General features: G+C 59.6%; 53 protein-coding genes (1 of these 53 running past the window's edge). 21 read left to right on the top strand and 32 right to left on the bottom strand.

All coding sequences use genetic code 11. The features are described from left to right. Window positions 1-389, bottom strand: the 5' portion of a protein-coding gene (locus CFR79_RS09215; protein ID WP_110547709.1) for an acyl-CoA dehydrogenase family protein. It extends 718 nt beyond the left edge of the window; the window shows 389 of its 1107 coding nt (coding positions 1-389); the start codon lies at window positions 387-389; its stop codon lies beyond the left edge, outside the window. Window positions 390-638: 249 nt separating this feature from the next. Between CFR79_RS09215 and CFR79_RS09210 the strand changes: the two genes are divergently transcribed. The 5 genes from CFR79_RS09210 (at window position 639) to add (ending at window position 4929) form a co-directional block, all read left to right on the top strand. After that, window positions 639-902 carry a WGR domain-containing protein gene (locus CFR79_RS09210; RefSeq protein WP_243705400.1) on the top strand — a complete coding sequence of 88 codons (264 nt, stop codon included), beginning with the start codon at window positions 639-641 and terminating at the stop codon, window positions 900-902. A gap of 597 nt (window positions 903-1499) precedes the next feature. Further along, window positions 1500-1835: a hypothetical protein gene (locus CFR79_RS09200; RefSeq protein WP_110547707.1), complete on the top strand. Its 336-nt coding sequence runs from the start codon at window positions 1500-1502 to the stop codon at window positions 1833-1835. Window positions 1836-2527: 692 nt separating this feature from the next. After that, entirely contained in the window at window positions 2528-2836 is a 309-nt protein-coding gene (locus CFR79_RS09195; RefSeq protein WP_110547706.1) for a con-10 family general stress protein, read from the top strand. Window positions 2837-3056: 220 nt separating this feature from the next. Next, complete coding sequence (locus CFR79_RS09190) at window positions 3057-3590, top strand: DUF4142 domain-containing protein (protein ID WP_110547705.1); 534 nt, start codon at window positions 3057-3059, stop codon at window positions 3588-3590. A gap of 301 nt (window positions 3591-3891) precedes the next feature. Then, window positions 3892-4929 (top strand): adenosine deaminase, encoded by a 1038-nt coding sequence (gene add, locus CFR79_RS09185; protein WP_110547704.1) that lies wholly within the window; start codon window positions 3892-3894, stop codon window positions 4927-4929. A 135-nt stretch (window positions 4930-5064) separates the two neighbouring features. Here the strand turns inward: add and CFR79_RS09180 are convergent, their stop codons facing one another. The 24 genes from CFR79_RS09180 to CFR79_RS09060 all read right to left on the bottom strand — a co-directional run bounded on the left by CFR79_RS09180 (window position 5065) and on the right by CFR79_RS09060 (window position 27715). Further along, window positions 5065-5499 (bottom strand): host attachment protein, encoded by a 435-nt coding sequence (locus CFR79_RS09180; RefSeq protein WP_110547703.1) that lies wholly within the window; start codon window positions 5497-5499, stop codon window positions 5065-5067. A gap of 12 nt (window positions 5500-5511) precedes the next feature. Then, on the bottom strand, window positions 5512-6207 hold the full coding sequence (locus CFR79_RS09175; RefSeq protein ID WP_258373498.1) for a CBS domain-containing protein: 696 nt from the start codon (window positions 6205-6207) through the stop codon (window positions 5512-5514). Window positions 6208-6441: 234 nt separating this feature from the next. After that, entirely contained in the window at window positions 6442-7152 is a 711-nt protein-coding gene (locus CFR79_RS09170; RefSeq protein WP_110547701.1) for a phosphoribosyltransferase, read from the bottom strand. A gap of 41 nt (window positions 7153-7193) precedes the next feature. Further along, window positions 7194-8528: an erythromycin esterase family protein gene (locus tag CFR79_RS09165; RefSeq protein ID WP_110547700.1), complete on the bottom strand. Its 1335-nt coding sequence runs from the start codon at window positions 8526-8528 to the stop codon at window positions 7194-7196. 94 nt (window positions 8529-8622) lie between these two features. Beyond that, window positions 8623-9147, bottom strand: a complete 525-nt coding sequence (locus CFR79_RS09160; protein WP_110547699.1) for a CBS domain-containing protein — start codon at window positions 9145-9147, stop codon at window positions 8623-8625. Between the two features lie 47 nt (window positions 9148-9194). Beyond that, window positions 9195-10697: an NADH-quinone oxidoreductase subunit N gene (locus tag CFR79_RS09155; RefSeq protein ID WP_110547698.1), complete on the bottom strand. Its 1503-nt coding sequence runs from the start codon at window positions 10695-10697 to the stop codon at window positions 9195-9197. Beyond that, complete coding sequence (locus CFR79_RS09150; RefSeq protein WP_110547697.1) at window positions 10694-12202, bottom strand: complex I subunit 4 family protein; 1509 nt, start codon at window positions 12200-12202, stop codon at window positions 10694-10696. Before CFR79_RS09150 ends, CFR79_RS09155 begins: the two co-directional genes overlap by 4 nt. Continuing rightward, window positions 12199-14127, bottom strand: coding sequence for an NADH-quinone oxidoreductase subunit L (gene nuoL / locus CFR79_RS09145; protein WP_258373496.1), 1929 nt, complete (start codon window positions 14125-14127; stop codon window positions 12199-12201). Before nuoL ends, CFR79_RS09150 begins: the two co-directional genes overlap by 4 nt. A gap of 4 nt (window positions 14128-14131) precedes the next feature. Continuing rightward, on the bottom strand, window positions 14132-14443 hold the full coding sequence (gene nuoK / locus CFR79_RS09140) for an NADH-quinone oxidoreductase subunit NuoK (protein ID WP_110547696.1): 312 nt from the start codon (window positions 14441-14443) through the stop codon (window positions 14132-14134). Between the two features lies 1 nt (window position 14444). Beyond that, a complete protein-coding gene (gene nuoJ / locus CFR79_RS09135; RefSeq protein WP_110547695.1) occupies window positions 14445-14945 on the bottom strand; it encodes an NADH-quinone oxidoreductase subunit J in 501 nt (166 codons plus the stop codon). 6 nt (window positions 14946-14951) lie between these two features. Beyond that, window positions 14952-15464 carry an NADH-quinone oxidoreductase subunit NuoI gene (gene nuoI / locus CFR79_RS09130; protein ID WP_110547694.1) on the bottom strand — a complete coding sequence of 171 codons (513 nt, stop codon included), beginning with the start codon at window positions 15462-15464 and terminating at the stop codon, window positions 14952-14954. Between the two features lie 28 nt (window positions 15465-15492). After that, window positions 15493-16443 carry an NADH-quinone oxidoreductase subunit NuoH gene (gene nuoH, locus CFR79_RS09125; RefSeq protein WP_110547693.1) on the bottom strand — a complete coding sequence of 317 codons (951 nt, stop codon included), beginning with the start codon at window positions 16441-16443 and terminating at the stop codon, window positions 15493-15495. Beyond that, on the bottom strand, window positions 16440-19178 hold the full coding sequence (gene nuoG / locus CFR79_RS09120; protein ID WP_110547692.1) for an NADH-quinone oxidoreductase subunit NuoG: 2739 nt from the start codon (window positions 19176-19178) through the stop codon (window positions 16440-16442). The genes nuoH and nuoG overlap by 4 nt, the downstream gene beginning before the upstream one ends. 21 nt (window positions 19179-19199) lie before the next feature. After that, complete coding sequence (nuoF, locus tag CFR79_RS09115) at window positions 19200-20495, bottom strand: NADH-quinone oxidoreductase subunit NuoF (protein WP_110547691.1); 1296 nt, start codon at window positions 20493-20495, stop codon at window positions 19200-19202. Continuing rightward, window positions 20492-20986, bottom strand: coding sequence for an NADH-quinone oxidoreductase subunit NuoE (gene nuoE, locus CFR79_RS09110; protein ID WP_110547690.1), 495 nt, complete (start codon window positions 20984-20986; stop codon window positions 20492-20494). Before nuoE ends, nuoF begins: the two co-directional genes overlap by 4 nt. Beyond that, window positions 20973-22712 carry an NADH-quinone oxidoreductase subunit C/D gene (gene nuoC / locus CFR79_RS09105; protein ID WP_110547689.1) on the bottom strand — a complete coding sequence of 580 codons (1740 nt, stop codon included), beginning with the start codon at window positions 22710-22712 and terminating at the stop codon, window positions 20973-20975. The genes nuoE and nuoC overlap by 14 nt, the downstream gene beginning before the upstream one ends. A gap of 3 nt (window positions 22713-22715) precedes the next feature. Next, entirely contained in the window at window positions 22716-23366 is a 651-nt protein-coding gene (locus tag CFR79_RS09100; protein WP_110547688.1) for an NADH-quinone oxidoreductase subunit B, read from the bottom strand. Continuing rightward, complete coding sequence (locus tag CFR79_RS09095; RefSeq protein WP_110547687.1) at window positions 23363-23782, bottom strand: NADH-quinone oxidoreductase subunit A; 420 nt, start codon at window positions 23780-23782, stop codon at window positions 23363-23365. Before CFR79_RS09095 ends, CFR79_RS09100 begins: the two co-directional genes overlap by 4 nt. Window positions 23783-24211: 429 nt before the next feature. After that, window positions 24212-25429: an MFS transporter gene (locus CFR79_RS09085; protein WP_110547685.1), complete on the bottom strand. Its 1218-nt coding sequence runs from the start codon at window positions 25427-25429 to the stop codon at window positions 24212-24214. 20 nt (window positions 25430-25449) lie between these two features. Then, window positions 25450-25848, bottom strand: a complete 399-nt coding sequence (locus CFR79_RS09080; RefSeq protein ID WP_110547684.1) for a GlcG/HbpS family heme-binding protein — start codon at window positions 25846-25848, stop codon at window positions 25450-25452. 90 nt (window positions 25849-25938) lie between these two features. Next, window positions 25939-26664: an IclR family transcriptional regulator gene (locus CFR79_RS09075; protein ID WP_110547683.1), complete on the bottom strand. Its 726-nt coding sequence runs from the start codon at window positions 26662-26664 to the stop codon at window positions 25939-25941. A gap of 146 nt (window positions 26665-26810) precedes the next feature. Beyond that, window positions 26811-27011 (bottom strand): hypothetical protein, encoded by a 201-nt coding sequence (locus CFR79_RS09070; RefSeq protein WP_118963780.1) that lies wholly within the window; start codon window positions 27009-27011, stop codon window positions 26811-26813. 25 nt (window positions 27012-27036) lie between these two features. Continuing rightward, window positions 27037-27348: a BrnA antitoxin family protein gene (locus CFR79_RS09065; protein WP_254058035.1), complete on the bottom strand. Its 312-nt coding sequence runs from the start codon at window positions 27346-27348 to the stop codon at window positions 27037-27039. Then, entirely contained in the window at window positions 27332-27715 is a 384-nt protein-coding gene (locus CFR79_RS09060) for a BrnT family toxin (RefSeq protein WP_243705396.1), read from the bottom strand. The genes CFR79_RS09065 and CFR79_RS09060 overlap by 17 nt, the downstream gene beginning before the upstream one ends. A gap of 158 nt (window positions 27716-27873) precedes the next feature. Between CFR79_RS09060 and CFR79_RS09055 the strand changes: the two genes are divergently transcribed. From CFR79_RS09055 to CFR79_RS09040, 4 genes are all read left to right on the top strand, one after another. Beyond that, window positions 27874-29076, top strand: coding sequence for an AAA family ATPase (locus tag CFR79_RS09055; RefSeq protein WP_110547681.1), 1203 nt, complete (start codon window positions 27874-27876; stop codon window positions 29074-29076). Between the two features lie 116 nt (window positions 29077-29192). Then, on the top strand, window positions 29193-30218 hold the full coding sequence (locus CFR79_RS09050) for a ParB/RepB/Spo0J family partition protein (protein ID WP_110547680.1): 1026 nt from the start codon (window positions 29193-29195) through the stop codon (window positions 30216-30218). A 64-nt stretch (window positions 30219-30282) separates the two neighbouring features. Continuing rightward, window positions 30283-31176, top strand: a complete 894-nt coding sequence (locus CFR79_RS09045) for a diacylglycerol/lipid kinase family protein (RefSeq protein WP_110547679.1) — start codon at window positions 30283-30285, stop codon at window positions 31174-31176. 234 nt (window positions 31177-31410) lie between these two features. Beyond that, window positions 31411-32169, top strand: coding sequence for a DNA/RNA non-specific endonuclease (locus CFR79_RS09040; RefSeq protein WP_243705395.1), 759 nt, complete (start codon window positions 31411-31413; stop codon window positions 32167-32169). A gap of 31 nt (window positions 32170-32200) precedes the next feature. Here the strand turns inward: CFR79_RS09040 and CFR79_RS09035 are convergent, their stop codons facing one another. After that, a complete protein-coding gene (locus tag CFR79_RS09035; protein WP_110547722.1) occupies window positions 32201-33145 on the bottom strand; it encodes a PDR/VanB family oxidoreductase in 945 nt (314 codons plus the stop codon). Between the two features lie 14 nt (window positions 33146-33159). Continuing rightward, window positions 33160-34215, bottom strand: coding sequence for an aromatic ring-hydroxylating dioxygenase subunit alpha (locus CFR79_RS09030; protein ID WP_110547678.1), 1056 nt, complete (start codon window positions 34213-34215; stop codon window positions 33160-33162). Window positions 34216-34332: 117 nt separating this feature from the next. Here CFR79_RS09030 and CFR79_RS09025 point away from each other — a divergent pair, with 117 nt between their 5' ends. The 6 genes from CFR79_RS09025 (at window position 34333) to CFR79_RS09000 (ending at window position 40681) form a co-directional block, all read left to right on the top strand. Then, the gene (locus CFR79_RS09025) at window positions 34333-35238 is read left to right on the top strand and encodes a LysR family transcriptional regulator (RefSeq protein ID WP_110547677.1); all 906 of its coding nucleotides are present in this window, start codon (window positions 34333-34335) and stop codon (window positions 35236-35238) included. 78 nt (window positions 35239-35316) lie between these two features. After that, window positions 35317-35910, top strand: a complete 594-nt coding sequence (locus tag CFR79_RS09020; RefSeq protein ID WP_110547676.1) for a TetR/AcrR family transcriptional regulator — start codon at window positions 35317-35319, stop codon at window positions 35908-35910. An 84-nt stretch (window positions 35911-35994) separates the two neighbouring features. After that, window positions 35995-37152, top strand: a complete 1158-nt coding sequence (locus tag CFR79_RS09015; protein WP_110547675.1) for an iron-containing alcohol dehydrogenase — start codon at window positions 35995-35997, stop codon at window positions 37150-37152. 58 nt (window positions 37153-37210) lie between these two features. Next, complete coding sequence (locus tag CFR79_RS09010) at window positions 37211-38602, top strand: NAD-dependent succinate-semialdehyde dehydrogenase (RefSeq protein ID WP_110547674.1); 1392 nt, start codon at window positions 37211-37213, stop codon at window positions 38600-38602. A 130-nt stretch (window positions 38603-38732) separates the two neighbouring features. After that, window positions 38733-39059: a hypothetical protein gene (locus tag CFR79_RS09005; protein ID WP_258373493.1), complete on the top strand. Its 327-nt coding sequence runs from the start codon at window positions 38733-38735 to the stop codon at window positions 39057-39059. Window positions 39060-39298: 239 nt separating this feature from the next. Continuing rightward, window positions 39299-40681 carry a cryptochrome/photolyase family protein gene (locus CFR79_RS09000; protein ID WP_110547672.1) on the top strand — a complete coding sequence of 461 codons (1383 nt, stop codon included), beginning with the start codon at window positions 39299-39301 and terminating at the stop codon, window positions 40679-40681. 57 nt (window positions 40682-40738) lie between these two features. Here the strand turns inward: CFR79_RS09000 and CFR79_RS08995 are convergent, their stop codons facing one another. The 4 genes from CFR79_RS08995 to CFR79_RS08975 all read right to left on the bottom strand — a co-directional run bounded on the left by CFR79_RS08995 (window position 40739) and on the right by CFR79_RS08975 (window position 47502). Beyond that, window positions 40739-41929, bottom strand: a complete 1191-nt coding sequence (locus tag CFR79_RS08995) for a zinc-dependent alcohol dehydrogenase (protein ID WP_110547671.1) — start codon at window positions 41927-41929, stop codon at window positions 40739-40741. A gap of 184 nt (window positions 41930-42113) precedes the next feature. Next, window positions 42114-43481, bottom strand: a complete 1368-nt coding sequence (locus CFR79_RS08990) for a glycosyltransferase family 87 protein (protein WP_181417407.1) — start codon at window positions 43479-43481, stop codon at window positions 42114-42116. Window positions 43482-43957: 476 nt separating this feature from the next. Beyond that, window positions 43958-45466, bottom strand: coding sequence for a peptide MFS transporter (locus CFR79_RS08980; protein ID WP_110547668.1), 1509 nt, complete (start codon window positions 45464-45466; stop codon window positions 43958-43960). 47 nt (window positions 45467-45513) lie between these two features. Next, window positions 45514-47502, bottom strand: coding sequence for a CocE/NonD family hydrolase (locus tag CFR79_RS08975; protein WP_110547667.1), 1989 nt, complete (start codon window positions 47500-47502; stop codon window positions 45514-45516). Between the two features lie 1051 nt (window positions 47503-48553). Between CFR79_RS08975 and CFR79_RS08970 the strand changes: the two genes are divergently transcribed. Both CFR79_RS08970 and CFR79_RS16175 read left to right on the top strand, forming a co-directional pair. Further along, window positions 48554-51043, top strand: a complete 2490-nt coding sequence (locus CFR79_RS08970) for a TonB-dependent receptor family protein (protein WP_174234171.1) — start codon at window positions 48554-48556, stop codon at window positions 51041-51043. 273 nt (window positions 51044-51316) lie between these two features. After that, window positions 51317-51697 carry a hypothetical protein gene (locus tag CFR79_RS16175; protein ID WP_258373492.1) on the top strand — a complete coding sequence of 127 codons (381 nt, stop codon included), beginning with the start codon at window positions 51317-51319 and terminating at the stop codon, window positions 51695-51697. Between the two features lie 441 nt (window positions 51698-52138). Here CFR79_RS16175 and CFR79_RS08960 read toward each other — a convergent pair whose 3' ends face one another. Further along, window positions 52139-53116 carry an AMP-binding protein gene (locus CFR79_RS08960; protein ID WP_162900549.1) on the bottom strand — a complete coding sequence of 326 codons (978 nt, stop codon included), beginning with the start codon at window positions 53114-53116 and terminating at the stop codon, window positions 52139-52141. Window positions 53117-53359: 243 nt separating this feature from the next. On the opposite strand from CFR79_RS08960, the gene CFR79_RS08955 reads away from it, so the two are divergent. The 4 genes from CFR79_RS08955 to CFR79_RS08940 all read left to right on the top strand — a co-directional run bounded on the left by CFR79_RS08955 (window position 53360) and on the right by CFR79_RS08940 (window position 57610). Continuing rightward, window positions 53360-54802, top strand: a complete 1443-nt coding sequence (locus tag CFR79_RS08955; RefSeq protein ID WP_110547665.1) for a helix-turn-helix domain-containing protein — start codon at window positions 53360-53362, stop codon at window positions 54800-54802. Window positions 54803-54977: 175 nt separating this feature from the next. After that, window positions 54978-55343: a hypothetical protein gene (locus tag CFR79_RS08950; RefSeq protein ID WP_110547664.1), complete on the top strand. Its 366-nt coding sequence runs from the start codon at window positions 54978-54980 to the stop codon at window positions 55341-55343. 30 nt (window positions 55344-55373) lie between these two features. Further along, window positions 55374-56315 carry an acid phosphatase gene (locus tag CFR79_RS08945; protein ID WP_258373490.1) on the top strand — a complete coding sequence of 314 codons (942 nt, stop codon included), beginning with the start codon at window positions 55374-55376 and terminating at the stop codon, window positions 56313-56315. 428 nt (window positions 56316-56743) lie between these two features. Next, on the top strand, window positions 56744-57610 hold the full coding sequence (locus tag CFR79_RS08940; RefSeq protein ID WP_110547662.1) for a helix-turn-helix domain-containing protein: 867 nt from the start codon (window positions 56744-56746) through the stop codon (window positions 57608-57610). The last annotated feature ends 61 nt before the right edge of the window (window positions 57611-57671 follow it).

Here is a 57671-nt window from a genome sequence, read left to right as displayed (position 1 = left end):
TGTTCCATGCGTACGGGGGCAGTGCCCTGTGTTACCCATACGCCGAACAGGGCACCATCATGAATATCCGCCGCCGCGCGGGCGAGCTGTTCGGGCGTGCCATAACAGGCGATCAGGCGGATGGCGTTGACGTGCCCTTCCACTATGCGCCCCAGTGAAAGATTACCCTCGCCTGTCAGGCGCAGCAGGTGCAAAAGCCCGATTGCCCCCTGACAGCCATCTCCGAACCCGTACCCGCCCAGTGTTGCAGGCAGTACTGCCGATAATCCCCCCAATTCCCGCACGCGGCGCAGGCCGTCTGCTGGAAAAGTGCCCTGTGCATCATTGATGGATGCTTCTTCTTCCAGTTCGGCGCGGCAGGCTGACAGGGCATCGAAGGGAAAGGTCATGTACCGCCAGCTCCTTCTGTCCGGTTACGTTTGCGGGGAAAGCCGCTACGCACAGACACAATACGGCGCTGTCTGATTAGTTCCCTGTAACCGGCGGGGGTAAAGCGGGGGACAGCAACGCCGCAGGTTTTCAATCAACTATCGTGCGCAGTTCAGATAAAAGGCGTGGCTTTCTGTTCAATTCGTCCTGAAACCATCCTATATATACGCAATCAACCCGTGCATGTTTCAGGAAACGAAGCGCCCATCATGACATCCCCATCCCAGATGTCCCTGTTTCCGCTCAGCGTCTACATGCAGCGTATCTGTCCGCAAAAGAATGAATGGCGTTACTATGCCATGGTCATTCAGCCGGACCTGTTCGGTGGCGCGGCATTGATGCGGCGGTGGGGCCGGATTGGTGCGGCCGGGCGGATCAGACTGGATCTGTACGCCAATGAAGGCGCGGCGGCAAATGCGCTGGCTGCACTTGTCCGGCACAGGAAAAAACGGGGTTATCGGCTCGTTTCCTGACGGCCGGCGGGGTGGACCGGCTGCGGTCGGCATACCGGTTTTTCGGTCTGCCCCTGAAAAATAGGCGCAAAAAAGAGGGAAACCCCGCAAGCCCGCCTGTCGTTAGGTTGGGCATGTTGAAAAACAGGCCACTCTATCGCTCTGTTCCTTCCCCACATACCGGAGAAAGATGATGATGCATCACGCATATGGTCATGCACGCACTGACCGTACCGCCTTTTCCCCCGCGGACAATCATGCCGGTGGACAGGACCCGAAAGCCACCGGAACCGGCGGTCCCCGTGCGGGAGAAGATGAGCCGGAATCCACACTCGACAATGACAGGAAAGTCGAAGAAACAAGCCACAAGGGTACACAGCAGAACCCGGATGAATGCGACGGGCATTCTCGCCCGCCGGAGAAAAATCCATAACGGGCGCTGTGATACGGCAGAGCGCGTTTCGCATGTTTTCAGGCCATGAAGTGTAGCGGCCCGGTGCCCCTGTGTGTCGTGACACCATTGTCCACGCACCGGGCCTGCGCAGATAGCATGCAACCTTCATCCTATTCAGCCCCTTAGAAATACAACGGCATTTTTGCCAGACAGGAGATTGAATTATGAAAAAGACAATACATGCCGCATTATTGGCCGCCGTTGTCGCCAGCGTGCCCGCCATGGCGATGGCGCAGACAGAACCGAGCAGCGGACCCGCGCCGACAGCAGATTCCGCTGCCTCGGCTGTTGGAAAAAGCCCGTCTTCGGCCACCACTTCCAGCGGCAAGCGGGTGGAACCGTCGGACAAGTTATGGAACAATCCCCGTACCGTATCCGAGCAGCCGGGAACCCAGCCGCCCGCTAATGCCGGAACCCATCGTACCCTGCCGGGGAGCGAAGGTCGCAGCAGCCGGGGCGGCAACAAAACGCCTTCGCCCTCTGACAGCGGCGAACAGTAAGGGATCGTCTGAAAAGAAATCCTGGGTAAAAACCTCCTTATGATTTCTGGACAGACTTTTCAAACAGCCCCGCAGCCGCTGGTTTGCGCATCCCCTGTTCAGGTGGCATTATAGCAGCCTGAACGGGGCGTGGGTCTCGCGGAAGTCAATCTGTATCTGAATGAATATTCGGGATAGTCACCTGTTCCCCTCTGTGGGGATGGGTGCGCTGTCCCGTAATTTTTTGTGCCTTGATTGATACGGAACAGCATTTGTGCATTGCGATGGTCTGAAAAGAAATGTGCTGCTTATGCCATTTGTTCACGCAAAGAGATGGCGTTAACGGAATCCATCCCATTTTCTTTAGTAGTAATTGCACAGATCGAGAGTGGGAAGAAAAATGGAATAGAAATATTGTCCCCTCATATCTTTCCTTGCAAACGCACCATACGGTGCACGAAAGAAAACGGTCATTGCGCCTCATAAAACAATAGAACGATTCTTAATTTATATTATGAATTCGATATGTATTTCATAAAGTCGTATTATTTTTATTTTCTGTTTTCGCAGATGATGCGAAACCACCCCATAGCCCTTCCGTTGAGCTATCCGCAGCGAACAGTGTTGAGGTCGCTTTCTTACCCCAGAACCATGGGAAGTCAGAAATAACAAGGATCTCAAATAGCCGCTGCCATCCGAAAGGGTAAGTAATCATGACTTATCGTATCTACCCACACGAATATGCCGGCCTTCCCGCAATGGCGCCCGCAGACAGCCATGGGGGCGGTGGGGCCGAGCATAATCCGGGCAACTTCGCCAATGACCGCAAAAAAGCGTCCGAAGCCGGACAAAAAGGCGGTCAGCACAGCTCGGGTAACTTTGCACAGGACCCTGCAAAAGCGTCCGAGGCCGGTCGCAAGGGCGGCCAGCACAGTTCAGGAAACTTTGCCGAAAACCCGGAGCGCGCCGCAGAAGCCGGCCGTAAAGGGGGCCAACACAGTCACGACCACGACAAGGGCTGAACCGGGGGGCGGAACCTGTAAAGGTTCCGCCCTTTTATTACGGGGGGACGACAATAAAAAGAACATATCGCCATCATGGCGATGGGTTTTCCGGTAAGAAATTGCAGGGATATAAAAACCCTGCCTGCCGGAACCTTATTTCATGAGTAATGTTTAGAGAAAGTAATATTCTACCTACTTTTATGCCAATGCCGCCTTCAGGTGCATGGAGACATATCCAATGAAAAAAAGCATGATCGTAATGCTGGGACTGGCAGTCTGCATGTCCGGCCCCGTCCTGGCGCAGTCCATTCCGGAAAAAACGGGCGTGAACTCCCTTATGGGTGTAGCACCCCGGACGGCTGATTTCATCAAGATCGCCACCATCAGTGACCTGTTCGAGATCCAGTCGAGCGAACTGGCCCAGCAGACCCACAATCAGGCCCTTGGTGCATTTGCCGCCCGCATGATCGAAGATCACGAAACGACTTCGACGGCGCTCAAGGGTATCGTGCAGAGCAACAACCTGCAGGCGGATCAACCCACAGCGGTTGATGAGAGCCACCAGACCATGCTGGATAAACTCAAAACCCTGCACGGTCGGGATTTTGCCCTTCAGTACCGGTCGGACCAGATTTCGGGGCACGAGGATGCCGTATCCCTGTTCCGTCGTTATTCGGAAGGCGGGGATAATGCTGCACTGAAAGCCTGGGCCGCCAAAACCCTTCCAACCCTTGAAAACCATCTGCAGATGGCACGTTCCCTGCCGCAGTAGGATTGCGTATCCTTATGGGGATATCCCGTGCGTCCTGCTTACACACAATACCGCATTATCAATGCCCTGAGTATTATTTCGTAGTTAATTGGGTACGCAGTAAATTATCAGGGTGCCGGGGGCAGATGGCCAGCTTCACACCACTGTTTCCCATCCCATACCCTTCTCGCCACCGGCTGTTTCATCCCATTCGATGGAATGCTTTTGCCCTGCGGTTCCAGATCGCTACGTACACCATTTTATTACGATTGCGATAGTGTATGATGGAAACCTGTCTCGCGACCAAAAAGGGTTTCATATCATGACGTCTGCCTCCGATTCTTTTATTGAAGCCCTGCCCAAGGCGGAGCTTCACGTCCATCTGGAAGGCACGCTCGAACCTGCGCTGAAGATCGTCCTCGCCCGCCGCAATGGCCATGCGATCCAGAGCATGACGGAAGACGATATTCGCGCCGGTTACGTATTCGATGACCTGCCTTCCTTTCTGGCTCTTTATTACGAAGGCGTGGAACTGCTTCAGACCGAGCAGGATTTTTATGACCTGTGCTACGCTTACCTTAACAAGGTCGCATCGCAGAACGTTTTGTATACCGAGATGTTCTTCGATCCCCAGCTTCACACCCGCCGGGGCATTGCATTCGAGACGGTCATAAAGGGTATCAGCCGCGCCCGGGCGGATGCGCAGCGCGATTTTGGCATCCGGTCCCAGCTCATCATGTGTTTCATCCGCGAAATGAGCGCGGAATCAGCCGATGAGACATTTACCCAGGCGCTTCCCTATCTGTCGGAAATTATCGGTGTAGGTCTTGATTCGGACGAGAAGGGTAATCCTCCCGCCAAATTCGCCCATGTATTCCGCCGTGCGCGTGAAGCCGGACTGCATGTGACAATGCATTGCGACATTGACCAGCAGAATACCCATGAACATATCCGTCAGGCGCTTGAGGACGTGGGAAGCGAGCGGCTCGACCACGGACTGAATGTGCTGGAAAAACCCGAACTGCTTCAGCAGGCACGGGAGCGGCATATTCCCTTCACGGTCTGTCCGTTCCCCAACATGGCGATCCGTCCCGGCAGTAATGAAAAGGACATTCGCGCCCTGCTGGATGCCGGTCTGACCATCACCATAAATTCCGATGATCCGGGTTATATGCAGAGCGTGTATATGAACGAGGCCATGAAAATGGCACGCGACGGCGCGGCCCTGACGCCCGAAGAACTGGTCACGATCAGCCGCAATGCGTTCAACGCTGCGTGGATTGGCGCTGAGGAACGGCGCGCATATCTCGACCGGCTTGATACGTTCGCCCGGAGCGAAGGCGTCGCGGCGATCGGTTGATCGGCAGCGGGTACCCTGTATGTTCTGTGTAGAGGGTACCCAACCCGTCGCCTGCTGTTTTCAAACGCCCTCTGTGATCAGACGCTTTTTATCAATTGCGGTCGCGGTATCATTGGCCCTGTGGCGCGGAGCGGATCAGGTAATATAATTCAGGTGGTCCTTCAGCGCATTGTCCGGGGTTTTGACAAGGTCTTTATGAACAATATCGATGACTTTTGTTCGGGATGCGGGGTCAAGGTAACGGATGATTTCGGCACTGCTATGCGGTGGCGCGACGATCAGTAGCCTGTCGTAGCTACGGCTCCATTCATTGATCTGTTCAGAAACGAACTTTCCGAACGATTCCATGGCCATTCGGTGCGGATCATGATGCGGGTTCAGGGCATGACGGGCGGTGGAACCGGTATGACAGGATGCTCCGGGCGCGTCATTGCCAATGTCGGATGTCCGTTGATGGGCGGATATGGAGTCAAAGGATTCAACGGTATGCAGGCTGTGATTTGCCGCGGGTCGGACAAAGCGCGCATGTTCCCCATCGGCGATGATGATAAGGATATGTTTCGCAGTCATTGGTCCTGACCTTCACGGAAACATGGGCGGGGGGATGATGGTATCGCTGAGTGGTTCGCTGAAGGTGATGTTATCAATGACGGAAACGACGCCAGGCACATTTTCCGCCGCGACACGGGCCGCCGTGCGCAAAGGTTCATCCATGACAACGCCGGTCAGTTCAACAATACCGTTTTTGACGTGTACGTTGATGAGATTCCTGCCCGCCCACCTGTCCTGATTCTGGTATTCGCGCAGGATCGCCTGCCGGATGCTTTCATCGTCATCAACTTTTGATGCATCGGCAATGGCGGGCAGCAGCGCACGCAATATGTCCGCGCGCGCCACGATGCCTACAACATGGTCGTTTTTGACCACCGGCAGGCGTTTTACCCGCTGCCGGGTCATGGCTTCGACCGCGTCGCGCAGGGACGCGTCGGGCGCTATGGAAACAGGGGCGTTCGACATGACATCGGCCACCTTGCGCCCGTGCGTGTGGGCATATTCATCGGCGTAATTGCCAGCCGACCGGAACAGTCCCGCAAGCCAGGAATGTTCACCTTCGGTTTCCAGTTCGCTGCGATGAATAAGATCGCTTTCCGTGACGATGCCCACCAGTTCCCCCTTTGATGTCACCACCGGCAGGCCGCTGATCTTGTGCGCCAGCATCAGGCGGATGGCCGTCATGATGGTTTCGGTGGGTTCTATACTTATTGCGGGCGATGTCATTATGGTCTTGACCTGCATGGGACAGTACCTTTTTGTTTTATTCTACCGCAGATGCGTATTGACATGGATGGAAGCAATATCTCTCCCGCATTCGTGATGGCGGTGAAGTGTCATCATGTCGGGATTCCTGTCCGCCATGTTTCTTTTTTCGTTGTGGAGCATGGCATGCAGGTTTATGGACATTACTTTACCTGACGGCTGCTTTGACCAATATATATCCATGGGCAGGCAACATTACGTGGTATCGGAATGTGGACCCACGCGATTGGTCAGACGTTGGCGTCGCAGGTTGCTGGCCTGTGCTACAAGGCGGATGACATCCACGTCTTCCACCTGTGAAAAATCCCGATAATAGGCGCCAACGGCATACAGTGGCTGTGGTTGCAGCAGGCAGACAATCTGGTCACACTCCCCCGCAAGGAGCGCGATGGTTTCAGGTGGTGCAACCGGCACGGCCAGTACCAGCCGTGCTGGCCGGTTCCGCCGCACGGCGCGCAGGGCGGCGCGCATGGTGCCGCCAGTGGCAATCCCGTCATCCACGATAATCACCGCCCGACCGGTCAGGGATGGCGGCTGATGGCTGCCTGCATACAGATGGCGCTGCCGTTCGATTTCGGCGCGCTGGCGGGTAATGATGGCCTGGATCATCTCCGTACGGATACCCAGTCTTTCTATGGTGTTTTCATCCAGCACGACCTGCGGATCGGCGCCATCCACCATCGCACCCACGCCGTATTCCTCATGCCCCGGAATGCCGATCTTGCGCACGAACAGCAGGTCCATTTCCGCATCCAGTGCTTTCGCCACCTCGAATGCAACCGGCACGCCGCCACGGGGTAGGGCCAGCACCAGCGGGTGGGAAGACGCCAGCGGCAGCAGGGCTGCGGCCAGGGCGCGTCCGGCGGCCTGCCTGTTGGCGAATGCTGTGCTCCGTTCTGGCGGCATCTGTCTCTCCCCCAACGCAGGCTGCGCAATGGGGCGCGTTGTTACAGCCCGAACGGCCATGTTTCGGGCAGGCCGTGCGGGTGTTCATGCCCCAGCGGCGTGATTGCTTCCGTCTGCTCGAACCAGACCCATGCGTCGAACTGATCGGTAAGGGAGGCCTCGAAATAATGGCTCTGCAATTCCGTGTCGGGGCGGTAGATCACGCCGATCGCGCGTTCGCGCCGGGGGCCGCGCAATGCCGCGCGGAGCGATGAACGGCTGTGCCGCCAGTCTGTCAGGGCAGGGGAAAGGCCCGCGCGCAGGAAAGCATGTTCGTAGCTGTCGGCGCGGGCGGGCAGGACCGTGCGTATTTCCATATCCCCATCCCATTCGCCCGCCGCCGCCACGGTGCCGCGATCCGTCCCGAAACCGATCAGCACCGCTTCGTCGCCATGGGCCATGCGGCACAGTTCACCGATATTGAACTGTCCTTCCCATCCCATGGCGGTCGCGGCGGCATTGCCTATATGCGAATTATGCGCCCATACCACGGCCCGGGCGCCATCGCCCCGGTGGGCCAGAAGCGCCTGAAGGGTTGCGAACATATGCCGGTCGCGCAGGTTCCAGCCTTCGTTCATGCCGCGGTACATGATCCGGTAATACTGTTCCGCCGCGCGTACGATGCGGGCGTTCTGGGCTGCGTCAAACCATGCTTCCCCATCATCCTTAAGGTAACGCAGGCGGTTGCGCAGCAGGTCGCGCAACTGCGCCACCACGGCGTCCTCGGTCGCATGGTGCGCTTCGCCCATAGCGGCCCGGCCGTAATGGGTGGGGTCATGTCGCCACTGGCTCAGGGTGGCATAACGCTGCCGGGCCGATGCGGCGGCGTGTGGGTCAACCCTGTCCAGATATGTCAGGACGGCGTGGAGGGATTCGTCCAGACTGTAGATGTCGAGACCATGGAACGAAACCTGTCCCTCATCCGGCAGGTGTTCATTATGGTGGTGCAGCCAGCGGACGAAAGTGGCCACCTCCTCATTACGCCACATCCATGTGGGAAAGCGGGTAAAGGCCGCGCCGCGCCATGGACGCGGGGCCTGATGGCGGATGTAGTCATCGATCCGCGCGCCATCGGGCCAGTCCGCTTCAACCGCGATAATGGTGAAGCCGTGGTGTTCGATCAGCCTGCGGGTAATGGCGGCACGCGCACGGTAGAATTCCGACGTGCCATGCGTCGCTTCACCCAGCAGCACGACACGGGCATCGGCAAAGCGATCGAAAAACGCGCCAAATGCCGCGGTGTCTTCCAGTGGGGGCAGGGGTTCGGCATGTCGGGCAAGGGTGGGGACCAGATCGTCGTGGCCCTGTGTTGCCCGTACGGATGGTCTGGGTGTCATGGCTGTCGTTCCCGTTCAGGATAGCCTTCCGCCTGTATGCCCCGCGCTCCGGATCGTGCGGCGTTTGCGGTCCCTGCCGCTGCGGTATCGGGTTTCAGTTATCGTTGCGTATGCGCGATGCGCTGCCATTTACGTCACAGTGCATCTGTGCGGGCGCATCCGGCGTCTGGACGGCACCGTGGTCGCTGCCCGTGACATAATCCTGCAGTTCGCGTGCTTCCTGTTCCGCATTTTCGGCACGCATCTTGACGATGTCGCCGATACTGATCAGGCCGACCAGCTTCCCGTCCTCCAGCACGGGAACATGGCGGCTGCGGGAATATGTCATGCGGCATGCGATGTCATACAGGCTGTCATCGGGGGTGGCGGTCTGGATGTCCGTCAGCATGATATCGCGCGCGCGGGCGGATGATATGTCCCTGCCGCGCTGTGACAGGGCGTTGACGATCATTTTTTCCGATACCAGCCCCAGCAGCGCGCCGTCGCGGTCCACAACCGGCACACCACCGATATTGTAACGCACCAATGTATCCGCAACCGACAGGATCGGATCATCTTCGTTTACGGTAATGACCATGCGGCCTTTCTGGGCCAGCAGATGAAAGACACGAGAGGACATGGGAAAAATCCTTTCCATGTTTCCAGACAGAAAACACATCCCCCATGTTACAGGGCAGGGGGCGCGATCGCGGTTTTCATGATCGGTGCTTCAGGCGGCGTTCCGGTCAGGTTACGGGCAGGCATGGTTTTAACGGTGGCAGGCAGCAGCGGGTACAGCGCAGGGCCAGGAAAAAGACCCCCCATAATCACGATTATGGTCAGAACGATGGTAAGGGCCGTCAGTTCCGGTTGTGGCTGTCTGGCAATGGGCAGGGACGGTGCTACCCCTCCATTCATCATGACGCGGATGATGTTCAGGTAATAGTAAAGACCGATAATACTGCCGATCACCAGAACCAGCAGCAACACGTCGCGCTGGAGTTCGACGCCGGTGCCCGCAATTTCAAATTTTGCAAAAAAGCCGATTGTCGGCGGAATGCCCGCAAGCGAAAGCAGCATCACCGACATGGCCGTGGCGGGGAGCGGATTGGTGGCAAACAGCCCTTTCCATGCCGTAATACGGTTGCCATCCTGCCCCATGGCGGGGGCACATGCACAGATGATGGTGAAGACCCCCAGCGTGCTGACCGTGTAGGCCACGAGATAGACGGTCATCGCCCCGCCCTGCAGCCGTCCGGGGGAAAAGAAGGCGATAAGCAGATATCCCATATGGGCGATGGAGGAACAGGCCATAAGCCGTGTCAGGCTGTTCTGGCACAGCGCCAGCAGGTTCCCCCCCATGATGGTCAGGATGATGACGGCATATATTACCCCTTGCATGAAGGGCGGCAGGGGGCCGGCGCCGAAATACCGGACAAGGCTGGCGAATATCGCAATCTTGGCGGTTACGGCCGTAAAGGCGGCTATGGGCGGCGGTGCGCCTTCCATCACGTCGGGCAGCCACATATGGAAGGGCACAGCGGAAAGTTTGAAGAACATGCCAGCAAGGATCATGACCGTCGCCACCTGCGCCATGGACGGCGCAAAGCCCGCTGCCGCAACAGGTGGCACGAAGGCCAGCGAACCGCTCACGCCATAGGCCAGTCCCATGCCAAACAGCAGGATGGCAGATGAAACACCCGACAATATCAGATACTTCATCGCTGCTTCAGTGGCCTGCGCAAAGCGGTAATGCCGCGATGCGATCAGACCCATCAGGGATATGCCCAGAATTTCCACGCCAAGGAAAAAAGGCATGTAACTGGCACTGAACACCATGGAAGTGGCGCCAAGCGTGCCCAGCATCATAAGCAGCGGATATTCATCGGTCGGATGCGCCGCATCCCGCACCAGATCCCGCCACGACATGAACACGATGCACAATACCGACAGCAGGATCAGTAGCGCCGTATAGATCGCCCAGCGGTCCTGAACGAACAGGCCCGTCCCGTCAGCGGGCGGGGTGCCAAACGCATGGCTGACGCTGACAAGGGCGGCAAGCAGGGTCACGACCGCAATGACAAGGCTGCGGATCACACTGCGCCGCCACGCAATGGCCAGCAGCATAACCATCGTCCCGGCCGACAGGACAGGCAGCGGCGCGGGAAGGAAGATGTCATGACCGATCATGGCGCGCGCCTTTCCCCGCTGGCGGCAGCCGTCATGGACAGCGCGGACGGGACCGCGAACGTCATGAATGGCCGGGGATACAGGCCCAGCACGATGACAGCGACCATAATGCCGCCCAGAAGGGCCATCTGCCGGGCCGGAAAGTCCGTTACGGGCTGCGCGCCCGGTCGCGTGGGGGCAAGGAATACCCGATTGACCAGCCGGAGCGAATAGACCGCCGCCAGAACCAGACCGGCTGCGGCCATGACCGCCATTGCCGGACTGACCCGCCATGTGGCGAGGAGGACAAGAAATTCCCCCGCGAAATTTCCCAGCCCCGGCATGCCAAGCGATGCGACGGCAAAAAACACGCCCGCACCCGACAGGCGCGGCATGGCCGCCCACAGCCCGCCAATCATGCGCATGTCCCGGCTATGCACGCGATCCTGAATGGACCCGGCGATAAGGAACAGCGCCCCCGTGCTCAGCCCGTGCGCCAGCATCTGGATGATGGCCCCCTGCATGCCGGTCCACGATCCCGAAAAAAGTCCCAGCAGGACGAATCCCATATGGCTTACGCTGCTATAGGCGATCAGGCGCTTGATATCGTCCTGTTCGCACGACAGCCACGCGCCATACAGGATACCCGCAATCCCCAGCCCCATGGCGACCGGGGCGAAGCGGGATGCGGCATCGGGAAACAGCATGATATCGAAGCGGATCATGCCATATCCCCCGGTCTTGAGCAGGATGCCCGCAAGCACCACGCTGGCGGTGGTGGGGGCCTGTGTGTGGGCATCGGGCAGCCAGACATGCACCGGCACGACCGGCAGCTTGACGGCGAAGGCGACGAAAAAGCCCAGCATGAGCAGCATTGAGCCGAGCGGCGACAGCCCCGTGGTGGCCAGCGCGAAATAATCGAAGGTCAGCACACCCGTCTGCCGGTAATGGATGATGACCAGGCCGAGGATGGACAGCAGCATCAGCAGGCCGCTACCCTGCGTGAAGATGAAGAACTTCATCGCCGCGCGCTGCCGGTCCTCGTGTCCCCATTGCGCAATCAGCACGAACATCGGCACCAGCATCAGTTCCCAGAAGAAGAAGAACAGGAACAGATCGGTGGCAAGGAACGTGCCGATAATGCCCGTCAGGGTGGACAGGAACAGGAAATGGAAAACCCCGGCACTGACCGTAACCTGCCGTGTCGAAAACATGACGCACGCAAGGCACAGCAACAGGGAAAGCCAGATCAGGGACAGCGACAGGCCATCCATATCCAGCCGGACCGCAATGCCCATCTGCGCAATCCACGGCAGGAAGAAATGATCCCGCCATCCACCCGCCTGTAGCGCAGGCCGCAGGCTTTCCACCACCAGCAGCACCGTTTCCAGCACAAGCACCACGACGCTAACAAACCACGATATGCTGCGCATCCGCACGCCGGTACCGACATGCAGGCGGTCCGCCAGCCACGCAATCACGCCCCCCGCGACGGGTAGCACGACAAGGGCGGGAAGCAGGCTCATGACAGCATCGCCCATGCAAGGGCCGCGCCCAGCCCGGCCACGATCCAGCCCGCATACCAGCGCACGCGGCCATTTTGCATCCGCACCAGCACAACTGTCCCCTCCCGACCCACCATGGCCGTGCGTTCGGCGGCGAGATGCAGGGCGGCGCGTCGTGCCCGCATCATCATCCGGCTTGTGGCGCGTGTCATCCAGCCTGCAGCCGCAGCCAGCCGGTCAGGCAGATCGTAGCGCGTGATCCGCACCACGAAGCGTAGGGGCATGACCGGAAGCAGGTCGTCCGTTCCCCCCCCTGTTTCGGGGATTGTGCGGGTGACGGGTCCGGAGCGTCCCCACACGATCCATGCGATCCCTGCGCCCGCAACCGGTGTGATCGCGCCTGCCAGCAGAAGCCAGACAGGCTCATGCGGATGGAACGCCATGCCTGCTGGATCGACAAACCGCGTAAACAGATGAACCGGCGCAATGTCGCCGGGCATTTCAACGCAGCCGACGAATACGGACAGAAAGGCCAGACAGCCCAGCGGAACAGCCATGACCCACCGCGTGCGACCCGTGGGCACGGTTTTCTCCTGTCCATAAAAAACAAGGAAAACGCAGCGGAAAATATACAGGGCCGTCAGCAGCGCCCCGAACAGCGCCCCGCCCCACAGCAGATGACCCGAGAGGATGAAATCCGGTGTCAGCACGGGCTGACCCCGCCATACGGCGGACAGGATCATTTCCTTGCTGTAGAAGCCCGCCGTCACCAGCGGCAGGGCCGCCAGCGCGCCAGCCCCGATGACAAAGGCGGCTGTGACACCGGGCATGAAACGGCGCAGCCCGCCCATGCGAAAGATGTCCTGTTCATGATCGACACGCGCGATGATCGCACCCGCGCAGAGAAAGAGCAGCGCCTTGAAACAGGCATGCGTCACCAGATGGAACAGCGCCGCCTGCCACGCCCCCACCCCGAGCGCCAGATACATGTAGCCAAGCTGGCTGATCGTGGACCATGCCAGAATACGCTTGAGATCCGACTGCACCAGCGCCGTGCAGGCCGCCACCAGCAGCGTCAGCATGCCGATTGCCGCCATGATCGCCATGGCAGGCGCGGCTGCGGCAAACAGCCCGTGCAGCCGCGCGAGCAGATACACCCCGGCTGTAACCATCGTGGCCGCATGGATCAGGGCGGATGTGGGCGTGGGACCAGCCATCGCATCGGGCAGCCAGGACTGGAAGGGGATCTGCGCCGATTTGGCAAGGGCGCCCGTCAGCAGCAACAGCGCACTTCCCGTCATGACCGCCGGGGAAAGCTGTCCCGCCGTAACAGCAAAAAGCAGCCCGTCAATCTGGAGCGAAGCGGTAGCCGTCGCCATCATCAGCAGCCCGCACAGCATGGCCACGTCCCCGATACGGGTGATGTAGAACGCCTTGCGCGCGGCGGCGGTATTGGCGGGACTGTCATACCAGAACCCGATCAGCAGGTAGGAACACAGCCCCACCCCTTCCCACCCGATGAACAGGCACAGCAGGTCCGACGCCAGCACCAGCACCAGCATCGCAGCCACAAACAGGGTCATGCAGCCAAAGAACCGCGCGCTACCGGGATCAGCCGCCATGTACCCGATGGCATACAGATGGATCAGGAACCCAACGATGGTAACAACCGCAATCATGACAAGGGAAACCGGGTCCAGCGCAAACGCAATGGTGGCTGAAAAGCCCGGAACACGCATCCATTCCCACAATGTGACATGCAGCGGATAAGTCACCGCACCGGACATAAACCCCGCCGCCAGCACACCACCCGTCATGGCGGAAAGTCCCACCGCACCGGTCGCAAGTATCCCGGCGGAGCGCCCCTTGATCCGTCCCGCCGACAGGAACACGATCACGGTGGCGGCCAGCGGCCAGACAACCACAAGGGGGAGGAGTGCCGCCATGATCCTATCCTCGCAGAAGGTTGCCGGTATCGGCGTCAAGCGATGGGCGTCCGTGCGCATGCAGGCACAGGATGATGGCAAGCCCCACCGCCGTTTCGGATGCGGCAAGGGCAAGGATCATCAGGAACATCACCTGACCCGACGCATCCTGCCACCGTGCCCCCGCAGCGACGAAAACAAGCCCCGCCGCGTTCAGCATGATATCAAGCGACATCAGCATGAAGACGAGGTTGCGCCGCACCAGCACGCCCGCCAGTCCGATGGAAAACAGCAGGGCGGCCAGAAGCAGCGCCGCGTTGAATGGAAAGGCGGTCATGTCAGGGCCTCTCCCGCAGGGTTCGCCCGATATGAAAGGCGGTAACAAGCCCGGCCAGCAGCAGGAAGGATGCCAGTTCGACCATAAGTACATATGTCCCGAACAGGCTCAGCCCCACGTCGCGCGCATCAATCGGGAAAACGGCACCATCCGGGTCGGACAGCGTGGGCAGGCCGTAAAGAAGTTCGCCGCACGCCACGACCGCCAGCAGCCCCGGCCCGATCCATGCGCGTGGCCGGAGCCATTCTTTTTCCCGGTCCCGGTCAGGCTGGCCCAGATTGAGCATCATGATGACGAACACGAACAGCACCATGATGGCGCCGGCATAGATGATGATTTCCAGCGCCGCTGCGAACTGTGCGCCCAGCATGGCCAGCACCATGGCCAGCGAGAGCAGCGTTACCACAAGGTACAGCACCGCATGCACCGCCACCGGACAGGTGACGACCATCATCGCCCCCACAAGGGTCAGACCACCGGAAAGAAGGGGCAGGACATACATGATGCGTCAGGGCAGCAGGCTGTGAAGGTCGATGGGCGCGCGTTCATGTTCCGACGCGCCCCGGTCCTTGCCCGGTATGGGAACGCCCGCGACGTGATGGAAACTGTAGCCGGGATATTTTCCCGTCCCGCTGATCAGCAGGTCTTCCTTTTCGTAGACAAGGTTGGGGCGGGCATATTCGCCCATCTCGAAATCCGGCGTAAGCTGGATGGCGTAGGTGGGGCAGGCTTCCTCGCAGAAACCACAGAAGATGCAGCGCGAGAAGTTGATGCGGAAATAATCCGGATACCACCGGCCATCGCGTTCGGTCTTCTGCAGGCTGATGCAGTCCACGGGGCATGCAACGGCGCACAGGTTGCACGCCACGCAGCGTTCCCCGCCATCGGGGTCGCGCGACAGGATGATGCGCCCACGGTAACGCGGCGGCAGGTAGGGCTGCTGTTCGGGATACTGCACGGTGGCGCGCCGGTGAAAACCGTGCAGGAACGTCAGCAGCAGCGTGCGCAGGGTATCGAGCATGGGACGTGCCTTTTTCTTGCAGGCGTGGTTATGACGCGCGCAGCATCATTACGGTTCCGGTGGCAAGGACATTGAGCAGGGAAAGCGGTAGCAGCACCTTCCACCCCAGCCCCATAAGCTGGTCATAACGCGGACGTGGCAGCCCCGCGCGCAGCAGAATGAAGAAGGCGACGATCACGCCGGTCTTCAGCGCGAACCACACCGGCGCGGGCAGGAGCAGGCCATTGCCGCCGCCCAGATACAGCGTCGTGGCAAGGGCGCTGACAAGGACGATCCCGGCATATTCGGCAATGAAGAACATGCCGAATTTCATGCCGGAATATTCGGTATGGAAACCGGCACCCAGTTCATTTTCCCCTTCCGGCAGGTCGAAGGGCAGGCGGTGCGTCTCCGCAATTCCGGCCAGAAGGAAGACCACGAACCCCAGCCCCTGCGGGATGATGAACCACAGCCCGGACTGTGCCGCCACGATGTCGCGCAGGCTGAACGACCCGGCGACCATGACAACACCCAGCAGCGAAAGCGCCATGAAGACTTCGTAGCTGATCATCTGCGCCGCCGCGCGCATCCCGCCCAGCAGCGCATATTTGCTGTCCGACGCCCACCCCGCCAGAACGACCGCATAAACGCCCAGACCCATCATCGCGAGGATGAACAGCAGGCCCACATTCAGGCCCCCCGCAATGCCCCCTGCCGCAAGCGGAATGACGGCGAAGGACAGCAGCACCGTCATCATGCCGATGGCGGGTGCGAGAACGAACACGCCCCGGTCGGCAAAGGGAGGCACCCAGTCCTGCTTGAACAGGAGCTTGATCCCGTCCGCCACCGCCTGAAACATCCCGCCCGGCCCGACACGGTTGGGACCGTAGCGATCCTGCCATAATCCAAGCAGCCGCCGTTCAACCCATGTCAGCACGGTGGCAAGTGCCAGCACCACAAGGGGCGTAAGCACGATGGGGGCGAGGGGAAGCGGCGTCATGTCGCCTCTCCCGCCGGGGTGATGCGCGCCATGCAGGGAAACATGAAGGCGGGGGACACCATGTGCGATGGGCACAGCACCACGCCATCCGGCAGCCCTGCCAGGGGTTCCACCGGCAGGGTATGCGCACCGTCCGGCAGGTGAAGGGTCATGTGTGCTGGTCCTGCAGCCCCGGTCGGCACGCGCAGCGTGGGTGGTGTTGCCCGTGCGGCGACGGGCGGGGAAAGCATGCTCAGTTCCTCGCTCCCGAACAGGCGCGTATCGGGCAGCACCAGAACGCTATCTTCAGCGCGCGCAAACGCGGCGGGAATATCCGTGGCGCAGGGATGGGTGGGGTGGTCGGTAGCATCAGGTGCCGGAAACAGCCGGACCCCGGATATCCCCCCACGCATGTCCCCGCCGATTTCGTGCTGGAACCGGTTGAGCGACTGGACCGAGTTCCATGATGGCACCTGATAGCCGGGGACAAGCGACGGCGGCATGTCCGGGGTGTACGCCCCTTCCATCGAACTGCTGAACGGGGTGTCCGGACTGCCCGGCGGGGGCTGGTCACGCACGCTGATATGGGAGCGGATAACAGTCCGCCCGCTGGCGCGGTAAGTCTGGCTGCGCAGTTTCTGGCCATCAATGCGGTAATCGGCACCGGGGGCCGCATCCACCATGCCCGCCAGAATGGGGCAGGCCCGCCCCAGCGCGGCAATCACGTCATCCAGCCCCTGCCATGTGGTCAGTCCGGTTGCCTGTATCCGTGCCGCTGCCTGTACGTTCACGCAGCCCTGCGCGCGGGCAAGGGCCTGCATCCATCGCCATCCCGCCCGGATGGGCTGGGGGGGATAAACCGCCTGAAAAAAGCGTTGCGCCCTGCCTTCCTGACTGACCAGCGTGCCACTGCATTCGCTGAAGGCGGCGGCGGGCAGCACCAGCGTCGCATCGCGGCATGGCGGCGTGTCCGTATGGTCGATGATGACGATGTTGGGCACCGCCTCAAGCAGTTCGACCACCGCAGCGGGGGACAGGCGACGGGTCAGGTCGTTTTCCGCAATCACAAGCGTTGCGATCTTTCCCGCCCGCGCCTGCGCCATCACGGCTTCAAGCGTAAGCCCCCCCAGCAGCGCCAGCCCCATGCTGTTACATTCCGGCAGGACCAGTGACAGCCCGCTTGCGGGGATGGTGCGTGCAAGGGCTGATGCAATGGCGGCGGCGGCGCGCATGAGTGCGGGCGACCCATATTGCATGCCCGATACCACAAGGGGCTTTTTCGCGGCGAGCAGCGTGGCTGCGGCATGCTCCACCAGTCGGACCTGTTCATCGGTCAGGTCCGTAACAGTGGGAGCGGACGGGTCGATCCGGTGTGCTATGGCGAAACCGATGCGCGCGATATCGTCAGGCACCGCGCGAAAGCACTGGGCGGCCACGGGGTCCAGATCCGTTGGGGCAGGGGTAAGGATGAACAGGCCGGATGGCGCATCACAGCCGATGGTGCGCACGGCGGCATCCATCCAGCGCGGCACTTTCGCCGCATCCGCCATAGGGAAGCTTGGCTGGCGGACGGACTGGCGCAGCGACAGGCCCAGCCGGGGGGCGGTAGCGCAGACATCTTCCCCCAGAACCAGCACGCCATCCGCGCTTTCCATTTCATGCAGGCTGGGAATGACACCCGGATGCTGCCGCAGCAGCGTGCAGGCCAGTTGCCCGCATGCCTGTTCAACCTGCGTCTGCCCGGTCGAAAACCGTGCCTCCCCGACAAGGGCACGCAGGCTGAAACATGTTTCCATGGATGCGCGGGGAGAGGCTATGCCAACGACCGGGCCATCAGCGGCCATGCGGGCGAACTGCATCACCGCGTCGCGCGTGGGAACGGGTGCGGGGTGTCCATCAATGCTGCGCATGGGCATGCGGATGCGGCTGTCGGCATTGACGAAGCCATGCCCGAACCGGCCCCGGTCGCACAGCATGTAGCGGTTGACGGCTGCATTGTACCGGTTGACGATGCGCCGCACGCTTTCTTCACGCGCATTGACGATAATGTTGCAGCCCACGGCGCAGTGGACGCATACCGACGGCGCGCCGCGCAGGTCCCATTTGCGTGTGTAGACGCCGGAAAATGGTTTGTCGGTAAATACGCCGGTGGGGCAGATTTCCACCAGATTGCCGCTGAAGGCGTTTTGCAGCGCACCGTCTTCCGCGCGGCCGAAATAGACACTGTCATGCGATGCGAAGGCAGCCAGATCGTCGCCCCCCGCATAATCGCGGTAGAACCGTACGCAGCGATAGCACGCGATGCAGCGGTTCATTTCGTGTTTCACGAACGGGCCGAGATCCTGATTGCGGTGCGTGCGTTTTGTAAACCGGTAGCGGCGCTGGTTGTGGCCGGTCATGACGGTCATGTCCTGCAGGTGGCATTCGCCGCCTTCCTCGCACACGGGACAGTCATGGGGATGGTTGACCATCATCCATTCGATCACGCCCTCACGGAACGCGCGTGCCTGCGCATCCTCGATCGCAATGATGGCCCCGTCACTTACCGGCGTCATGCACGCCATCACAAGGCGGCCGGTCCTGTCATCGGGACCGCTGAACTGACGGACCGCGCACTGGCGGCAGGCCCCCACGGAACCCAGTTCGGGATGCCAGCAGAAATAGGGCAGGTTCGCACCCGCTTCCAGACACGCCTGCAGCAGGTTGATGCCGGGGCGGGTGGGCCATTCGCGCCCGTCGATCCTGATGGTGGTCATGGCCGGATCTCCTGCCCGCCGTCAGGCTGCGTGACGCAGCGGGCAGCCGCGCCCGGCGATATGGTCCGCGAAATCGCGCGCAAACAGTTTCAGCCCACTGGCCAGCGGCGCCATGGCCCCCGGCGCATGGGCGCAGAACGTATGCCCCGGCGTGCCCAGCATGCGGGCGTGGCGGTCAAGCTGGTCGATGTCTTCCGCCATGCCCGTACCCGCCTCGATCGCGTCCAGCAGGCGTTCGACCCAGGGCAGTCCATCGCGGCATGGGGTACACCAGCCGCAGGATTCCTGTGCGAAGAAATGTTCCAGATTGCGGAGCATGCCCACCGGACAGGTGCGGTCATCAAGGATGATGGCCATGCCGGTGCCAAGGCGGCTGCCCGCTTTTTCAACCGATGCGTAATCCATCGCCATATCAAGGGCCGTGTCATCCACGAATGCGGTGGAAGCCCCGCCGGGCAGCAGGGCGCGCAGTCCGTAGCCCGGCTGCATGCCGCCCGCGTGCTCCTCGATAATTTCACGCAGCGGCGTGCCGATGGGCAGTTCCCATGCGCCGGGCCGTCTTACGCGCCCGCTGACCCCATATATCTTGGTGCCCCCATCCGGCCCGATGCCCAGACCCGCAAACCATTCCGGTCCGTTGGCGATGATGTGGGGCAGGTTGCTTAATGTCTCGACATTGTTCACCACGCTTGGCGCGCCCCATAGTCCGCCTGTCTGTGGAAAGGGGGGCTTGCTGCGCGGGGTGGCGCGCCGTCCCTCCAGCGCGGTCAGCAGGGCGGTTTCCTCGCCGCATATGTAGCGCCCGGCGCTGACATGCACATGAATGTCGAAACTGAAACCGGAGCCGAGGATATCCTGACCCAGCCACCCCCCATGCCGCGCCTGCGCAATGGCGTCGTGCAGACGGGTGCGGGCAAGGTGGTATTCCCCGCGCAGGAAGATGATGCCATGCCCCGCCTGAATGGCGTAGGCGGCCAGTAACATGCCTTCGACCAGTTGCAGCGGATTGCCTTCCATCAGCCAGCGGTCCTTGAAGGTGCCCGGTTCCATCTCATCCGCATTGGCGATCAGGTATTTGCAGCGTTCGCTTGCGGGTTCCCTGGGCACGAAGCTCCATTTCTGCCCGGTTCCGAACCCCGCCCCCCCACGTCCGCGCAGGCGCGAGCGGGTTACGATGTCCACCACCTCGGCCGGTGCAAGGGTGCGCAGGGCCGTGCGCGTGGCCTGCCATCCCCCGGCCCGTTCATAGGCCGCGCAGTCGGGGGGACCGGTCACGGGGTCGATCATGGCGGTCAGGGGGCGCTCGGCATGGCTCATGGTGGCGGCTCCCGCAGGGTGTCGATCAGGTGGTCGAGGGTGGGCGTATCCACGTCGCCATAGAGTGTATCGTCCACCAGCATGGCGGGCGCATGGTCGCAGTGCCCCAGACACACGATGGGCAGAAAGGTGATGGCGTCATCCGCCGTGGTCTGGCCCGGCTGGATATCCAGTGTGTGGCACAGATGGGCGCATAGCCGCTCACGCCCCATGATCCAGCATGAGACACTGTCGCACAGCATGATGACATGCCGCCCCACGGGCCTGCGGAACAGCAGGTTGAAATAGGTGGCGATGCCGTCCAGATCCGCAGCGGACATGCCCAGCACATCGGCTACTTCGTTCAGGTGCGGCGTGCTGATCCACCCCATATGCGCCTGCACCAGCCGCAGGGCCGCGACACTGGCCCCGCGCGGGTGCGGTTCCGCCTGCGCAAGGGCGCGGATTTCCGCCCGCAGGTCGCCTGACAGGGGCTGTTCAGCGATCGACATCGGCCATCACGAAATCAATGCTGCCAAGGATCGCGATCAGGTCGGCGATCATGACGCCACGCCCCAGAAGCGGGATCATCTGCAGATGGGCGAAGGACGGCGTGCGGATGCGGGTGCGATAGGATGTGGTGCCGCCATCGCTGACAAGGGTATAGCAGTTCAGCCCCTTCGTGGCTTCGACGCAGGATCTGGCCTCCCCCGGCGGGATGACCGGCCCCCAGGCTGCGCCAAGGAAATGATGGATCAGGGTTTCGATGTCATGCAGCGTCCGTGCCCTGGGCGGCGGGGTGGTGAGCGGATGGTCCGCCTTGATGGGACCGGCGGGCATGTGGTCCAGACACTGGCGGATGATGCGCAGGCTCTGGCGGATTTCTTCCACATGCACGGCGATCCGGTCGTAGCAGTCGCCATTGGCGCCGGTGGGAATGTCGAATTCAAGCTGCTCGTAACAGGCATAGGGGGCCTGCCTGCGGTAATCCCATGGCAGGCCGGTGGCGCGCAGTCCCGGCCCGGTTACGCCCCATTCCACGGCTTCGGCGGTGGTATAGGCGCCCACCCCTTTCGTCCGCCCCCGGAAAACCGGGTTGCGCATGACCATCGCGTCATATTCGTCAAGGCGGCGGGGCAGGTCGTTGACGAAGGCGCGGATCAGGTCTTCCCATCCGGTGGGCAGGTCCATCGCCACCCCGCCGATGCGGAACCATGCCGGGTGCATGCGAAAACCGCAGATCGCCTCGATAATGCCGAATACGCGCTCGCGGTCGGTAAACATGTAGAATACTGGCGAAAGCTGCCCCACGTCCTGCGCCATGGTTCCATAGAAAACCAGATGGCTGGCAATGCGGAACAGTTCCGCCAGCATGACGCGGATCATCTGCGCGCGTGGCGGCGGCGTAATGCCCGCCAGCGTTTCGACCGCCATCACGTAGGGGAAGTTGTTCATGACCCCGCCCAGGTAATCCACCCGGTCGGTATAGGGGATGTAGGTATGCCATGACTGGCGTTCCCCCATTTTTTCGGCCCCGCGGTGGTGGAAGCCGATATCGGGCACGGCATCGACGATGCGTTCGCCCTCAAGCTGCAGGATAATGCGAAAGACCCCGTGTACGCTGGGATGGTTGGGGCCGAGATTGAGGAACATGAAATCGCTGTGGTCGCTATGCCGCTGCATGCCCCATGCCGAGGGATCGAAACGCATGGCGTCCTGCTCGTGCCGCTCCTGTTCTTCGGTCAGGCTGTAGGGCGGCATTTCGGTGGCGCGGGCGTAATGATCCTTGCGCAGCGGGTGGTCGGTCCATGTGGGTGGTGTCAGGATGCGGCGCAGGAAAGGATGGTTTTCAAACCGGATGCCGAACAGGTCCCATATCTCGCGTTCGTACCAGTTGGCATTGGGCCACAGGTCGCTGATGGTGGGAAGCGTGGGCCTGTCCCCCAGCAGCGCCACCTTGATGCGCACTTCATCTGCGCGGGTGGCAAGCGACATGAGGTGATAGATGACCGTGAAATCCGCCGGTGGCTGGCCATCGCGGTGGGTGCGTTCGCGTTCGTCAATGGCGGTCAGGTCAAACAGCATGAGCAATGCGGGCGTGTGTTCCTTCAGCGTGGAAAGGGTGGGCCGCAGGTCGTCCACCGTAACCCACAGCGTGCGGACGCCATCGCGCGTGGACTGGGTGGCCATCATGCCGGGCTGGTCCAGTCCGGTTATGGGGGATGCGCTCAGGACCATGGGTCAGATCCCGTCGGGCTGGCGGATGTCGCGCACGCCCTGGCGGGCGGCGCGTTTTTCATCGCGCATGCTGGGGGGCGTTACAGGTTCCATGCCCTGCGGTCCCATCATCCAGCTTAACGGACGCCTGCGCGTGCCGATGGATTTCTGCAACAGCATCAGGCCCTCAAGCAGGGCTTCCGGGCGGGGCGGGCAGCCGGGAACATACACATCGACCGGCAGGAAACTGTCCACGCCCTGCACCACGCTGTAAATGTCGTACATACCGCCCGAATTGGCGCATGACCCCATGGAGATCACCCATCGGGGTTCCAGCATCTGGTCATACAGATGCTGGATGATCGGGGCCATCTTGACGAATACGGTGCCGGAAATGACAATCAGATCCGCTTCACGCGGGGTCGCGCGCAGGACTTCGGACCCGAAACGTGCAATGTCGAACCGGCTTGTAAAGGCGGTCGCCATTTCCACGTAGCAGCAGGACAGGCCGAAATTGAGCGGCCATATCGAATTTTTCTGTCCCCACGCCACAAAATCCTGAAGCCGTCCCATGACAAGGTTCCGCCGCACCGTCTCGCTGAAGGTCGGCGTGTCGTCATGTTGCGCTGGCCGCGTGTTCCGTGGGGGCGATACGGGCGAGAGGGACCATGTCATGATACCGAAGCCTTTCCCCCGATACGTGGCAGGCGCGGCTGCGGCCCCCATTCCAGCGCACCCGCACGCCACAGATAGAGGAGGGAGGCAGCCAGAAAGGCGATAAAGAAAACCGCCGCGCCATACCCGATCCATCCGACCCGCGTCACAACGGTCGCCCACGGTAGGAGAAAGGCCGTTTCCACGTCGAATATGACGAAGAACATGGCAACCAGATAATACTGCACCGGCAGGCGCAGCCGTGCCGATCCGGTCGGCATCATGCCGGATTCAAATGGCAGGGACATGGAACGGCCCATTGCGGCCCCACGTCGTCGGGTGCCGGTCATGGCGGACAGCCCGAACAGGCACGCCAGAAGCCCCCCGATCACAACCGCATAGATGAACAGGGACCAGATTTCAGAAATATCCACCATGTCGGGCCTTCCGTCTGTACTGGTTATTTATGAACGGAGACGTCTCGATGTACTGGTATTGGGATGTATTGAATGCAAGGATGCAAATGATGACAGGTCATGCAAAATGCCGCTGTCACCTCATGATCGCTATACGTCCCCTGAACAGGGAAGTTCCGGAACGATACTGATGTGTGTAATCTTTTTTGCCGATTGGCCTGAAGCCGCCGGGATTATTGATTCCGCAGCCCGAATAAATGCGATCGCATGAATGGGATTCAATACCGGTTTTATTGTTTATGGGCTGCGTTGTCCCGGTTCCGGCTGTATCGACAGATTATCAGGCAGGTTGCTGGTGAAGCCTTTTTCAAAAAGCTTCAGGCAACGCCGCCATTAAAATAATGGCGGCGTTTCATGATGTTTATTTACCGGTAATCCGTGCCGGAGTGGTTACGCACGTACGACATGCCGCTTCAGCAGCGCAAGCGCCAGAAGATAGACGACAAGCCCCCCCGTGGACAGAACGGCCGCACCAAAACCAAGCGATCCATAACTGAACTGCGCGGCCAGAAGGGCGCTGCCCAGGGATGCCCCCATGGCATTGGCGACATTGAATGCCGAGTGATTGAGGGAGGCGGCAAGTGTCTGCGCGTCCCCCGCGTAATCCATAAGCCGTGTCTGCAATGCCGGCCCCAGTGCATTGACGAAACACGGAATCAGGAAAACCACCACCACAAGGGCAGGGATACTGTGCAGCACCAGCGGGAAGACCAGCATGGTCAGCGCGCTGCCTGCCAGCGCGAGGATCGCGGCAAGGGACAGGTTGCGGTCAACCACCCACGCCCCCGCATTGGCGCCCGTAAGCATGCCCGCACCCCACAGGACCATGAACACCATGGTTTCCCATTCCGGCACGCGGGTCACGTTCTGCAGGATGCTGGTCAGATAGGTATAGATGGTGAACATGCCGCCAAAACCGATGGCGGCGGTCAGCAGGGTCAGCATGACCTGTGTGTTGAACAGCGCCGTTACTTCGCGCAGCGGGGAATTGGAACGGTTGGGCCGGTCCGCCGGGATATAGCGCCATACCCCCAGAAAGGTCAGCAGACCGCACAGTGCGATGATGAAGTAGGAAATCCGCCAGCCCCAGTGATTGGCGGCGAAGGTGGAAAACGGCGCGCCGACAAGGGTGGCGATGGCAATGCCTGACAGCACGCGCCCCACGGCCCAGCCCCGGCGCGAGTGGTCGACCATGGACGCGGCGACAAGGGCGGAAATGCCAAACAGCGCCCCATGGGGCAGACCGGTGATGAAGCGGGCGACCTCGATCAGGCCGGGGGTTGGCATGGCGATGCTCAGCAGGTTGCCGCAGCAGAAAAGAATATAGAGCGACAGCAGCAGTTCACGCCGCGACAGGCGTGCGCCAAGTATGGTGATGAGTGGTGCGCCAAATACAACACCCAGCGCGTAGGCGGTAATCGCGTAACCGGCATCGGCGGTGGAAAGCCGGAGCGAGGATGCGAATTCGGGCAGCATGCCCATGATGGCGAACTCACCCGTTCCCACGACAAAGGTGCCAAAGGTCAGGATAAGGAAGGCGGCTGCTGCACCGTGCGGCGGGTGGACGGGCCGGGGATTGAATTCGGTCGTTGCGGTATCTGTGGTCATGTGCGGTCCGGGTCGGGCTGTCAGGCGGACAGGACGCGGGCGGCGGCCCGGGCGATGTCGATATCTTCCGCGCTGGTGGCGCCCGATACGCCAATCGCCCCGGCAATGGCGCCATCAGCCGCCTTCAGCAGCACGCCACCGCCAAAACTGGTCAGGCCGCCATTGGTGTTTTCCAGCGAATAGGCAACGCCATCGGGATGCGCGATTTTGGCAAAGGCCGCCGTGTCCATCTGGAAAAGGACGGCGGTTTTCGCTTTCTTTCCACTGACATCGATTACGCCCAGCGGTGCGCCGTCCATGCGGGCGAAGGCCACCGGCCATGCGGCTGCGTCCACGACGGTTATACATACCGTCACCTTCAGTCTGGTGGCTTCGGCAAGGGCCGCGTCGATCATGGCGGAAGCGACAGAGAGTTTCATTATTGCGGACCTTCTTCATGTAAAAAAGCGCACGCTAACGGCAATGGCGGATGAGGGAATACAGATGATCGTGAAATGATGATTTATTCATCATTGCTGAACGCGGACAAGCTGCTGCTGCATCATCATCCATGCAATATCGGCCAGCTTCGCACGCGGCAGTTCGCCCGCCGGGCCGGTTACGCAGATGCTTGCCAGCACTTCCCCATTTTCCCACCACGGGATGGCGACACCGTGGATACCCGCGTGATATCGTTCCAGATCAAGGGCATAACCGCGTGCGCGCACTGTGTGGATCTGTTCCACCATGGCGGGTGTGGGCGCTTCACCGGGGGCGGCGGCAAGGCGTTTGGCCATGCCGGGCACGAAGGCCAGAAAGACCAGCCCCACGGCGGAGCCTTCCAGCTTTTCCCGAAAGGGGGCACGATCGGCCTGTTCTGCCGGGCTGGTGGCATCAACGATGTCGAGATACGCGGCTTCATCGCCACCGGGCACGGCAAGCCAGACGGTCTGGCCGGTATTGCGGGCAATGGTTTCCAGAACGGGGCGCAGGCGGGTGCGGGTCGCGCTGTCATTGCCCGCGATACGCGCAAGGTTGAGGATGCGGCCACCGAGGTAATAGCGCGTATCGCCAGAGCGGCGACGGACATAGCCCAGATGGTCCAGTGTCTGCAGGATGTTATGGGCGGTGGTCTTGCCAATACCCGTAAGGGCCGCGATCTGCCGCAGGTGTGCGGCCCCACCCTGCCGGGCGATGGTTTCCAGAATGGCCGCGGCCCGTTCGACAGACTGGACCAGTTTGATATGCGTGGGCATGGGATATCCGCAACGGGCGCTTTCGGGATCGCTGACGGCGTCACGTCAGGACGGATCGCTTTGTGTGGGCGCGGGTGCGCCCGTGTCAATAACCCGTTGCGCCCCGCGACGTTCCGGGGCAGACCCCTGAAAATCCGGCCACGGGTTTACCAGCCCATGCCACCCGGTCCGCCCCAGCCACCGGGGCCACCCCACCCGCCGGAACCGTCCCAGCCATCATGGTATCCGCCGCCGCCCCGGTCATAGGCGGCGCGCGCATTGCGGTCCATGCGGGGGTTCTGGTCTGCACAGCCCGCAAGGGACGACGCAAGGCCAAGAACAAGGCAGATGCCTGCGATCAGGCGCAACCCGGCCTCCTGCATCGCGGCGGGGTCATCGTATGCCCACGGCCTTGCGCAGCAGGTCATTTGCGCGGCGCTGCCAGCCGGGACCGTCCGATTTCAGGCGTTCGATCACGTCCTGATCCAGCCGGATCGACACCTGCTTCTTGGTCGGCGCTTTCTGCGGGCCGCGCACGCGTCTTTCATAATCGCGCACCAGATCAGGCTGCGCGCGGGATGCGCTTGCCGCGCGGGTGAAATCCATTGCGGTCAGTTCGGGATTGTCAGGATCATCCGCAATGCCGGCATTGATACGGGCGTCCTCATCTTCCGTGGGCATGATGAAGTCAGGTTTGCGCTTCATAAAGTTTTGCCTCCCGTCGGTTGGCCTTACGCAGGCTGATGATGCGGACAATGCGGGTTTCAATGCTGTAAACCAGCACATGCAGCCGCCGCCGGATCGGGGCAATGGCGACAAGGCGGGGTTCGGTTGCGCTGTGGCTGGCGATGACCAGGGCGACATCCCATTCAAAGTCCTCAGCGGCGGTAAAGTCCACGCCATGCTTGGCGATGTTGGCTGCCCGTTTTGTGTCATCCCAATCATACCGCATCCTTATTGTATATGCGATATAATAAGCGGAAAACAATCCTTCATCGGTGTAAACGGGATATTCCCGCGATGGGACAGGCTGGATCATGGCCCGGTCGTGTTGTGCAATTCTGGTGGTCATGTCTTTGTCAGGCAAAGATAAATCGCCGGTTTCACGGCGACGTCCGTTCTTTCGACAGACATCGTCTGATTTAATGTCCTTGCGAAAAAAACGTTAAACGGGCACAAGAAGTGCAAGGTTTGCGTAATCGGTTCGTGATTGTGAAATGATGGTGGGCGATGGACACGGTAGCTGAAGGCGAGGGCGGGAACGTGCTCTCATTGGTGGAAGACCTTGCACTGCGTACGTCTTCGGTGCTGGAGACCCTGCGCAACAATGCGCAGGCCGTGCGGGCGGGGGACCGCAGGGAGCCGACATTCCAGATCGGTCAGGCCGCCGAACTGATCGGCCGCTCGGCTGCCGCAATAAGGGAAGCGGAAAAGGATGGCCGCCTGCCTGAACCCCGGCGTGGGGAAAACAACCGGCGCGTGGGCTATACGCTGGAACAGCTCAATGTCATGCGCGGCATTTTCGGCACCCGCCCGTGGCGTGCGCAAACGGATGCGCCCGCGGTCATAGCCGTACAGAACTTCAAGGGGGGCGTGGGGAAATCAACCGTCGCCGTGCATCTGGCGCAGTATCTTGCAATACAGGGCTATCGCGTCCTGCTGATCGACTGTGACAGCCAGGCATCCGCCACCACCCTGTTTGGCTACGTGCCGGACATGGATCTGGGGGAAGACGATACGCTTTACCCGTTCCTGCGCAATGATGAGATGGGATCGCTGGCCTACGCGCTGCGGCCGACCCATTTTGACGGCCTGTCGCTGATCCCCGCCAATCTTCGCCTGTTCCAGTCGGAATACGAACTGGCGGCGCGGATGGCGCAGGGTGATCCCGGCCTGATCGACCGGCTGACGCAGGGCATCAATTCGGTTTCCGATGCGTTTGATGTGGTCATCATGGACCCGCCGCCCGCGCTGGGGGCAATCTCACTGTCCGTGCTGCGCGCGGCCAATGCGCTGATCGTGCCGGTTCCGCCGACGGTGATGGATTTTTCTTCTACCGCGGCCTTCCTTGCCATGTTGCAGGAAACATTGGTTGAGCTTGAGCGGGCGGGGCATGCGCCGAACCTGCAGCTTCTGAAATTCGTAAGCTCCCGCGTGGACGAAAACAAATCCATGCAGCGTGAACTGCTGGGGCTGATGAAATCCATTTTCGGGCACCATCTTGCCCGTTCATCACTGAAAAACTCAGCCGAGATCGATAACGCGACCGCGCGGCTCATGACCGTTTATGAACTGGATGCGCCGATTACCAGCAGATCGGTGCGGGATCGCTGCCTGACTTACCTGAACGCGGTTAATCAGGAACTGGAACTGGACATACGCGCCATGTGGCCCAGCCACCGGGAAAGCCTGCGCCGGGCGGGTGTCCTGTGATCCTGCCCGCGCCGGGGTGATTGCACCGGTGCAATCACTCCGATAGCCGCGTTCGGCGGCATTCTTCCTCTTTATTACACGCCATACCCTGATCCAGAGCATGAAGGTCGGCCACGATGTCCTCCAAGAACAAGTTATTCACCGATGGTCTTGCCGCCGCCGCCAGTGCGGGCCTGCGCGAAGACCGCAAGCCCGCCACGCGGATGGGCGGCGTGCTGGGGGACCGGCGTAACAGGCTGGCGGAAATGGCGGGCGGACTGGCCCAGACCAAGACCCATCTGTCGGTCGATCCCGCCCGTTGCCGGATGTGGGGGGAGCATAACCGCGATTACGCGGCCCTGACATATGAAAGCTGCCATGACCTGATCGAAAGCCTGAAGGCGCAGGGACATCAGGAAATGCCCGCCATCGTAAGGCGGCTGAAGAATGATCCCGATTACGAATTCGAGGTTATCTGCGGCGCGCGCCGTCATTGGGCGATTTCATGGCTGCGGGCGCATACCTATCCCGAATTCCGCTTCATCGTGGAACCGCGCGAACTGACCGATGAGCAGGCTTTCCGCATTGCCGATCTGGAAAACCGCGCCCGACAGGATCTGAGCGATTATGAACGCGCGCGGGATTACCTCAAGGGTCTGGGCCTTTATTATGGTAATGAACAGAAGGCGATGGCCGAGCGGCTGCGGGTATCGGAAAGCTGGCTGAGCCGTTATCTTGATCTCGCCCGCCTGCCTGCCGCAGTAATCGGGGCCTTTGCTTCCCCGCATGACATGCGGATCAAGCATGTCATGAAGCTCAAGCCCCTGCTGAAAAATATCGACACCCGCAGGCGCGTGCTGGATGCGGCGGCAAAGATGGCGGATATGCGCAAGCGTGATCATTCCTACCTGACCGAAGCGCCCGCCGTGGTAAGGGAGTTGCAGAAAGCCGCGGAAAAACCGGAACCCGCCCCCCGCAGGGCTGCCGGGGCATCGACCATAGAACGTCCATCCGATGGCAGGACTGTCGTGACGATAAACCGGCGTTCGGGAAAATCCCTTGCCGTAACCTTCCATCTTGCGGACCTGAAAAGCCGGGCGCAGGGGCATGAAGCCCTCAACCTGCTTCTGGATCAGTACTGGCCTGAAGGGCAGGAGGACTGATCCCGCCCCCTCCATGGTGCGGCATGGCCGTCTTGTATGATTTTATTTCAGAGCGATAGAGATCTTGCCTGTCCAGCACAAAACAGCCGTCATTATTGTAAATGAAAAATGCGGTGGGCACAGCCGGACCCGTATCGCCCATTTCGCGCAGTGCCTGCGTGGCGCCGGGTTTGTGGTCGATATCGTCCCTACCGCTTTCCGGGGCCACGCAACAGCACTTGCCCGCAAAGCGGTCCATGACCAGAAATACACGCATATCGTAGCAGCCGGGGGTGACGGCACCATTGCCGAAATCGCCGAAGGGATGGCGGGGTCCGACTGTATCCTTGGCATCCTGCCGCTGGGCACGGCCAATGTGCTGGCCCATGAACTGGGTATTCCATCGGATGATGCCGACAGTGCAGGCGTAATGGCGCGGGGAAACAGCAGGGTCATCTGGCCCGGCCACCTGCAATCCGATGGCTGGAACGGGCTGTTCATCCAGATGGCGGGGATCGGGTTCGACGCGCATGTGGTACATGCCGTATCGACGCGACTGAAAAGCGCGTTAGGCCAGTTCGCCTATGTTCTGAATACCGTGCGATCATTATGGCGGTACGGATTTGAACCGCTGCATGTCTTGCTGGACGGCGTGGAATATGATGCCGTTTCCGTTATCGTGTCGAAGGGTTCTCTCTATGCCGGGAAATACGTCCTGACACGGGATTCCATGCTGGCGGAGAAACGCTTCTCGGTCGTGCTGTTCCGGGCGCCCGGCATTCTGGCTACCCTGCGCGCCAGCCTGTCCCTGCTGCGCGGCAATCTTGCACGGCAGCGGGATGTGGAAATACATACCGCGCGGTGCATTGAAATCCGCACACCACCGGGCATACCGGTGCAGAGCGATGGGGATGCCCGCCAGTTCACACCCGTCCGGATCGACATAGCCGAACGTCCCATCCGTATCGTTTCGGCCTGAAATGTAATAAAGGTTTTTGAGTGCCGCCTTTTCTCAAAAAGCTTCACCAGAACCTTTCTTATGAAAAGCGGGTTTTTCAGACAGTCTGTTTTTCCGGCAGTATTGCGATGCCGCGACCATTACACCTTATCGCAGGCCGGGGCTTGCCTTGCGCCCGGCTGATGTGGAATGCCCTATGCAGGGTATCCAGAGGTGTTCGGTATGTTACGCAGATCAGTCCGGGTGTGTGCGGTTATGGGATGCCTGGCTGTCAGCATGCCCTGCGCGGCATCAGCCCAGGAAGATCCGTGCCCGCAGTTCGGCGCGCAGGGCCACCTGCCCGCGCTGGTTGCCCCCGGACTGCTGCCGCGCACGACCCTGCTGTGCAATGCGGATTATGCTGCCCTCAATTCCGGTCTGGTGCATGAACCGCTATGGTCGGCGGAATATCTGACCCGGCGGGAAATCATGCGGGCCAGCCAGTTGGGCCGCGTGACCGACCGGCCCCATGCCGACCCACGCCTGCCGCCGGGCGACGGGGCAGATCCTGCCGATTACAGGCGTTCGGGCTATGCCCGTGGCCGTATGACACCAGCGTCGGAAGCACCCGACATGGCGGGACGCGATCAGGCGTTTTCACTGGCCAATGTCGTGCCACAGACACCCGAACTGAATAAGGGGATATGGAGCGATGTGGAACGGGCGGTGCGGAAACTGGCGTTGCAGGAAGGCGCGCTCTATGTCGTGACCGGACCGGCTTTTTACGGCAGCACGCAGGGGATCGGGCATCATGTTGTGGTGCCTTCCTCCACATGGAAAGCGGTGTATGACCCCATGGTCAACGCAGCCGGTGTCTATGTCTGCAAGAACACGGAAAACCCGACCTGCACGGTTGTCAATGTGGCGACGCTGATCCGCGCGGTCGGGGTCGATCCTTTTCCAGCCCTGCCGGATACGCTGAAAGAGACGCTGCTGGCATTACCGGACCCCGAGGACAGTTCCCGACAGCCATAGTAACGCGCGGGTATTCCCCGCCCGGTCCCGGTTACAGGTCCAGTGTCAGCGACGGGCTGCGGCTGCGTGAACAGCATAGCGCAATGCTGCGCCCCTGTTCTTCCGCGGTCAGGACCATATCACGGTGATCGCCTTCCCCGGCGACAAGCGGCACGACACAGGCACCGCACATACCCTGCTCACACGACAGGTCCACATCCACCCCGGCGGCAAGCAGGGCGGCGGCAATGCTCTGTCCCGCCGGTACGTTCACCGTCTGCTCTGATCGCGCCAGCACGACATCAAACGCCCGATCGGAAAGGGCGTGGGTTGTTTCGGTCGGGCGGAAATATTCGGTATGGACCTGATCCGCCTGCCAGCCTGCGGCGATGGCATGGGAAAAAACAGCGTTCATGAACCCGTCCGGCCCGCACAGCATGATGGCGGTGTCAGGCGATGGTGTGTCCAGTACATCCGGGTACCCGTTTTTCAGGCTTCGGCTGAACTGGACACGGGGCGCATACGGACTTTGGCGTAGCATGTCCCCAAACGGCGCGCGCCGGGGATCACGCGTATAATAATGAAGCTGCCAGTCAGCATTCCTGCCTTGCAGATACATCATCATGGAAAGCAGGGGCGTAATGCCGATACCGCCCCCGATCAGGATATGGCGTTGCGCGTCAGGCAGCATGAACGCATTGCGGGGCGGGGAAATCCGCAGTTCCATGCCCCGCCGTATTCCCGCGCACAGGGATTCCGATCCCCCACGGGAGGCTGCTTCGCGCTTGATGCACAGTTCATACCCCGTGCGATCTTCCGCTGATCCACACAGTGAATACTGACGGATCAGGCCCGAAGGGGTCATGACATCAATATGCGCGCCGGGTTCAAAGCGTGGCAGGTCGTCCTGCCCCGCCCGGGCGACCAGACGCAGGCGCACGCAGTCGTCCCCTTCCGGCGTGACAGCATCGACAAGGACAGAAAACAGGGTGGACATGGGCATCATTCCCTTCACGCCGTGAAGAACTGGCTCAGTCCCATCGTGCGCAGGGCACGGCGATAGGCGATCGAACTGCGATCCGCCATGACATGCGCTTCAAGCGTGGGATCCAGCGGCAGGTTCTCCGGTTTCTGGGCTTCCACCAGGGCGCGGTCCTCCTCGAAAACCCGCAGGTTGAAGTCATAGACATCCTGTAGAGGCAGGTCCTTGTCGAAGTTACGGCACATGGGCGCGAACATCCGCGTTTTACGGGCCGACACGGGTGACGCCGCATTCATGATGACAAGGCGGCCATTATCGGGGAAATGGATTTCCAGCGTCGCGGTAAAGGGTACATGCACGCGGAAATGCCGCAGCCATTCAAAACCCGACCGCCCCCGGTCGCTTTTGCCAATGGGATAATTGCCCACGCTGCTGCGGTATTCCGCTTCGAACCCGTCGGGCGTGATGCGGGTCCTGTAAGGGGGCACCACGGGGTTTTCAGGGTCCGCGAACGTGTCGGTATGGACAAAGGCGAAATGGGCCACGTCAATGAACCCTTCCACCTGTCGGCCTGCAAAACCGGCAATATCGATCCACGGGCAGTTGATCTGCTGAAAGGCCGGGTCGTTCCAGTGCGGCATGGGGGGAATATCGGCCCCGTCCCCTTCCGGTCGCAGGCAGGTCCAGATCAGGCCATAGCGTTCCACGGCGGGATAGGTGCGCAGGTTGAGCTTTGACGGAATGGCGCTGTCGGGATGGGCGGGCACCTTCACGCAGCGGCCTTTTTCTCCAAAACGGAAACCGTGATAGGCGCAGGCAACGGTCTGCCCGTCTCCCTTGCCCATGCTTAGCGGCACGCCACGGTGGGGACACAGGTCATCGGCCACGACAATGCTGTCGCCCGCGCGATAGACCACCAGCGGCGCATCCAGCAGGGTCACGCCCAGCGGCCTGTCACCCAGTTCGCGCACAAGGGCGACCGGATGCCAGCAGCGCGCAAGGATGTTCCAGTCATCCACTTCAAACGTCATGGTGCGGGGCAGGGGGTGGATGTCCGCCGGGCGGGCGCAGGTTGCTGTGGTCATGATGGTCCTCCTGAACGGGCCGGAAGCGGTCCGGGGTCTTCGGAAAGATCATTTCACATGCGGTGTGCTCTCAGATATATCATAATTGATCCTTTCCCATTCTCGAAATGAGAACGCATGCAGCCTTTTTCCCGTTTTCTGGTCTATTTCCTGGCTGTTGCGCGGCACAAATCCATACGCAAGGCGGCAGAGGAACTGCATATCGCGGGTTCGGCCATCAACCGGCATATCCTGCTGGGTGAAAAACAGCTCCAGACCCCGTTATTTGAACGCCTGCCCACCGGCATGCGCCTGACGGCGGCGGGGGAACTGCTGTATGGATGCGCCAGACGCTGGGTTAAGGATCTGGATGACCTGAAGCGCGAAATCGATGACCTGAAGGGCATACGCCGTGGTCAGGTTGACCTGCTGGCGCCCGAAGCCCTGTCGCGTGCTTTCCTGCCCGAACTGGTCAGCCGCATGAAACGCACGCATCCCGGTGTCGTGCTGAATGTGCATATCCGCGACAATAAAAGTATTCACCACACCCTGCTGTCCGGCGAAGGCGATCTTGCGCTGGTACTGGACCCGGAGGAAATGCGTGATCTGGTTGTGGTCCGGCGGCTGTCCTTTCCGCTCGGCTTTGCCTGCCGTTCCGACCATCCGCTGGCGCAGCATGATGCCGTCCGGCTGACGCAGTGCGCGGACCATGCCATGATCGTGCCGGAACAGCCGCTGGCGCTGGCATCCGTATTTGCCCGGCTGATGGCGGCGGGACGCATGGCCCCGTCTGTCGCGGCACGGGCGAACAATGTGCAGATGATCATTTCCCTTGTCATGGCGGGAACGGGTATCTGTCTGCTCAGTTATCTGGATGTGATGTCCGAAGTGATGCGGGGGGATCTGGCTTTTGTCCCGCTGATCGGGGCCAGCGTGCCGGATCTTACGCTGGCGCTGGTGCATGACCGCACGCGGCAGCTTTCGCGCACCACCCGGATGGTGGAGGATATTATTGGGGAAATCATGGCCGGGCAGAGTGCCTGAGCAGGCATGATCCAAAAAAAGACGACTGGTCTAATTTTTATCTGGACACGCCATCAGGCACCCCATATATACACTCCCATGAAGATCGCAGAGAAACATCGCGCCGCCCGGCAGCATATTCTGGAAACGGCCAGACCGCTTATCGGCCAGCGTGGTTTCTCCGCCGTCGGTCTGGCGCAGATACTGGATGTCGCGGGTATTCCCAAGGGGTCATTCTACCACTACTTCGAATCAAAGGAAGCATTCGGGGAAGAACTCCTGCGGACCTATATCGAGGAATATCTGATCAAAATGAACGATATCCTTGATAATGGGGAAGGGAACGCAGCACAGCGTATCACGCGTTACTGCCAGTTCTGGCGCGATACCCATATTGATGGCCAGATCGGGAACAAATGCCTGATCGTGAAGCTGGCGGCCGAAGTATCCGACCTGTCCGAACGGATGCGCACGATACTGGAGATCGGGACCCGTTCCGTGATCGAACGGATCGCAAGGGTCATTGCCGCCGGACAGGAAGAAGGGTCGATCGGCAACATGCAGTCGGCCCCGATGCTGGCGGCGGCCCTTTACCAGTTATGGCTGGGTTCGACGCTGATGGTGAAGATCACCCGCAGTTCCCCGCCGTTTGACCATGCCTGGGAGGCAAGCAGGCGGCTTCTGGAAATCTAGTTTCAGGGTGGGGCAGGGCGTCCTGTTTCACGAATTTAATAAGTGACCGGTCTAATAGAGACGACCGGTCTAGTAGGTGCAAGAATGCTGAATTTTGAATTCTACAACCCCACGCGGGTCCTCTTTGGCAAAGGCATGATTGCCCGCCTTGATGAACAGCTTTCGCCCGAAGCACGCGTACTCGTGCTGTATGGTGGCGCCAGCGCCGAACGCAGCGGGACGCTGGCCGAAGTGCGCGCAGCCCTTGGCAACCGTACTGTCCGTGAATTCGGTGGCATTGAAGCCAACCCCACTTACGAGACGCTGATGAAGGCCGTGGCCATGGTGCGGGCGGAAAAGCTCGACTTCCTGCTTGCCGTGGGCGGCGGTTCGGTCATGGATGGCACCAAGTTTGTTGCCGCCGCCGTGCCGTATGAAGGTGAGCCGTGGGACATTCTGGTCAGCAAGGGCGAGGCCGCAAAAAAGGCGCTGCCGCTGGGCACGGTCGTTACCCTGCCCGCAACCGGTTCAGAAATGAACTGCCTGAGCGTGATTTCGCGCCAGTCCACCGGTGACAAGCTGCTGTTTTCCAATCCGCTGGTCTATCCGCGCTTTTCCGTGCTGGACCCGATGCGCACCATGAGCCTGCCGATGAAGCAGGTCATCAACGGTGTCGTGGACTCTTTCGTCCATGTGATGGAACAGTACATGACCTATCCGGTCGATGGCATGGCGCAGGACCGCTTTTCCGAAGGGCTGCTGTCCAGTCTGGTCGAAATCGGGCCGCGCATCGTGGCGACACCGGATGATTATGACCTGCGCTCCAACCTCATGTGGGTGGCGACCCTCGCCCTGAACGGCCTGATTGGCGCGGGCGTGCCGCATGACTGGACGACGCATATGATCGGCCATGAAATCACGGCGAAATACCACATCGACCATGCCCGTACGCTGGCCATGGTGTTCCCGGCGCTGCTGCGGGTGCGGCGCACGGAAAAGCGCGCCAGGCTGCTGCAGTATGCCGCGCGGGTGTGGAACCTGACCGAAGGCACGGAAGACGAGCGGATTGACGCCGTCATCCGCAAGACCGAGGAATTCTTCGAAGGTCTGGGCGTGCCGACCCGCCTGTCCGCCTATGACATCGGAGCCGAAGGCATCAACGATCTGGTCAGGCAGCTTGAAGACCACGGCATGACCCATCTGGGCGAAAATGGCGATGTCACGCTGGATGTCAGCCGCAAAATCCTCGAAGCCGCAGCCTGACCTGCTGCGCCGGTTCCCGCTGCCGGCATCCATAAGTTGAAAAGAAACGAGGCTTAAAATGGCGTACGCCACAACCAATCCCTATACCAACGAAGTCGTTGCAACCTTTCCCGATGCAACGGATGCGGAAGTACAGACCGCACTGGCACAGGCGCATGCCGCGTTTGAAAGCTGGCGCGATACATCCTTTGCCGATCGTGCAAAGGTCATGAACGCGGCGGCTGCCATCCTGCGCCGTGACATTGATAAATATGCCCGCCTCGGCACGCTGGAAATGGGCAAGCTGTTCGAGGAGTCAAAGAAGGAAGTCATTCTTTCCGCCGAGATTTTCGAATATTACGCAAACCATGCCGAAGAACTGCTGAAGCCCGAGATCCTGCCTGTGGCGGACGCGGCGGAAGGCAGGGCCACGCTGGTGCATGAGCCGCTTGGCATCGTGCTGGCGATCGAGCCGTGGAACTTCCCGTTCTATCAGGTGGTGCGCATCATCGCGCCGCAGCTTTCGGCCGGTAATGCCGTGCTGCTCAAGCATGCGTCCAACCTGCCGCAATGCGCCGCTGCTTTTGATACGCTGATGGCGGAAGCCGGACTGCCCGCGGGCCTGTTCCGTAACCTGTATGCGGCGCGTCCGCACACCGCCATGATCCTGAACGATCCCCGCGTGTGCGGTATCGCACTGACCGGTTCGGAAGGGGCGGGCACGGTTATTGCCGGTATTGCAGGGAAGGCGCTGAAGAAGGCGACGATGGAACTGGGCGGCGCGGACGCCTTCATCGTGCTGGATGACGCCGATGTGGAAAAGGCAGCCCGCTGGGCGGTGATCGGTCGGCACTGGAATGCCGGGCAGGTCTGTGTTTCCGCCAAGCGGCTGATCGTGGCTGATGCCATTTATGACCGGTTCCTTGCGCTGTATAAGGAAGGCGTTGCAGCACTGAAGGCGGGTGATCCGATGGACCCGGCCACCACGCTTGCGCCGCTGTCATCCAAGGCGGCTGCGGATGACCTGCGCGATCAGGTGACGCGGGCGATGGATCTGGGCGCGAAGGTGGAAGTGATCGGCGCACCGGTGCCGGAGCATGGCGCCTTCTTCCAGCCGCTGCTCATGTCCAATCTGGATGAAAAGAACGAGGCACGGCACTGGGAATTCTTCGGTCCCGTCACCCAGATCTACCGTGCGAAGGACGAGGCCGACGCCATCCGCATCGCCAATGACTCCCCCTACGGTCTGGGCGGTAGTGTGTTTACGAAGGATGAAGCCCGTGGCGCCCGCGTGGCACGCGCCATCCGCACGGGCATGGTGGTCATCAACCATCCGCTGTCGCCCAAGGCGGACCTGCCCTTTGGTGGTATCAAGAACTCCGGCTATGGCCGGGAACTGATCGGCCTTGGCATCAAGGAGTTCGTCAACCACAAGCTTATTAACGTGGTGGACATCGACGCCCCGTTCTGATGTCATGACCGGACGCAGGCAATTGCTGCCCTGCGTCCATCTGGTCCTGAATGAAAAAACCCCTTGTGACGTAAGTTGCAGGGGTTTTTTTACGTCATTATTCATTCGGGCGAATACATCGTGACACCGGATGGAAGAAACAGGCGGAGTATGCGACAATCCATCAATGATTACGAAAATGGCATTTCTTCTTACCTGTTTACTTGTCGGCTTTCCGGTTATTGCAAGGGCTGAGGAACAGTTTCCTGCGGATGTTACCGCCTTTGTCCGTAATGCGGAGATATGTCAGTACCTTTCTGGCGAATGGGACAGCAGCCTGCCAGAAGACCGGAAAGATGCGCTGCTGAAGGAAATGAACGCACGCTGCACGAATATCCATGTGGTGCAGGAAAAACTTCAGCGCAAATATATCAAAAACAAGGTTATCGCATCAAAACTGAACACGTATCAGTTCTGATTATTTATAAATATATTAATCACGACAATATGTAATCATTGGACATCAACAGAAGCATGATCTCCATTTGATGTCCCGTGATCAGAAAGAAGTTTTTGGGGAATCTTTTTCCAAAAAGCTTCGGAGAATGCCCTTTCTGCAAACGGACACTCCCCGGCTGCCCATTTGCCCCATACCGCAAACGGCTTTATCTATTGTCAGATCATGCAGGCCCCATGCCGGGATAAAGGAGACATAACCTGACGCATCCCCCCACTATCGTCTGGTTTCGCGAAGATTTCCGTATTGCGGATAACATGGCGCTTCTTGAGGCGGAAAAGCTGCGCAAACCGGTCCTCTGCATCGTGATTGTAGATGACGCCCATCTGCCCGGCGCTGCGGCGCGGTGGTGGCTGGATGGGGCCATCCGGTCGCTGGACGGTGCGCTGCGCAAAAGGGGCGGGGCGCTGCATGTCTTTCGGGGGGCAGCGCGGGATGTTCTGATAGAAATCATCAGAAGGACCGGGGCGGATACCGTCCTGTGGAATCGTCGTTATGATCCCGGCGGGCGTGAAACGGATACCGTCATCAAGTCGGAACTCCGGTCACAGGGTATCATGGCCCACAGTTTTGCGGGTGCCCTTCTGCACGAACCATGGGCCATCCGCACACGCTCGGGCGGACAGTACAAGATTTTCACGGCGTTCTGGCGCGCGATGAAGGCATGTCCGGCCCCCTTTCCCCCTGTGCCCGCGCCTGAAAAGCTGACATTTGCGTCCCTTCCGCCCATGCCGGACGGGCTTGTCGTGCAGGGGGGAGAATACGGCCTGCTTCCCACCACCCATGACTGGACGGGCGGATTGCAGGCGATGTGGGAACCGGGGGAGGAAGCAGCGCACAGCCAGCTTGCCGATTTCATCGAAAACGATCTGGATACCTACGCAACCGCGCGGGATTTTCCCGGTCAGGAAGCCACATCCCGGCTGTCCCCCTTCCTGCGCTTTGGCCATATCACCCCGGCGCAGATATGGCAGGCGGCAACGGAACAAACATACCCCGAGCAGTTTCTTGCTGAAGTGGGATGGCGTGATTTCGCCTGGTCGCTGCTGTTCGTGACACCGGATATGGCCAACCGGAATCTACGGCCAGAATTTGACGCCATGCCCTGGCGTGACGATCCGGTCGGGCTGGCCCGGTGGCGGAAAGGCCAGACGGGCTATCCGCTGGTCGATGCCGGGATGCGGGAGCTATGGCATACCGGCTGGATGCACAACCGGGTGCGCATGGTTGTTGCCTCGTTCCTTGTAAAGCATCTGCTCATCGACTGGCGACACGGGGAACGCTGGTTTGCCGACACGCTGATCGATCATGATCCGGCCAGCAACCCGATGAACTGGCAGTGGAGCGCAGGCACGGGCGTAGATGCGGCCCCCTATTTCCGCATCATGAACCCGATCCTTCAGTCCCGGAAATTCGATCCCCACGGCGTGTATATCCGCCGCTGGGTGCCCGAACTTTCGCATCTTTCTGACGATGCCATTCATGCGCCGTGGGAAGCAGCGCTTCCCCGCGATTATCCGCCGCCAGTGGTGGACCACCGGCTTGCACGGGAAAGGGCGTTAAGCGCATGGAAAATGATCTGACGCCGGCAGAAACGGCAGAATACGCAGGAAGTGTAGAAATGCCGCAGTTTGCCAATCCTATATCGCATTTCCATGAGGGTAAAAGACCACCTTGGTACAGTTATCCTTCTTATCGCGGAATTTCCGGTAAAGATCGGGGCCATCTTCAAGGCTGGTGGTGCGATGGCTGATGACGAAAGATGGATCAATCTCCCCTTTCCGAATGCGCTCCAGCAGGGGTTGAAGATATTTCTGAACGTTCGTCTGTCCTGTCCGCAACGTCAGACCCTTGTTCATGAGGGCGCCGATCATGACCGGCCCAAGGGCGCCGGCATAGACACCGGGCATTGATACAATCCCGCCCGGCCGACACCCAAGAATTGCCTGATTGAGCGCAAACGGGCGTTCCAGCGTCGTTGCCGAAAGTACGGCCGACCCGATTTTCTGCATCATGGTATCGGCGCCATGGGCTTCCATCCCGACGGCTTCGATCACCGCATCCGGCCCCAGACCCTGCGTCATTTCCATAAGGGTCTGCTGAATGTTTCTGTCGCGGAAATCCAGTGTTTCGGCCCCGCCAGCCCGCGCCATGGCCAGACGTTCGGGAACCTCGTCTATTGCGATGACGCGCTTTGCCCCCAGCAGGAAACATGACCGGATGGCCATCTGTCCAACCGGTCCGCATCCCCATACCGCAATGGTCTTTTCGGCTTCGGGTGTAATGTCACAATATTCGGCAGCCTGATATCCGGTCGGGAAAATATCGGAAAGGAACAGAACCTTTTCGTCATCCAGTTCCGGTGGCACGATAATCGGCCCGATATCGGCATGGGGAACCAGCAGATATTCCGCCTGACCGCCCGCGAACCCGCCGGTAATGTGGGAATAACCGAACAGTCCGGCCAGTGGATACCCGAAGGTTTCAGCCTGCTGGTGTCCGTTCGGGTTGGTGCGTTCGCAGCAGCTCCAGTTGCCCCATTTACACTGTCGGCATGCACCGCATGAGATTGTAAAGGGCACGACGATACGGTCGCCGACCGAAAGGCGGGTATTCTCCTTTCCGACTTCGACAACCTCCCCCATCGTTTCGTGGCCCAGAATATCACCGCACTGCATGGTCGGCATGAAACCGTCCATAAGATGCAGGTCGGAGCCACAGATGGCGCAGGCGGTTACCTTGATGATGGCGTCATGCCCGTCAAGAATGACGGGATCGGGCACGCTTTCGCATGTGATTTTGCCCTTTTTCTGCCAGGTCAGTGCTTTCATGGGACGATGTCCTGCTCTGTAGGGATAGCAGGCAGACGCATGGCGGAGTGTGTAGTTTGCCGGACGGTCTTTCTTTTTCAGATCAGGACCAGAAACAGACGGATGATGACGGGAATAAAACCGGAAGCGGGATCTGGCATCCGTCAGGGAACGGGGGGCGCGTATACCATTCCCCGTACATGTGTCAGGATGATTCAGCCGTTCGATCCGCTATTGTAACAGGTGATAACACATCATCATTGGCGGCCGATACAAGCGGTAGAGTTTCAACCGTACCGCTAAACCACGCAATATCCACGGGTATGGGCTGCGGGATTGCGCGAGATTTATACAGGCCGGATCGGAACAGCGAAAACAGGAAAAGCATTCCGCCCAGAAACCAAATCGATGCAATGGTCCGTGTCGCTATGGCTTCCAGAGGGGACGGCAGACTTATCGGGTTAACAACCGGCAGTGAGCCAAAAACCATGCTGCCCCAGACCATCCATGACGTCAGGGGCCTGTCATCTGACGGCAGGCGGCCCGTGATATGAAAACCCCACGGCAGAAGTAGCAGCAGGTAGTAATGCGTCCACGAAACGGGACTGGTTACGATGCAGAATGTAGTAAGAATACTGAAGTCAAAAATATCCGCGGCCACAGTATCGGATGAATGTTCGGATTGTAGAGACAGGCGTTCTTTCCATCCGACATAAGCCGTTATGGCGATGAGCAGTATCGGTACAATTTGTGCAATGAAATGCAGGTCAAAGGATAGATCCTGTCCACGCCAGTCATGGAAATATTTTTCTCCCGTTTGCAGGCGGAGCAGGAACGCGCTGAGGGACTGGTTATTGAAAGCCCCGATTGGATTTTTCGAGAATGCTACAATACAATGTTCATACCAACCATGGGTTATGGTCTGTCCAAATACAATCACTGAAGATACTGCAATCAGTGCGATTACGGCCATGCTGGAGCAGGCTGCGCGATAATTTCGGCGATAGATAAAATATAGAATAAAAATGGAGATCATTGGTTTTATGGCGGCAGCAGCCCCGATTATGACGCCAGCGCCATACATACGTTCAGGTCGCAGCAGAAGAAGGGAGATAATAAGGGCAAGAAGTATGAAATGCGTTGTATTGCCCATTCCCGCAAGGCTGTACCATAACGGGCCATTTCCAAGGAACAGAAGGGCCAGCAGTAATCGTGTTCCCGATGGGCAGTCTTTTGACAGCAGCAGAAACGTTGCAACTATTGCCAGAACCCCAAGAGCAGTGAAAAGCCACTCAGCATTCTGTAATCCGATCCATGCAAAAGGTACGAACAGATAGGCAGTGATCGGCCAGTTAACGAATTCAGCCTGTTCAATCAGCGGCCATAATGCTTGCGGTCCGCCGTGGACCAGTGCATCCCCTGCCGCATAGTAGGCCTTTTTGAAATCCACCTCAAAAAGCGGATGATGGCCGCCAAGTGGAAAAGCATTATAGATATTTACAAGGGCTAACAGGGAAAAATATAGGATGAAAAGGATATGTCCTGATGTGAGCAGTCTCGCTACGTTGCGCAACACACGCCTCCATTATGGACGGATGATATTGAGCCAGACAGAAACCCCTAACGTAATGCTGGTGAAGTGTTGCCAGCCATAAAAATCAAATGAACGTGATATTGTTTTTGTTTCGCAATAATAATTCTGAAATACGCCTGTCTTCAGGCCGCCTTCATGACCGAGGATGAAAACCGGACCAACAGGGGAAATCCAAGTGAAGTCAGACCCTGTTGAAAAAATACGTCCGGTGTCAGTTTCTGGTGTGCGGTAAACACGACCATCAGGGTCGTGCCAATGTCACAAACGAAGTCTTGCTTACACAAGCCTGCCGCCCGCTTGATATCCATTTTCGATGTGCTGGCATTTTAAAACAAAAAAGATCCAGCAGCGAAATGCTGGATCTGATCTGGGACGGTCAGTGACGTGCAGCCCAAGTGGCCACAGTGTTTCCACGCCACATTCCTATGCGACGTGGAACGTCACTTTACATCATCTTAATACGAAAGGCGGGTTTCCATTCCCACACTTTCATCCTGCCCCCGCGCATTGGCGTCTTCCCATTTCCGGACCAGCGGCAGCAGCAGGGCAAATACAAGCGTAGCCCCCCCGGCCAGACATGCCAGGTAAAAGAAAAGTCCACCATAGATTGGCAATGTCCGGGCGGCATCGACACCCTGCGTTCCCGCATTATCGACCGCAGCCAGATTGGCGACAAGACTGCCGACATACATGGCAAAGCCGATCATGACGTAAAAACACCCGGCCATGAATGCGCTGATACGCGGCGGGACATAGCGGGCGATCGCTGCAAGCCCAAGGCTGTTGAGCATGAGTTCCCCGATGGATAACGGGCCGTATCCAATCAGCATGACCCACGGTGACACGTAGGGAGAGGAGGACATCGCCGCACTGAGCCACCAGATCAGGAAGGACAGGGTGACGCAGGCGAAGCCGATCACGAATTTCGTGGCGATGCTCACATCATCGTCGCGCCGTCCCAGCCAGTTATAGATGGCGATCAGTACGGGCGTCCCCCCCATGATCCAGAGCGGATTGAACGCCTGGAACTGTCCGGCCGACATGGAAAACAGGTTCATGCCAAACAGCGTGAATTCCTTGCTGACGTTACGCAGCGCGAACAGGGTAAGCGATGTCACCATCTGCTGGTAAAAGATGAAATACAGCGCCACTTCAAAGGTCAGAAGATACATGATCTTCAGGCCGGGACGTTCATGTGCGGCGGCGCGTATGTAAAGCAGGGTCCACGCTGCAATGATGACGCAGCCCGATGCGATGACCAGCGCACCCTGTATCGAGCTGTATTCAAAAACCCGCGCCATCAATACCACGGCCGCAAGCGTCGTCCCTGCAATCAGCATGCCCCGCCGTGGCGATAGTGGCGTGAAGTCAGGCGCCGTGCCGATACAGGCAAGCCGGCGCTGACGGCTGAAATAACCCGCTATGCCCAGTCCCAGCCCGACGCCACAGGAGATGAACGCGACACCCCACCCATAAGTCTGCTGCAACCAGGGTGTCAGGATCAGGGAGAAGGTGGAGCCGATATTGACCGACATGTAGTAGATCGTGAAGGCGACATCCAGCTTGTGGTCCTGATCGCGGTAGATGATATTAACCGCGTTGGAGGAGTTGGGCTTGAAAAAACCGTTGCCGAGGGCAATGACCGCCATCCCGAAAAACAGGGAATGGACGTTGCCGGTCAGCCCCCCCAGCATGAGATAGCCTGTCGCCAGGATGATGGCCCCCACAACCATCGTCCGGCGCGTACCCATGACCCGGTCGCCCAGCCATCCGCCCACGACCGGGGCGGTATAGGTCATGGCGGAGAAGGTGCCCCATAACATGTTGGCCTGGGTATCGTTCATACCCAGTTTTTCAATCATGTACAGCAGCAGGATCGCCTGCATGCCGTAAAAGCCGAACCTTTCCCATATCTCTATGGCGACAACCACACGAAACGCCGCCGACCGGTCTTTGGCAGTCATGTGCCTCGCGGTAATTTCACACTCCGGATTGTGCATATGATCTGCCCTCAGGGCACGACCGGAAGCCATACAGCCGTGGGGTATTTCTGGTTGTGATAGATGCTCTGCGTCGCGGTGATGAAATCGTCCTTGTGGGCCTGCAATATGCTGGGCACGTATTTCTGCGGGTTGCGGTCATAAAGCGGGAACAGGCTGGACTGGATCTGGATCATGATCCGGTGGCCGGGTTCAAACACATGATTGATGGCAGGAAGCGTAAAGCGGTAGCGTTCCACCTGACCGGGGCTGACGGGTTCGGGCTTTGCGAAGCTGTGCCGGTAACGGCCACGGAAGATATCCATCGAGACCGCCAGTTCATACCCCCCCATTTCCGGCCTGTCGGCGGTCGTGGGCGGGTTGACGTCGATCACCTTGACCACCCAGTCCGCATCCGAACCGGTCGTGGCCGCATACAGGTCCGCCACCGGCACGCCGCTGACCTTGACCGGGGCGGTCAGGACAGGGGTTTCATAGGTCAGGACATCGGGGCGGCTTTCGGCGGCGCGCTGGTCCTGTACCAGCCATGTCTTCCAGCGGTCCGCCTCGGTCACGAACGAGAAGGGACGGGCCAGGAAGGGCACGGGATGCTGCGGATCGGATGTATAATGGTCTGCATCCTCCTCACCATGTTCCGGCGCGTGGAGCGACAGTTCATGATCCGCATGCACGAACAGCGGCTGCAAGGGATGGGGACAGTGTTCGTCGCACGCCAGCGGCCAGCGTTCCAGATAGTCCCACTTATTGGTGCCCGTATTGTAGATGACGGCTTCGGGCAGATGTACGGCGGGTGTGCCGGGGCGCAGGTACTGGTCAAAGAACGGGCGCAGCACATCGTGGCGGAACTGCGCGGCGGTGTCGCCATTCCAGTGCAGGGGACCGAGGGACGATCCATCGTAATTCACCTGACTATGGCGCCACGGCCCCATGACCAGAACGTTGGGAACGGTCGGGTTCGTGCCCTGCATGGCCTGCCATGTATGGATGGCGCCCCACATGTCCTCCTGATCCCACAGTCCCTGTTCCCACAGCGTCGGCACCGTCGCCTTGTGCTGGGCCAGAAGGTGGTCAAGGGCCTGCTGCTGCCAGAAGGCGTCATAGGCGGGATGGGCCAGCATGCGCTGCCACCACGGGAACTGGTCCAGCCCCGCATTATGCGCAAACTGTCCGGCCGAACCCGCGGACAGGAAATTGGTGTAGTCGTCATGATCGACGCGCGGGATGGTGTTGCCTTCACCCCGCACGGACATCTGCATGGTGTAATAGTCCAGACCGCCCTGACGGAATGCGCCGTAATGATACCAGTCATCACCCATCCAGCCATCGACCATCGGGCTTTCGGGGGCGGCGACCTTCAGCGCCGGATGCGGGTTGAGCAGCGCCATCACCACCGTAAACCCTTCGTAGGATGAACCCAGCATGCCCACGCGACCGTTGGTTTCGGGCACGTTATGCACCAGCCATTCGATCGTGTCCCACGCATCGGTCGTCTCGTCCGTGCTGGTCGGGTTCAGCGGACCATGCGGCGGGCGCGTCATGACGTAATCGCCTTCCGATCCGTATTTGCCACGAATGTCCTGAAACACGCGGATATAGCCGCCATCAACAAACGTATCGTCACCCTGCGGCAGGATGGAGCGGATGTCGGGCGCATCAGGAATACGGTTGGCGCGTTCGGATGCGTGATAGGGCGTACGGGTCAGCAGGATGGGGGCGTTGGACGCATGGCGCGGCACCACGATAACCGTATGCAGCTTCACGCCATCACGCATCGGGATCATGACATCGCGCTTTATATAATTGCGCGCGTCGGTGGGAAAGTTCACATGGGCGGGGATGTCGTTGCCCGTCTGCACCGTCAGGGCGAAATCATGCGCGGTGGGCGTCGTGGCGGGGGTGCCTGCATCGGCGGCCAGTGCGGGGGTCTGGGCCGCACCCAATGATGCGCAGGCAATCATGATCGCCAGTGAGGGCAGGGACTGCCAGGAAAGCCGTTTCACGTTATTCCACTCCACTATCCAACTGTCACAACGCATTCCGAAGCGCGGCGGCCCAACTGGGGCAACACCCCGTATATACAGGCATAAAATGATATAACCCGGTCCACGATTACGCATACAATGCGCAACCGGACCGGAGCAATGATCGTTATCGTAACGATGGTTTTGCGTGGCTGCGATGGTGTGTTCGTTTCTGTTTTATTTAACTTCGCATGAGGAAAGGCAAAACTTTCCCGGTCACAACGGGCAGGAAGAAACAATAGTATTCATCCCCGGCCTTCTCTGTCCGTAAAGTTTCTTAACTGAGGCGATATTAGCAGTATTTTTCCCGACCGGAACTATACCTGTGATATTCCATCGCAACGGCGTGAAAAGGAGGTGTGACCTGTATGCCCGGTACGGGCGTGTTCTTTTGCGCACATCATCCAACTGATAGTTTGGGCGGTCTGCGCAGGATGCGTTCCGGGCATTTATGGCTATAAATCAATGTAAAAAATGGTATTTAAAAGCCATACATATCGCATAATGGAGGTGTTATAAAAACAAGGTCATATATATCTCGTATACAAAATATATAGACCGGATATATTATATTAATAACACGACATAATTATTTTATATTTCAATTCCACAAGCGATATATGTGACTGATAATCTCAAAATATAATCAAATTACATTATTAATTACTTCATATGAATACCAACGCTGAAACCAGAAAACGTCAAATATCGTATACCACTTTAGGTTAAGCGAAACTTCACTTTGGAATACATTATAGTAAATGTTGCTTTTAAATCACAATAAGCGCCCAAATGCCGCCCGATCATTTTTCGTTATTGAATATTCTCTCTTCTGAATCTGTAATAATTGACACCTAGAAACATGCAGCGTCGGCTGAAGCACTCAGCCGTAGGGAAGGGAAAAGCAATGACCGGAACAGTTCAGCCTTTTTCCCTCCATACACGGCGCTAATATCAGAAAATCATGGCGGAATGGACGGTAGGGCAGCTTATGTTCTATGCCGTCAGGTGCGATTGGAAACACTCTTCTATGCTGAAAATAGTAAGACGGAAAAGAGAGACGCTGACGTACGGGCCATTGCTGGCCAGTTCAGCCTTCGTATGGTTGCTGTCCCTTGGCTGCTCCGCAGCGGTCGCCGCCCCGGAAAGTGATGTGGACACGACACCCGCAACCCATCGTGCCCATCAGGCTGGTTCCAGGGCAGCGGCCACGCATACGACCACGCATGCACGCACGACCCAGGCGCCGACGCCCATCACATCGCACGCCGCGCCTGAAACGCTGAAGGTCAGTGTCGGCCGCGTCCACACCCACAATGCGGTTCAGGCTGTTTCGCGTGAGCAGATGGACCACTTTGTGGAGGGCACCAGCCCGAACCAGATCCTGGCGCTGACCACGCCCGGCGCCAGCTTCCAGTCGGATGATGCCTTCGGTCTCGATACCGTGGCGAACACGTTGTACGTACGCGGCTTCAACCAGACGCAGCTCGGTGAGACGCTGGACGGCATCCCGATGGGCGGGCAGGGTTTCCATAACTGGAACGGCCTGAGCGTCGATCAGATGGAAATTCAGGAAAACGTGGCCGGCATGACCATGTCGCAGGGTGCGGGCGCGCTTGATACCCCGTCGGCACAGACACTGGGCGGCGCGCTTACCTATACCACGTCCGATCCGAAGGATAAGGCCGGGGGCCGCGTGGGGCAGACATTCGGCAGCTATAACGCGTTCCGTACGTTCGGCCGCGTGGATAGTGGCGTCCTGAATTCCACGGGCACCAAGTTCTATGCCTCCTTCGCCCGCACCGATCAGGACAAGTGGAAGGGGTACGGCGACCAGCAGGAAATGCAGGCCAACTTCAAGCTGGTCCAGCCGGTTGGCGATCGCGGCAAGATCACGGCGATTTTCGATTATTCGGACTTTCAGCAGTACAACTACCTTGGCCTGACCAAGGGCATGTGGCAGCGCGAAGGCCGTAACGCCGACTACCTGAAGCCCGATTACGCGACCGCCCTGCGCTATGCGCAGATTGGTCAGGGCTATCCCGGGGTTTCGGCCCTGCCGGGCGACCCCAGCGTGGGGGATATGGAAAACTATGCCTATGACGGCACCCAGACCCAGCGCAATTACCTGTCGGCCATTACGGGAGAGTTCCAGCTTTTCCCGAACGTGACGTCCAAGACGGTCGCCTATGCGCATGTGTCCAACGGTGATTACAGCGGCACCAACCCGTTCCTGACCTCGCCTTCAACGGGCGTGCCGATGGTGATGGAAACGGGGCACCCGGATGTGCGCCGTATCGGCTTTACGCAGAACTTCACCATCAATGTACATAAGAACGTCATCCAGACGGGTATCTGGTACGAAAACGATACCTTCAACTACCCGATGCGTATGTATGAAGACGGCCTGACCTCGGCGCACAATTCGATTTCGGGTTTCAAGGGATCGCAGGCTACGACGTGGTATTCGGACTCGTTTAATACCAACACGTTCCAGTTCTACCTGCAGGACACCTATCACATCATTGAAGGCATGACTGTCAGCGCCGGTTTCAAGTCGATGCTGCAGACGACCCATGGCGGCACGAGTCAGGATAACTCCGCCTCCGTCATGCCATGGCTGGTCCAGTCGGTTGATCCGACCAGCTATACATACAGCCATCCGGCTGCCGGTAGCCTGACGGCAGCCAACGCCTTCCTGCCGCACTTCAATTTCGATTACCACTTCAAGGATCACCACGAAGTCTATTTCGACATTGCTGAAAACATGCGCGCCTACGATTACGGGCAGCAGACCAGTTCCGGCACGGCATGGGGTGCGCTGGGTAATGGCACCAGTGTCAGCGCCCAGCAGGCGTTCAACGCAGAAAAGCAGACCCTGCGCCCTGAACGCACATGGAACTATGTCGTGGGGTATCGCTACAACTCCAAACTGCTGAGCGCCAGCGCCGATTTCTATCATACCGATTACTACAACCGCCTTGCGACGGTCACGACCGGGCCGACCAACAACCAGTATGGCGCAATGGCGAACGTGGGTCGTGAAACGATGAACGGTGCCGACGTAATGGCGGCGATCCGTCCCGTGCGTGGTCTGGAAATCTCCAACAGCTTCAGCTGGAACAACGCGGTCTATCAGGGCAGCCTGCCTGATGGAACCAGCCTGAAGGGCAAGCATCAGGTTTACTATCCCAAGTTCATGTATAAGGCGAACCTGACCTATACGTGGCATCGGGCGATGTTCAACTTCAATGCGACCTATAGCAGCGCCCGTCAGATGACCTACATGAATGACGAGCAGATTCCGGCTTACTGGACCTCGAACCTCAACGGCAGCTATAACTTCGGCAAGGTCGGTTTCGCGCAGAACATCAAGACGACATTCGGTATCACCAACCTGTTCAACAAGAACTATATCGGTGGTGTCTATGGTGCCGCGAGTGTGAGCGGGGATAACAACGACAACCTGTTCGTGGCCGCGCCGCGTGAATTCTTCGGTTCGGTTTCGGCACAGTTCTAAAATCCGACTACGCCTTACCTGACTGAAAGCAGATGATTTATCGCCCGTGGGTACAGATGCCAGATCTGTGCCCACGGGCGAAGTCTGTTCAGCACCCCGATATCGGGGGTGTTTTCTGTCAACCGCCATGACGTAGACAAGGGTGGACGGAAAAGTCGCCTTATGCGGACCGGTTTGTCCGTAGCCGTCATTATCGGGCTTTGACCGTCCTGACTGGCGGGAACACAGAAGAATACCGGGCACTGCCCCGCGCGTCAGATGATGTTATCTGTCGTGAACAGGGACCGGGCTTTCCCCGATAAAGCCGCCACGTCTGGCTCGGGTCGTATCGCAACAGAAATCCGCCCTGTCTGTTCCATACATCGACTGGTCAAGATCGACCTGATCCGCTATCACCGCGGGGTGAAAAGACAGGGCGAGGCAATGATAGAGAAACTGCGTGAGATCAACGGCGGTCGGACGCTTTTGATGAATGTGGGCGTGCTGTTCTGCATCATCATCATGCTGGGGCTCGCCAACCTGATCTGTCGCTTCGTGCTGAAAACGGACCTGACATACCTGATGCCGTGGCTGATTGGCGCTGCCGTTGTCTACTGCTTTGGCCCCGCACTGGCGCTGTGGTGTCTTACCGGCAGCCCGTCCGGGGATGCCTGAACGCAGCATGATGCTGGAACGGACAGGTTTATTGAGCCACGGACCTGTGTGATCCGGTTGCTGCCGTTCGCGGGGCCACGTCGACCGACCTGTTTTCGATCAGGCCTTTACACCCTGTAGCCATCCGCAGGATTAGAGATCTGCATGCCGGACGGGCGGGCGCATGCGCCGCAGCCCATCGGCACACAGAACCGGTTTATCCAACCCATATTCCCGCATGTGACAGACTGCACCCTGCCCGTCAGTGCCTGACAGAAGGGGGCGGTAAACCCTATGCACGTTTTCTATCACCACGATAGGAAACATTGGGGTTCGCGGTCCTCCATTCGTCCCTGTCAGCATCTGTTGACAGGATACGCAATCAGAGCAGCGAAAAGGGGCATATGCGGTCCGTGCGTCTTACGCCTCATGACCGGATATGCCCCTTTGCCGTGCGTTTGGTTACGCGGCCAGCGTAGCGGGCTGTCCTTCATGAATCCTGATGGTCATACCGTTGGCCAGCGCACCGTAAACAAGGGCGATATGGCGTGCGACCTGCGCAATGCCGGGCTGTGTTCCGGCACCGTTTGCGGTACTGTCCACCGCATAGGATGCCCAGACAATATACCGGCCTGTCGCATGCATCATTCCCCGGCTGGTTCCAGCGGTATGCAGGATGAATAGCGGATCTTCCGCATGCATGATTTCCGGCAGGCAGTCAGGTTCGTACCAATCGACCAGATCATTGAATTTATGGTCTCGCCCCGCTGTCATGGGAACGGGCGTTCCAGTATGGCTTACGACCAGCATCAGCCGCACATGGCTGTCCGGCCCGGCAATGTGCAGGGCTTCATCCATCCGTGCTTTCAACGGTATGGATCGGCTGCCATGGCCTGTCTCATCCGCCGTAATCACGGCAACAGCGCCGCAATCCACCAGATGGCCCGCCATTTCCTGCGCCGTGAAATCACCGGACATCAGGACCTGCACCGCCCCGATCCGCGCACAGGCCAGCATGGCCACGATGCCTTCGACCACCATGGGCAGATGGATCATCACCCGGTCATTACGCTGCACCCCCTGATCGCGCAGGGCATTGGCCAGACGGCACACCCGTTCATGCAGGTCGCGATAGGTGACACGATCAACCTGCCCGGCGTCCTCGCCCCGCCAGAATATCGCCAGCCTGTCACCATGATCCGCCAGATGGCGGTCAACGCAGGATACGGACGCATTCAGCGTGCCATCTTCAAACCAGCGGGCATCCCGATCCGGCCTTGCCGTCGCCATGCGCTGCGGCGGGCGATGCCAGGCAACCCGACGTGACTGCGCCAGCCAGAAGCCATGGCGGTCGGGCGTTCGGTCCTGTGTGCCTGCGTGCAGCCATGCGGATATGGGCGCCGCTGCGATATGGCGATTATCTTCGGTAATGGGGGTCATGGTCCGGGTTCTCTCCTGTGCGATCATGGACCCTGTTGGAACAGGGCAGGGGGTACGTCACTTTTCCGGCTGTGATGTCATCGCATGCGATCACTTTCGGGATATGCCGCGATGACATGGATTTTCCTGTTATTGTTCCTGGTCTTTACTGGGCGCAGAGTGTCTTAATTTCGCCCTGCAGGGGAAGATACCTTGCGGTTGAAAGCGGCTAATGCCGGATCGCCAGTTGCAAAGATTGCGAAGATGAAAAAGCCCGTCACCAAAACCTTTGCCGGATCGCGCATCCGCCATCAGCGTAGCCGCGCCGGCATGACGCAAAGCGCACTGGCCCAACGGTTACAGGTTTCGGGAAGCTACCTGAACCAGATTGAACATGACCAGCGCCCGGTGCCGCCCCGTCTGGTCAGCGCCCTGTGCGATATATTCTCTGTCGGCGCGGATTACTTCAGCGATACCGAGGAAGCACGCGGCACGCAGGCATTGCGTGAAATCCTGACCGATCCGGTTTTCAATGCAGGCGCCATCGGACTGGACGACATTCAGGCGGCGATGCGTGCCGCGCCCGATCTGTGCGCCCAGTTCGTGCGGCTGTACCGGGCTTACCTGCTGCGTCAGGAACAGGCCACGCCCGCCCTGACGGGGAATGTATCCTTTCGTCCGCTGGCGGATGATGCACCGGACCGGGTCGAACCATATGAAGCAGTAGCGGACTGGGTTCAGGCACAACGCAATTATTTTGACGAGATCGACCGCGTAGCCGAACGGCAGGCCGCCTCCATCCGCCTTGATGAAGGCCGCCCCGTTGAACAGCTTTCGCGCTATTTTCTCGATCAGCACGGCATCCGGACCGCCATTGACCTCGATATGGGCCAGCGCGGCCTGATGTGGCGGCTCGACCGTCGCGCCCGCACGCTGTTCCTGTCGGAAGGGGTGCCATCGGAAAGCAGCATGTTCTGGATGGCGCAGGCCCTGGGCCAGATCGAACACCGGACCCTGTTTGAGCGCGCCATCCGCCGGTCCCCCCTGCGTGAGCGGGAGGCAAAGGGACTGGCCCGTGTCTATCTGACCAATTATTTTGCAGGCGCGCTGCTCATGCCTTACGAAGCCTTCCGGCAGGCGGCGCGTGACCTGCGGCATGACGTGGAACGGCTGCAACGTCATTTCGGCGTCAGTTTCGAACAGGTCTGCCAGCGCCTGAGTTCCCTGCAACGCCCCGGACATGAAGGGATACCGTTTTACTTCCTGAAAACGGATATTGCCGGGAATATCCTGAAAAGCTTCAGCGCCAACCGCTTCACGCAATCGCGTTTCGGGGGGCCGTGCCCGCTATGGAATATCTTTCGCGCCTTCAGCACGCCCTTTCAGGTACAGGTGCAGTTGTCGCGCACCACGGATGGGGCGGTTTACCTGAATGTGGCGCGTACGGTCGGGCGCAGCAGCCTGTCCTATTTCGACCGCCCGCGCCTGACCGCCGTGGTGCTGGGGTGTTCCATTGCCGATGCGGGGCACCTTGTCTATTCCGCCGGTCTGGACCTGAACGATCCGAAAATGATCATTCCCATCGGTCCCGGCTGCCGTGCCTGCACCCGTGAAAACTGCCGCCATCGCGCGCTGCCGATGGTGGGACACAGCCTTGATACCGGTAATGGGGAACATGGCGTGATGCCGTACCGGGTTACGTCGTGAAACGGGAGGCGGCATGATGACCACCATAGGGGGCAGTCGCCTGCCAATCACGTCCTTGGTACGATGTGCACAGGCTCGGGCAAAACGCCTTTTCATGAAACTATCATAATTTCAGGGCCGTAGAATCATCTAAACAGCATCCATCTTTTCCAATGCCCCAGAACCGGGAGTAAGGATGCTGCTGACTGAAGACAGGTTGCCCAGCCGACAGGAACGGCTGCCCATCCGCCAGCGTGCATGCATGATGAACGGATGGATCAGGCATCCCGAAGCCCGTTTTGTCCGTGATTTCATCAATCTGCCCACTGACAGGTACAGGGGCGAACATGCCGTTATTGCGGAAAACCCGGCCGTATCGGCTCCCCGGCTTCCGGGCGCGATCACGTCGCTACATGCAGGCATTTTCCCTGTTGGCAGTCCCGACATCGCAGCCGCATGCCATCTGCGACCGCTTACGCCGGATTTCCGTTCGGAATGGACTTTCCGCGTGACCCCACCTGTGCGTAACCTGATCTCCATCAATGCCAGTATCTGTTCCTGACCTGTTCTGACACCCCGCATGAGGACCGTAATGACCCTACATATGGACGCCATCCCCCCCGTTTCCGCCGGTTCGTCTCAGGCAGACGGGAACGTGGCCCTGTCCGTCCGCAGTCATGGTGTGACCACACGCCCCGCGCGTCGGCGCGGCTGGCAGGGTATTGGCCTGCGTCCCCTGCTGCCTGCCCTTGTCGCCTGCGGTCTTCTGACAGCGGGCCTGTGTCATGCCGCTGATGATCCGCTGTCCGATCCGGCGCAGGAGAAGGGTTATTTCACACCCGCCACGCAGCCGGACGCCACGCGCTTCCTTCCCCCACCGCCCCAGCCCGGCACGGCACGGCAGGCCACCGATGACCATGCCTTCACTTCAACACGCGCGCTGGTGGGCACCCCGCGCTGGGCACTGGCCACATCCGATGCGGACCTGCATCAGGACCCGCTGCTGCATGCTTTTTCCTGTGCGGCGGGTTTTGTGATCGATAGCGCGCATGCCCCACATCTGGCCGCCCTTGTCCATAAAATGGACGTGTCGGAAATACCGGACATGAAAAGCAGCAAGGCATACTGGCACCGCCCGCGTCCCTTCGTAGGCAACAGCCAGCCCATCTGCACCGAAGCGGACCGGGCGCATCTGGCTACATCCGGGGCCTATCCATCAGGGCATACCATGCTGGGCTGGAGCACCGCGCTGATCCTGGCGGAGCTGCTGCCGGACCGCGCGACCGCCATCATGCAGCGCGGCCGCGTATTTGGTGAAAGCCGCATCGTGTGTGGAGTGCATTGGGAAAGCGATGTGCAGGAAGGCTACCTGATGGGCGCGACCGAGATTGCGGCCTTGCACGGTAATGCCGATTTCCGGGCCGATATGGATGCTGCCCGCAGCGAACTTGCAGCCCTGCGCCCCACCGCACCGAAGCCAGACCAGCGCAGTTGCGCGGTCGAGGCGGACGCAGCCGCCCATTCACCCCTGTAACAACCTCTATGGTAACGCCGCCCGCCATGATCATGACCCTTGCGGTCGTGGGCGTGCGGCCAGTCAGTTCCAACCGCCCCTTATGACCTAACTGCGGGGGCAGCCATCCTGAAGGACGGGATATTCTTGCCCGGCTGTGATGCTGGATTCCTTAAATGGGAACGACGCCCCGCGCATAACGGACCGGTTATCCGGTCCGTTTTTTGTGTCCGGTCTGACGGATTACCCGGCCCCTGATCGTCCTCCAGCCGTTCAACGCGGTCGGACCATGATGGAATCATGACCGTAAAGGCTGCGCCGTCGGGGGAGTTGGCGGTCGATCAGGAAATCATAATTACGGATATGTTTTTGTGCCGTGCAGTCATTTCATCACCGGGATGGAGACGCTATCCCTGCAGGGTATGAAATGAAGGGGCAAGACAATCGGCATGCTGTCGTTTCTGAACAGGGGGGCCACATTCTCCTTCGGGGAAATCGGCTATCCGCGTGGTGGGGAATTCCGGGTGGCCGGACAGCCCTATGCGTGGATACTGCTGCTGGAAACCGGTTCGATGCGCACCCTGGTCGACGGGCGTGAACATGGGCTTGTGGCGGGGGAATGCGGGCTGTTTGTCAACTGGGCGGGGCGCTCTTCCTCCTATGCGCCGGGTAGCCATGTATGCTGGTGCGAAACGCCGCTGCCGGTGGATGACCGGGGCAATACCGGCATGATCGCCCAGTCCATGCCCGCAACGCCACGCCTGCGCGCCCTGTTCCGCGAGGGGCTGGGCTGTGGACTGGCCAGCTCACCTTCTACCGACATGCTGCGCAATGCACTGGGGGAAGCGCTGTTCGCGGCGTGGCAGTTTGAAACCGTACGCGATGCGCGTCCCGTCCTGCCCGAAGGGCTGGTAAAGGTACATGCCTTTGTAGAGGCACATTATTTCGAGCCGCTCGACCTCGCCCGTCTGGCGGCTGTATGGGGGGTGACGCCGCCGCATCTGGTTGCGTCATTCCGCCGGCACTTTGGCACCACGCCCATGCGCCATGTCTGGAATGTACGGACGCAGGCGGCCATCCGCATGATCCTGCGCACGGATATGCCGCTGGCGACGATTGCCGAACTGTGCGGATACGGTTCGCCCTTTCATCTTTCGCGTCTGGTGCGACGCATGACGGGCCACAGTCCGCGCGGGCTGAGGCAGCGTGGCACGCACCAGCCCGGATCGGTGGAGGCAGGCCACGGCCTGCGCACCAGAAACAATGCCCTTCCTGATAGGGGTCACGACACGAAAGTGTACTTTACGTACGCTTAGAGTGAACCCAACAAGAACGTTGAGGCTGTTCTGCTGAGAGTTCGATAGACAGTTGGCCGAG

This window comes from Komagataeibacter saccharivorans, assembly GCF_003207825.1.
Lineage (GTDB): Bacteria > Pseudomonadota > Alphaproteobacteria > Acetobacterales > Acetobacteraceae > Komagataeibacter > Komagataeibacter saccharivorans.
The sequence above is the reverse complement of the archived record's forward strand: the minus strand, read 5'-3'. Positions and strand labels throughout refer to the sequence as shown.

Coding starts and splice junctions, on each gene's coding strand:
- CFR79_RS09210 (WP_243705400.1), top strand. CDS start 639: ATGACATCCCCATCCCAGATGTCCCTGTTTCCGCTCAGCGTCTACATG.
- CFR79_RS09200 (WP_110547707.1), top strand. CDS start 1,500: ATGAAAAAGACAATACATGCCGCATTATTGGCCGCCGTTGTCGCCAGC.
- CFR79_RS09195 (WP_110547706.1), top strand. CDS start 2,528: ATGACTTATCGTATCTACCCACACGAATATGCCGGCCTTCCCGCAATG.
- CFR79_RS09190 (WP_110547705.1), top strand. CDS start 3,057: ATGAAAAAAAGCATGATCGTAATGCTGGGACTGGCAGTCTGCATGTCC.
- add (WP_110547704.1), top strand. CDS start 3,892: ATGACGTCTGCCTCCGATTCTTTTATTGAAGCCCTGCCCAAGGCGGAG.
- CFR79_RS09180 (WP_110547703.1), bottom strand. CDS start 5,499: ATGACTGCGAAACATATCCTTATCATCATCGCCGATGGGGAACATGCG.
- CFR79_RS09175 (WP_258373498.1), bottom strand. CDS start 6,207: ATGACATCGCCCGCAATAAGTATAGAACCCACCGAAACCATCATGACG.
- CFR79_RS09170 (WP_110547701.1), bottom strand. CDS start 7,152: ATGCCGCCAGAACGGAGCACAGCATTCGCCAACAGGCAGGCCGCCGGA.
- CFR79_RS09165 (WP_110547700.1), bottom strand. CDS start 8,528: ATGACACCCAGACCATCCGTACGGGCAACACAGGGCCACGACGATCTG.
- CFR79_RS09160 (WP_110547699.1), bottom strand. CDS start 9,147: ATGTCCTCTCGTGTCTTTCATCTGCTGGCCCAGAAAGGCCGCATGGTC.
- CFR79_RS09155 (WP_110547698.1), bottom strand. CDS start 10,697: ATGATCGGTCATGACATCTTCCTTCCCGCGCCGCTGCCTGTCCTGTCG.
- CFR79_RS09150 (WP_110547697.1), bottom strand. CDS start 12,202: ATGAGCCTGCTTCCCGCCCTTGTCGTGCTACCCGTCGCGGGGGGCGTG.
- nuoL (WP_258373496.1), bottom strand. CDS start 14,127: ATGGCGGCACTCCTCCCCCTTGTGGTTGTCTGGCCGCTGGCCGCCACC.
- nuoK (WP_110547696.1), bottom strand. CDS start 14,443: ATGACCGCCTTTCCATTCAACGCGGCGCTGCTTCTGGCCGCCCTGCTG.
- nuoJ (WP_110547695.1), bottom strand. CDS start 14,945: ATGTATGTCCTGCCCCTTCTTTCCGGTGGTCTGACCCTTGTGGGGGCG.
- nuoI (WP_110547694.1), bottom strand. CDS start 15,464: ATGCTCGATACCCTGCGCACGCTGCTGCTGACGTTCCTGCACGGTTTT.
- nuoH (WP_110547693.1), bottom strand. CDS start 16,443: ATGACGCCGCTTCCCCTCGCCCCCATCGTGCTTACGCCCCTTGTGGTG.
- nuoG (WP_110547692.1), bottom strand. CDS start 19,178: ATGACCACCATCAGGATCGACGGGCGCGAATGGCCCACCCGCCCCGGC.
- nuoF (WP_110547691.1), bottom strand. CDS start 20,495: ATGAGCCATGCCGAGCGCCCCCTGACCGCCATGATCGACCCCGTGACC.
- nuoE (WP_110547690.1), bottom strand. CDS start 20,986: ATGTCGATCGCTGAACAGCCCCTGTCAGGCGACCTGCGGGCGGAAATC.
- nuoC (WP_110547689.1), bottom strand. CDS start 22,712: ATGGTCCTGAGCGCATCCCCCATAACCGGACTGGACCAGCCCGGCATG.
- CFR79_RS09100 (WP_110547688.1), bottom strand. CDS start 23,366: ATGACATGGTCCCTCTCGCCCGTATCGCCCCCACGGAACACGCGGCCA.
- CFR79_RS09095 (WP_110547687.1), bottom strand. CDS start 23,782: ATGGTGGATATTTCTGAAATCTGGTCCCTGTTCATCTATGCGGTTGTG.
- CFR79_RS09085 (WP_110547685.1), bottom strand. CDS start 25,429: ATGACCACAGATACCGCAACGACCGAATTCAATCCCCGGCCCGTCCAC.
- CFR79_RS09080 (WP_110547684.1), bottom strand. CDS start 25,848: ATGAAACTCTCTGTCGCTTCCGCCATGATCGACGCGGCCCTTGCCGAA.
- CFR79_RS09075 (WP_110547683.1), bottom strand. CDS start 26,664: ATGCCCACGCATATCAAACTGGTCCAGTCTGTCGAACGGGCCGCGGCC.
- CFR79_RS09065 (WP_254058035.1), bottom strand. CDS start 27,348: ATGAAGCGCAAACCTGACTTCATCATGCCCACGGAAGATGAGGACGCC.
- CFR79_RS09060 (WP_243705396.1), bottom strand. CDS start 27,715: ATGACCACCAGAATTGCACAACACGACCGGGCCATGATCCAGCCTGTC.
- CFR79_RS09055 (WP_110547681.1), top strand. CDS start 27,874: ATGGACACGGTAGCTGAAGGCGAGGGCGGGAACGTGCTCTCATTGGTG.
- CFR79_RS09050 (WP_110547680.1), top strand. CDS start 29,193: ATGTCCTCCAAGAACAAGTTATTCACCGATGGTCTTGCCGCCGCCGCC.
- CFR79_RS09040 (WP_243705395.1), top strand. CDS start 31,411: ATGGGATGCCTGGCTGTCAGCATGCCCTGCGCGGCATCAGCCCAGGAA.
- CFR79_RS09035 (WP_110547722.1), bottom strand. CDS start 33,145: ATGTCCACCCTGTTTTCTGTCCTTGTCGATGCTGTCACGCCGGAAGGG.
- CFR79_RS09030 (WP_110547678.1), bottom strand. CDS start 34,215: ATGACCACAGCAACCTGCGCCCGCCCGGCGGACATCCACCCCCTGCCC.
- CFR79_RS09025 (WP_110547677.1), top strand. CDS start 34,333: ATGCAGCCTTTTTCCCGTTTTCTGGTCTATTTCCTGGCTGTTGCGCGG.
- CFR79_RS09020 (WP_110547676.1), top strand. CDS start 35,317: ATGAAGATCGCAGAGAAACATCGCGCCGCCCGGCAGCATATTCTGGAA.
- CFR79_RS09015 (WP_110547675.1), top strand. CDS start 35,995: ATGCTGAATTTTGAATTCTACAACCCCACGCGGGTCCTCTTTGGCAAA.
- CFR79_RS09010 (WP_110547674.1), top strand. CDS start 37,211: ATGGCGTACGCCACAACCAATCCCTATACCAACGAAGTCGTTGCAACC.
- CFR79_RS09005 (WP_258373493.1), top strand. CDS start 38,733: ATGGAAGAAACAGGCGGAGTATGCGACAATCCATCAATGATTACGAAA.
- CFR79_RS08995 (WP_110547671.1), bottom strand. CDS start 41,929: ATGAAAGCACTGACCTGGCAGAAAAAGGGCAAAATCACATGCGAAAGC.
- CFR79_RS08980 (WP_110547668.1), bottom strand. CDS start 45,466: ATGACTGCCAAAGACCGGTCGGCGGCGTTTCGTGTGGTTGTCGCCATA.
- CFR79_RS08970 (WP_174234171.1), top strand. CDS start 48,554: ATGCTGAAAATAGTAAGACGGAAAAGAGAGACGCTGACGTACGGGCCA.
- CFR79_RS08960 (WP_162900549.1), bottom strand. CDS start 53,116: ATGACCCCCATTACCGAAGATAATCGCCATATCGCAGCGGCGCCCATA.
- CFR79_RS08955 (WP_110547665.1), top strand. CDS start 53,360: ATGAAAAAGCCCGTCACCAAAACCTTTGCCGGATCGCGCATCCGCCAT.
- CFR79_RS08950 (WP_110547664.1), top strand. CDS start 54,978: ATGCTGCTGACTGAAGACAGGTTGCCCAGCCGACAGGAACGGCTGCCC.
- CFR79_RS08945 (WP_258373490.1), top strand. CDS start 55,374: ATGACCCTACATATGGACGCCATCCCCCCCGTTTCCGCCGGTTCGTCT.
- CFR79_RS08940 (WP_110547662.1), top strand. CDS start 56,744: ATGCTGTCGTTTCTGAACAGGGGGGCCACATTCTCCTTCGGGGAAATC.